The organism is Aeromonas sp. XH, assembly GCF_033348475.1.
Classification (GTDB): domain Bacteria; phylum Pseudomonadota; class Gammaproteobacteria; order Enterobacterales; family Aeromonadaceae; genus Aeromonas; species Aeromonas sanarellii.
This window is the reverse complement of the sequence record NZ_CP137630.1, coordinates 3,500,001-3,555,715: the sequence shown is the minus strand read 5'-3', so window position 1 is coordinate 3,555,715 and position 55,715 is coordinate 3,500,001. Positions and strand designations below refer to the sequence as shown.

Annotated in this window: 50 protein-coding genes (1 of these 50 only partly in view); 28 read left to right on the top strand and 22 right to left on the bottom strand. The window is 65.0% G+C overall.

The genetic code is table 11. The features are described from left to right. Nucleotides 1–141: 141 nt before the first annotated feature. The 3 genes from R2B70_RS16290 (at nt 142) to R2B70_RS16280 (ending at nt 1,291) form a co-directional block, all read left to right on the top strand. Entirely contained in the window at nt 142–567 is a 426-nt protein-coding gene (locus R2B70_RS16290; RefSeq protein ID WP_042074132.1) for a MarR family winged helix-turn-helix transcriptional regulator, read from the top strand. Nucleotides 568–594: 27 nt separating this feature from the next. Next, a complete protein-coding gene (locus R2B70_RS16285) occupies nt 595–825 on the top strand; it encodes a hypothetical protein (protein WP_209794712.1) in 231 nt (76 codons plus the stop codon). 148 nt (nt 826–973) lie between these two features. Further along, complete coding sequence (locus R2B70_RS16280) at nt 974–1,291, top strand: hypothetical protein (RefSeq protein ID WP_042074135.1); 318 nt, start codon at nt 974–976, stop codon at nt 1,289–1,291. A 94-nt stretch (nt 1,292–1,385) separates the two neighbouring features. On the opposite strand, the gene R2B70_RS16275 is transcribed toward R2B70_RS16280, so the two are convergent. Both R2B70_RS16275 and R2B70_RS16270 read right to left on the bottom strand, forming a co-directional pair. Continuing rightward, the gene (locus R2B70_RS16275; RefSeq protein ID WP_042074137.1) at nt 1,386–1,862 is read right to left on the bottom strand and encodes an Lrp/AsnC family transcriptional regulator; all 477 of its coding nucleotides are present in this window, start codon (nt 1,860–1,862) and stop codon (nt 1,386–1,388) included. Nucleotides 1,863–2,170: 308 nt separating this feature from the next. Next, on the bottom strand, nt 2,171–2,791 hold the full coding sequence (locus R2B70_RS16270; RefSeq protein ID WP_029304837.1) for a helix-turn-helix transcriptional regulator: 621 nt from the start codon (nt 2,789–2,791) through the stop codon (nt 2,171–2,173). A 166-nt stretch (nt 2,792–2,957) separates the two neighbouring features. Here R2B70_RS16270 and R2B70_RS16265 point away from each other — a divergent pair, with 166 nt between their 5' ends. Both R2B70_RS16265 and R2B70_RS16260 read left to right on the top strand, forming a co-directional pair. Beyond that, the gene (locus R2B70_RS16265) at nt 2,958–4,199 is read left to right on the top strand and encodes an MFS transporter (protein ID WP_318161998.1); all 1,242 of its coding nucleotides are present in this window, start codon (nt 2,958–2,960) and stop codon (nt 4,197–4,199) included. A 303-nt stretch (nt 4,200–4,502) separates the two neighbouring features. Next, complete coding sequence (locus R2B70_RS16260; RefSeq protein WP_318161997.1) at nt 4,503–5,324, top strand: Cof-type HAD-IIB family hydrolase; 822 nt, start codon at nt 4,503–4,505, stop codon at nt 5,322–5,324. A gap of 37 nt (nt 5,325–5,361) precedes the next feature. On the opposite strand, the gene R2B70_RS16255 is transcribed toward R2B70_RS16260, so the two are convergent. Further along, entirely contained in the window at nt 5,362–5,925 is a 564-nt protein-coding gene (locus R2B70_RS16255; RefSeq protein ID WP_318161996.1) for a DUF2799 domain-containing protein, read from the bottom strand. A 200-nt stretch (nt 5,926–6,125) separates the two neighbouring features. Between R2B70_RS16255 and R2B70_RS16250 the strand changes: the two genes are divergently transcribed. The 3 genes from R2B70_RS16250 (at nt 6,126) to R2B70_RS16240 (ending at nt 10,211) form a co-directional block, all read left to right on the top strand. Further along, the gene (locus R2B70_RS16250; RefSeq protein WP_042074143.1) at nt 6,126–6,965 is read left to right on the top strand and encodes an isopenicillin N synthase family dioxygenase; all 840 of its coding nucleotides are present in this window, start codon (nt 6,126–6,128) and stop codon (nt 6,963–6,965) included. A 207-nt stretch (nt 6,966–7,172) separates the two neighbouring features. Next, nucleotides 7,173–8,486, top strand: coding sequence for a sodium-dependent transporter (locus R2B70_RS16245; protein ID WP_318161995.1), 1,314 nt, complete (start codon nt 7,173–7,175; stop codon nt 8,484–8,486). Nucleotides 8,487–8,897: 411 nt separating this feature from the next. Continuing rightward, nucleotides 8,898–10,211, top strand: a complete 1,314-nt coding sequence (locus R2B70_RS16240) for a sodium-dependent transporter (protein ID WP_318161994.1) — start codon at nt 8,898–8,900, stop codon at nt 10,209–10,211. A 29-nt stretch (nt 10,212–10,240) separates the two neighbouring features. Here R2B70_RS16240 and R2B70_RS16235 read toward each other — a convergent pair whose 3' ends face one another. The 3 genes from R2B70_RS16235 to R2B70_RS16225 form a co-directional block, all read right to left on the bottom strand. After that, entirely contained in the window at nt 10,241–11,869 is a 1,629-nt protein-coding gene (locus R2B70_RS16235) for a hypothetical protein (protein WP_318161993.1), read from the bottom strand. A 121-nt stretch (nt 11,870–11,990) separates the two neighbouring features. Next, nucleotides 11,991–12,455, bottom strand: coding sequence for a hypothetical protein (locus tag R2B70_RS16230; RefSeq protein WP_318161992.1), 465 nt, complete (start codon nt 12,453–12,455; stop codon nt 11,991–11,993). Between the two features lie 29 nt (nt 12,456–12,484). Continuing rightward, complete coding sequence (locus R2B70_RS16225) at nt 12,485–13,858, bottom strand: PLP-dependent aminotransferase family protein (protein ID WP_318161991.1); 1,374 nt, start codon at nt 13,856–13,858, stop codon at nt 12,485–12,487. Between the two features lie 116 nt (nt 13,859–13,974). On the opposite strand from R2B70_RS16225, the gene R2B70_RS16220 reads away from it, so the two are divergent. The 4 genes from R2B70_RS16220 (at nt 13,975) to R2B70_RS16205 (ending at nt 17,490) form a co-directional block, all read left to right on the top strand. Continuing rightward, nucleotides 13,975–14,571 carry a LysE family translocator gene (locus tag R2B70_RS16220; protein ID WP_042074153.1) on the top strand — a complete coding sequence of 199 codons (597 nt, stop codon included), beginning with the start codon at nt 13,975–13,977 and terminating at the stop codon, nt 14,569–14,571. Nucleotides 14,572–14,673: 102 nt separating this feature from the next. Next, nucleotides 14,674–15,264, top strand: a complete 591-nt coding sequence (locus tag R2B70_RS16215) for a LysE family translocator (protein WP_209794705.1) — start codon at nt 14,674–14,676, stop codon at nt 15,262–15,264. Nucleotides 15,265–15,345: 81 nt separating this feature from the next. Continuing rightward, on the top strand, nt 15,346–16,038 hold the full coding sequence (locus R2B70_RS16210) for an aspartate/glutamate racemase family protein (protein WP_318161990.1): 693 nt from the start codon (nt 15,346–15,348) through the stop codon (nt 16,036–16,038). Between the two features lie 237 nt (nt 16,039–16,275). Then, nucleotides 16,276–17,490 carry an aldose 1-epimerase family protein gene (locus tag R2B70_RS16205; RefSeq protein WP_042074156.1) on the top strand — a complete coding sequence of 405 codons (1,215 nt, stop codon included), beginning with the start codon at nt 16,276–16,278 and terminating at the stop codon, nt 17,488–17,490. Nucleotides 17,491–17,550: 60 nt separating this feature from the next. Here the strand turns inward: R2B70_RS16205 and R2B70_RS16200 are convergent, their stop codons facing one another. Beyond that, on the bottom strand, nt 17,551–19,341 hold the full coding sequence (locus R2B70_RS16200; RefSeq protein WP_318161989.1) for a long-chain fatty acid--CoA ligase: 1,791 nt from the start codon (nt 19,339–19,341) through the stop codon (nt 17,551–17,553). A 180-nt stretch (nt 19,342–19,521) separates the two neighbouring features. Here R2B70_RS16200 and R2B70_RS16195 point away from each other — a divergent pair, with 180 nt between their 5' ends. After that, entirely contained in the window at nt 19,522–20,064 is a 543-nt protein-coding gene (locus R2B70_RS16195) for a hypothetical protein (protein ID WP_042074159.1), read from the top strand. 100 nt (nt 20,065–20,164) lie between these two features. On the opposite strand, the gene rimI is transcribed toward R2B70_RS16195, so the two are convergent. Together rimI and R2B70_RS16185 are read right to left on the bottom strand one after the other, a co-directional pair. Next, the gene (rimI, locus tag R2B70_RS16190) at nt 20,165–20,614 is read right to left on the bottom strand and encodes a ribosomal protein S18-alanine N-acetyltransferase (protein ID WP_042074172.1); all 450 of its coding nucleotides are present in this window, start codon (nt 20,612–20,614) and stop codon (nt 20,165–20,167) included. Nucleotides 20,615–20,701: 87 nt separating this feature from the next. Further along, entirely contained in the window at nt 20,702–21,136 is a 435-nt protein-coding gene (locus R2B70_RS16185; protein ID WP_318161988.1) for a hypothetical protein, read from the bottom strand. Nucleotides 21,137–21,349: 213 nt separating this feature from the next. On the opposite strand from R2B70_RS16185, the gene R2B70_RS16180 reads away from it, so the two are divergent. Further along, nucleotides 21,350–22,957 carry an ATPase RavA domain-containing protein gene (locus tag R2B70_RS16180; protein WP_318161987.1) on the top strand — a complete coding sequence of 536 codons (1,608 nt, stop codon included), beginning with the start codon at nt 21,350–21,352 and terminating at the stop codon, nt 22,955–22,957. Between the two features lie 85 nt (nt 22,958–23,042). Next, on the top strand, nt 23,043–24,497 hold the full coding sequence (viaA, locus tag R2B70_RS16175) for an ATPase RavA stimulator ViaA (RefSeq protein WP_318161986.1): 1,455 nt from the start codon (nt 23,043–23,045) through the stop codon (nt 24,495–24,497). Between the two features lie 24 nt (nt 24,498–24,521). Here the strand turns inward: viaA and R2B70_RS16170 are convergent, their stop codons facing one another. Continuing rightward, complete coding sequence (locus tag R2B70_RS16170; protein WP_318161985.1) at nt 24,522–25,526, bottom strand: sensor domain-containing diguanylate cyclase; 1,005 nt, start codon at nt 25,524–25,526, stop codon at nt 24,522–24,524. A gap of 196 nt (nt 25,527–25,722) precedes the next feature. On the opposite strand from R2B70_RS16170, the gene R2B70_RS16165 reads away from it, so the two are divergent. The 3 genes from R2B70_RS16165 (at nt 25,723) to R2B70_RS16155 (ending at nt 29,941) form a co-directional block, all read left to right on the top strand. Continuing rightward, nucleotides 25,723–27,597: a diguanylate cyclase gene (locus tag R2B70_RS16165; RefSeq protein WP_318161984.1), complete on the top strand. Its 1,875-nt coding sequence runs from the start codon at nt 25,723–25,725 to the stop codon at nt 27,595–27,597. A 245-nt stretch (nt 27,598–27,842) separates the two neighbouring features. Continuing rightward, on the top strand, nt 27,843–29,432 hold the full coding sequence (gene prfC / locus R2B70_RS16160) for a peptide chain release factor 3 (protein WP_157005270.1): 1,590 nt from the start codon (nt 27,843–27,845) through the stop codon (nt 29,430–29,432). Nucleotides 29,433–29,602: 170 nt separating this feature from the next. After that, the gene (locus R2B70_RS16155; protein ID WP_209794696.1) at nt 29,603–29,941 is read left to right on the top strand and encodes a nuclear transport factor 2 family protein; all 339 of its coding nucleotides are present in this window, start codon (nt 29,603–29,605) and stop codon (nt 29,939–29,941) included. Nucleotides 29,942–30,080: 139 nt separating this feature from the next. On the opposite strand, the gene R2B70_RS16150 is transcribed toward R2B70_RS16155, so the two are convergent. Together R2B70_RS16150 and R2B70_RS16145 are read right to left on the bottom strand one after the other, a co-directional pair. Beyond that, entirely contained in the window at nt 30,081–30,992 is a 912-nt protein-coding gene (locus R2B70_RS16150; protein WP_209794695.1) for a GNAT family N-acetyltransferase, read from the bottom strand. A 265-nt stretch (nt 30,993–31,257) separates the two neighbouring features. Continuing rightward, nucleotides 31,258–32,295 carry an alkene reductase gene (locus R2B70_RS16145; RefSeq protein ID WP_318161983.1) on the bottom strand — a complete coding sequence of 346 codons (1,038 nt, stop codon included), beginning with the start codon at nt 32,293–32,295 and terminating at the stop codon, nt 31,258–31,260. Between the two features lie 164 nt (nt 32,296–32,459). Here R2B70_RS16145 and R2B70_RS16140 point away from each other — a divergent pair, with 164 nt between their 5' ends. Beyond that, entirely contained in the window at nt 32,460–33,029 is a 570-nt protein-coding gene (locus R2B70_RS16140) for a TetR/AcrR family transcriptional regulator (RefSeq protein ID WP_209794694.1), read from the top strand. A gap of 102 nt (nt 33,030–33,131) precedes the next feature. Continuing rightward, entirely contained in the window at nt 33,132–34,544 is a 1,413-nt protein-coding gene (locus R2B70_RS16135) for a DUF2252 domain-containing protein (RefSeq protein ID WP_042077752.1), read from the top strand. A gap of 187 nt (nt 34,545–34,731) precedes the next feature. On the opposite strand, the gene R2B70_RS16130 is transcribed toward R2B70_RS16135, so the two are convergent. Then, a complete protein-coding gene (locus tag R2B70_RS16130) occupies nt 34,732–35,643 on the bottom strand; it encodes a LysR family transcriptional regulator (protein WP_318161982.1) in 912 nt (303 codons plus the stop codon). Between the two features lie 145 nt (nt 35,644–35,788). Here R2B70_RS16130 and aguA point away from each other — a divergent pair, with 145 nt between their 5' ends. The 3 genes from aguA to R2B70_RS16115 all read left to right on the top strand — a co-directional run bounded on the left by aguA (nt 35,789) and on the right by R2B70_RS16115 (nt 40,012). Beyond that, nucleotides 35,789–36,886, top strand: a complete 1,098-nt coding sequence (gene aguA / locus R2B70_RS16125) for an agmatine deiminase (RefSeq protein ID WP_318161981.1) — start codon at nt 35,789–35,791, stop codon at nt 36,884–36,886. 137 nt (nt 36,887–37,023) lie between these two features. Further along, entirely contained in the window at nt 37,024–38,727 is a 1,704-nt protein-coding gene (locus R2B70_RS16120; RefSeq protein WP_318161980.1) for an amidase, read from the top strand. Nucleotides 38,728–38,971: 244 nt separating this feature from the next. Continuing rightward, a complete protein-coding gene (locus R2B70_RS16115; RefSeq protein WP_318161979.1) occupies nt 38,972–40,012 on the top strand; it encodes an IS481-like element ISAs19 family transposase in 1,041 nt (346 codons plus the stop codon). 25 nt (nt 40,013–40,037) lie between these two features. Here the strand turns inward: R2B70_RS16115 and R2B70_RS16110 are convergent, their stop codons facing one another. The 4 genes from R2B70_RS16110 to R2B70_RS16095 form a co-directional block, all read right to left on the bottom strand. Then, nucleotides 40,038–41,105 carry a PIN domain-containing protein gene (locus R2B70_RS16110; protein ID WP_318161978.1) on the bottom strand — a complete coding sequence of 356 codons (1,068 nt, stop codon included), beginning with the start codon at nt 41,103–41,105 and terminating at the stop codon, nt 40,038–40,040. A 630-nt stretch (nt 41,106–41,735) separates the two neighbouring features. Beyond that, complete coding sequence (locus tag R2B70_RS16105; protein ID WP_412055148.1) at nt 41,736–43,013, bottom strand: ferric reductase-like transmembrane domain-containing protein; 1,278 nt, start codon at nt 43,011–43,013, stop codon at nt 41,736–41,738. Between the two features lie 233 nt (nt 43,014–43,246). Beyond that, nucleotides 43,247–44,500: a DEAD/DEAH box helicase gene (locus R2B70_RS16100; RefSeq protein WP_318161976.1), complete on the bottom strand. Its 1,254-nt coding sequence runs from the start codon at nt 44,498–44,500 to the stop codon at nt 43,247–43,249. 174 nt (nt 44,501–44,674) lie between these two features. Further along, nucleotides 44,675–45,181, bottom strand: a complete 507-nt coding sequence (locus R2B70_RS16095) for a hypothetical protein (RefSeq protein WP_318161975.1) — start codon at nt 45,179–45,181, stop codon at nt 44,675–44,677. A 147-nt stretch (nt 45,182–45,328) separates the two neighbouring features. Between R2B70_RS16095 and R2B70_RS16090 the strand changes: the two genes are divergently transcribed. Then, entirely contained in the window at nt 45,329–46,237 is a 909-nt protein-coding gene (locus R2B70_RS16090) for an S-adenosyl-l-methionine hydroxide adenosyltransferase family protein (protein ID WP_210538512.1), read from the top strand. Nucleotides 46,238–46,536: 299 nt separating this feature from the next. Continuing rightward, nucleotides 46,537–48,432 (top strand): PhoX family phosphatase, encoded by a 1,896-nt coding sequence (locus R2B70_RS16085; RefSeq protein WP_318161974.1) that lies wholly within the window; start codon nt 46,537–46,539, stop codon nt 48,430–48,432. Nucleotides 48,433–48,649: 217 nt separating this feature from the next. On the opposite strand, the gene R2B70_RS16080 is transcribed toward R2B70_RS16085, so the two are convergent. Then, complete coding sequence (locus tag R2B70_RS16080) at nt 48,650–50,599, bottom strand: MacB family efflux pump subunit (RefSeq protein ID WP_412055147.1); 1,950 nt, start codon at nt 50,597–50,599, stop codon at nt 48,650–48,652. 2 nt (nt 50,600–50,601) lie between these two features. After that, the gene (locus tag R2B70_RS16075) at nt 50,602–51,759 is read right to left on the bottom strand and encodes an efflux RND transporter periplasmic adaptor subunit (protein WP_318161972.1); all 1,158 of its coding nucleotides are present in this window, start codon (nt 51,757–51,759) and stop codon (nt 50,602–50,604) included. Between the two features lie 148 nt (nt 51,760–51,907). Between R2B70_RS16075 and R2B70_RS16070 the strand changes: the two genes are divergently transcribed. Both R2B70_RS16070 and R2B70_RS16065 read left to right on the top strand, forming a co-directional pair. Next, on the top strand, nt 51,908–52,588 hold the full coding sequence (locus R2B70_RS16070; RefSeq protein WP_318161971.1) for a response regulator transcription factor: 681 nt from the start codon (nt 51,908–51,910) through the stop codon (nt 52,586–52,588). A gap of 14 nt (nt 52,589–52,602) precedes the next feature. Continuing rightward, on the top strand, nt 52,603–53,922 hold the full coding sequence (locus tag R2B70_RS16065; RefSeq protein WP_318161970.1) for an ATP-binding protein: 1,320 nt from the start codon (nt 52,603–52,605) through the stop codon (nt 53,920–53,922). An 89-nt stretch (nt 53,923–54,011) separates the two neighbouring features. On the opposite strand, the gene R2B70_RS16060 is transcribed toward R2B70_RS16065, so the two are convergent. From R2B70_RS16060 to R2B70_RS16050, 3 genes are all read right to left on the bottom strand, one after another. After that, nucleotides 54,012–54,422 (bottom strand): DUF6515 family protein, encoded by a 411-nt coding sequence (locus R2B70_RS16060; protein ID WP_219142783.1) that lies wholly within the window; start codon nt 54,420–54,422, stop codon nt 54,012–54,014. Between the two features lies 1 nt (nt 54,423). Continuing rightward, entirely contained in the window at nt 54,424–54,717 is a 294-nt protein-coding gene (locus R2B70_RS16055) for a hypothetical protein (protein ID WP_223917065.1), read from the bottom strand. A gap of 146 nt (nt 54,718–54,863) precedes the next feature. Further along, nucleotides 54,864–55,424, bottom strand: a complete 561-nt coding sequence (locus tag R2B70_RS16050) for a carbonate dehydratase (protein ID WP_209794679.1) — start codon at nt 55,422–55,424, stop codon at nt 54,864–54,866. 221 nt (nt 55,425–55,645) lie between these two features. On the opposite strand from R2B70_RS16050, the gene R2B70_RS16045 reads away from it, so the two are divergent. Next, a protein-coding gene (locus tag R2B70_RS16045; protein ID WP_318161969.1) for a ribonuclease T2 family protein crosses the window boundary here: on the top strand, nt 55,646–55,715 show its start. 572 nt of this gene lie beyond the right edge of the window; 70 of the gene's 642 nt are visible here — the first part of the coding sequence; it begins with the start codon at nt 55,646–55,648; its stop codon lies beyond the right edge, outside the window.

The following is a 55,715-nucleotide window of genomic DNA, read 5'->3' as shown; positions in this document are numbered from 1 at the left end:
GGCGGCCTGGCAATTTTGTTTGCGTGCAAACTAAAATCAGGTTAATCCCGAACGGCCGGGCTGGCAACTGTTTTGTGTGCAAACTATTCAGCCCTCACTTTTCATGGGGTATACTGCCCCCAGTCGTCAGCGAGGTGCCCCATGAGTGAATTGAAAAAGCAGGTCTGTTTTGCCCTCTACAGCGCCTCCAATGCGGTGATGCGCGCCTATCGGCCGCTCCTGGACAAGCTGGATCTGACCTACACCCAGTACCTGGTGATGCTGTCGCTCTGGGCGCGGGACGAGGTGAGCCTCAAGGAAATCGGCCAGGAGACCGGGCTGGATGCGGGCACCCTGACCCCCATCGTCAAACGGCTGGAGAGCAAGGGCTGGCTGACGCGCACCGTCTCCCGCGAGGACGAGCGGCAAAAATGCATCAGCCTGACCGAGGCGGGTCGCCAATTGCAGCAGGAGGTCAGGGAGTGCTGCCTGGCGGACAACTTGCGCAATCAGGTGGATCTGGCCGATGCTGAGCTGGCCCAGCTCAAGGTGCTCTGCGATCGCGTGTCGGCACAGCTGGGACGCTGACCCCTTCTTCCCATCCGGAGTGACCCGATGAAAGCTCTCTTCCCCCTGTTTGCGCTCCTGCTTGGCGCCTGCGCCGGCAACACCCAGCCTCCCTCGGAACTGCAGATCGACGATGCCGATGCCTGGCAGGCAGTCTGCAAGGACGGCGTCCGCGTCAGGGCCGTCAGCGACGAGGGGATCTGCGCGGATCATCGCGGTGTGGCCATGTGGATGAATAAACCAAGGGCCGTGCGAATGGCAGAGCAAGCCGCCAAATAGTGTGATCAAGGCGCCATAAAATGACAAAACCGACCCCTTGGTCGGTTTTTTTCGCGATCTTGCCTGCACTTTGGCGCCTTGTTCATGGTGCACTCATTTTTCTGTTCCCATACTGGCCTTCAAGATGCCAGACAAAGAGGAGAGTGAGATGCAGTCATCCATCGTCGGTCTCTCCATTCTGTGGGGGCTGGCCAGTTTTGGCGTTCAGGGGGATTTCATCGAGAGCCGTGATGCCGTTGCGCCGTCCTGGCAAGCCGAGTCCAGAGTGGAGATGGAAGGGTACTTGATTGAGTCATTGGGCGCCGATCGCTGGGTGTTCGACAATGGCAGCGAGAGCCTGGAGGTCGTCCTGCCGGAGGGGCAGTGGGTCTCCACGGGGGAGCGGTTGCGATTGAGCGGTGAGCCCCAGCAGGAGCAGAGCGGCTGGTTGTTGCAGGTGCAGGACGTCAGCCAGGTCGAGGCCTGATCTGCACCCTCGCCAGGCGTGAGCGTGAAGCAGGGGCACGCAGAGACAAGAAGAGGAGGCCCCGGCCTCCTCTCGTTTTTTCCGGCCCTGGCCCTCAGCCCAGGTGATTGAGGGGCAGCGCCGTCTTGTGCTTGATGCGGCGCAGCACGAAGCTGGAGCGCACCCCGGTCACCCCCGGGATGTGGGTCAGCTTGTCCAGCAGGAAGTGCTGGTAGTGTTCCATGTCCCGCACCACTACCTTGAGCTGGTAGTCGGCGTCGTTGCCGGTGATGAGATCGCACTCCAGCACCTCGGGCAGATCCTTGACCGCATTGTCAAAGTTCTCGAACCGCTCCGGGGTGTGCCTGTCCATGGAGATGTGAATGTAGGCGGTGAGAGTCAGCCCCAGCTGGCGGGCATTGAGCAGGGTCACGTGAGTATCGATGAGACCGGCATCCTCCAGCGCCTTGACCCGGCGCGAGCAGGGGGAGGGAGAGAGCCCGACCAGCTCGGCCAGCTCCAGGTTGCTGATGCGGCCATTCTCCTGCATCAACTCCAGAATATGCCTGTCTATACGATCAAGTTTCAGCATTCTCCGTTCCTCGTTGCAATTACTAATCCACTTTTCCTAGATTAAGGGTGAACTATTGCAAAAACAACTGAAAATACCTGCTACTTCACAAACACTCACCGCACGGCCAGGGGTACTATGGTGTCATCTTCCGGTGGCAAGACAGACGCCCGACCAGGCGCCTGTGGTGAAGGACCTTACCGGGTCAAGATCCCCATCAGCCGTTCAACCCAACCGGGAAGCGACGGGCTGGAACGAGAGCACCCTCTCCCCGAAGGCAACAAAGCAGGCATCCCGGCGCCTGCTTTGTTGTTTCTGACGTTTGCGGATCAGGGCTGCGGCCTGATGCGATAGAGGCAGCGGTGATCCCCCTCCAGCAGATACTGCTCCCGCTCCACCCCGGCCGGCGCCAGCAAGCGGCGAAACATCTCCAGCTCGCTGCGACAAAAACCCCGGCAGGCCCGCGCCGCCGCGCAGATGGGGCAGTGGCTCTCCCACAGCAGCCAGCTGCCATCCTCCTCCTGGCGAAAATCCGCCATATAGCCCTCTCGCGTGCGCTGCGCCGTCAGTGCCGCCAGCCTGTCGGCCAGCGCCGGCTGGGTCAGCTCGGTCTGATAGCGGGCCAGTTGTTGCTGCTCCCGCTGGGCGATCAACCGCTCCATGCCCACCTCGCCAAACAGCTGCTGGATGTTGTCGATAAGCTGCAGCGTCAGTTCGCTGTGGCTGTCGGGGAAGCGTTGCCAGGCCTGCTCGGTCAGGTGCCACAACCGTACCGGTCGACCGCGCCCGCGGGCCTCGTCGTTGAAACTCACCCAGCCGTCGGCCTCCAGCGTCATCAGGTGCTGGCGGGCCCCCATGGAGGTCATCTGCAACTGCTCTCCCAGCTCGGCGGCGCTCTGGGGGCCGTGGCTCTTGAGCAGAAACAGTATCTTGTCGGTGCTGGCATTCATGGCAAGGCTCTCATGGTCGGCAGGTGCGGCCGCTTGCGCGGCAGCGGTTCTGGCATGGATAAGAGCATTATGGGGAGGGGAATCTTTTAAATCAATAATTTGCTTTACTTAATCTGGTTTGATTGCCAACATAAATAAACCAATAACTTTATTTAATGGGGCGGACATGGAAGGGATCAAGGGGCAGGCCAGCCTGTGGGTATTGGTGATGACGGTGACGCTGGCGGTGGCGGGCTTCAGCCTGCCATCCCCGGTGCTGGCGCCGCTGTTGCTGGATCCGGCCCAGGGCATGCTGACGTCGGAAGCGTCGGACTGGAGCCGCAAGGTGTGGCTGGGGGTCATCATGGGGCTCTATCCGCTGTTTCAACTGGTAGGGGCCCCCTGGCTCGGCAAGCTTTCCGATCGCCATGGCCGCAAGCCGGTGCTGACCCTCTGTCTGGTGGGCGTGCTGGTGGGCTACGCCCTGATGGCGCTGGGGATCGCCTGGCGTTCCTTGCCGCTGCTGTTGCTGAGCCGGGTGGTGGAGGGCTTCTTCAACGGTGACATCGCCATCGTGCAGGCCATGGCGGCCGACATGAGCACCGCCAAAACCAAGGCGCGCAGCTTCGCCTGGATCAACATCGGCATGAATCTGGGCTGGGTAGTGGGCCCCATGATCGGCGGCTATGCCGCCGTGGTGTCCGGCGATTACAGCCTGGCGGCCTGGCTGGCGGTGGCCATGACCCTGGTCAACCTGCTGCTGGTGCTCTGGCTGCTGCCCAATCGGCCGGCAGTGGCCCGCAGTGAGCAGCCGGCACCTGCCCTCTCTTCCCGCCAGCTGCTGCTGCAACCGGCGCTGCTGCCCTACTTCGTGCTGACCCTGCTCAGCTACGGCGCGGTGCAGCTCTACTTCACCTACTTCAACGTCTGGCTGGTGGAGCGGCTGGCCTGGGATCCGGTGCAGCTGGCGCAGGCCGCCGTAATGGTGAGCGCGCCCATGATCCTGGGATCCTGGCTGGGTTCCCGCCTGGCTCGCCATTGGCGCGGCAGCAGTCTGGGGGTGGTCGGTCATCTGGTGATGGCGGCGGGCATGCTGATGTTCGTGCTGCCCGGCCACTGGTGGGGGCTGGCACTCACCTTTATTCCCGCCGGCATCGGCATGAGTCTGGGGGAGCTGGCAACCTCGGTGGCGGTCTCCAACCGCAGCCATGCCGAGCAGCAGGGGCAGGCGATGGGGCTCTATCGCGGGCTGGCGGTGGGCAGCGAGATCCTGGCGGTGGTGGTCGGCAGTCTGGTGCTGCTGGCGGGCACCGAGTGGCCCTTCTATCTGGCGGCGCTGTGCAGCCTGCTCTGTGCTGTCGGCTTCTATGGCCTGCGCCGGGCGGCAGATCGGCGGCAGCGGCTCGGCGTCCAGGTGGAAGCCGGCTGACGGGATCACAGAACGACGCGGAGGGGGCAACCGGCGCTTGCATCGTGGCGCCGACTCTGGGACGGTATGACTCCTTGCCTCGTTCAACTCCGTCGCCCGGTGAACCTCTTGACCCTTGCGCCTCGCGATGCTCAGTCTTTGGAGGTGATATGCGTCGTTATCAGGCCATGGCGCTGGACGCGGGATTGCATGGCACCCCACTGACCTCAACATTCCTGGAGGTGATATGCGTCGTTTTCAGGCCATTGCACTGGACGCGGGATTGCATGGCACCCCACTGACCTCAACATTCCTGGAGGTGATATGAGTCATTATCAGGCCATTGCATTGGATATGGATGGCACCCTGCTGACCCGGGATCACAAGATCTCGTCCGCCACCCGGGCGGCCCTGGCCGAGGCCCGGGCCCAGGGCATCAAGGTGCTGCTGGTGACGGGTCGCCACTTCATGACGGCCCGTCCCTTCCACCACGCACTGGCCCTCGATACCCCCATCATCTGCAGCAACGGCGCCTACCTCTATGATCCGGGGCAGGATCGGATCCTCGCCGGGGATCCCCTGGCGGTAGCGCCGCTCACCGCCCTGCTGGCCGAGGTGCAGGCCCAGCAGATGGGGGCGCTCTTCCACCTGGGGGGCGGCATTGGCTACCTTGGCTGCGAGGAGCACGTGGGCCGGATGCGGCGCTGGTCGGCGAGCCAGCCGGACCACCTCAAGGTCTCCCTGCTGCCGGCCGAGGATCTCGGCGCCTGGCTGCAAGCCCCCATCTGGAAGCTGGAGCTGTTCAACCAGGATCCCGGCCGGTTGCACCGTTTCGTGGGGGAGGTGGTGGAGACGCTGCCCTTCACCCGCGATTGGGCGGCGCCCTATGCGGTGGAGCTGGTGCAGCCCGGTTGCAGCAAGGGCAACCGGCTGGCCCAGTGGGCGGAGAGCGAGGGGATCGCCATGGAGAAGGTGGTGGCGTTTGGCGACAACAACAACGACATCAGCATGTTCGAGCAGGTGGGGCTGGCGGTGGCCATGGGCAACGCGGCGCCCCAGATCCAGGCCCATGCGGACCGGGTCACCGCGGATCACAACGAGGATGGCATCGCCCTGGCGCTGCAGCGCTGGATCCTGCCCGCCTGAGCGGCAGCAGAACGGGGCCAGACCGGCCCCTTTGCTGTCAGCTCCCGAAGGAGAACTGGATCACCCGGTCCGGGAAGCGGATCCGGTTGTACTCCCGGCGCACCCCCTCGTAGTGGCGGATGGCGCGCTCGCGCTGGGCCCGGTAGTAGTCCCGCTGCTTGCTGTCGTTCTCGCTGCGGATCTGCTGGTCGAGCTGATAGATGTCCCGCTCGGTGCGCTCCAGCTCCTGCTGCAGTTCGCCGAGGCGCTGCTCCAGCAGGTACTCCTGGCGGCCGCGCTCGAACTGGGTGAGGAAGCTGGTGTCGTTGGGGCAGACCCCCAGGTATTCGTGTCCCTCCCGTCCCTTGCTGTAGGCAAGCTCGGGAATGCAGTAGAGTTCCAGCCCCTTGGCGTAGCCCCGCTGCCACTCGTCTTCGTCCACCCTGAGACCGTACTCACCGCAGGTCTGCTTGTAGTCACGGGTGGCGGTCCGGGTCTTGCCCTGCTCCCCGTCCTGATAACCCAGGTTGTACCAGCTCATGGTGCGGCACTCCTCCTCAGACAGGGAACTGCACCCGGCGAGCAGCAAGGGGAGGGTCAACAGCAGGATCTTGGGGAACATGAAGGGGCTCCGACAGGGAAGATGGAGGGGCATTCTAGAAGAGGAGGCCTGCCCTGGACAAGCACCGGGCGAGGTGCCTGCGTCATGATGTTTTTATCAGTATTTTCAAGCCGTTGCAGACGGGCTTCCGGCAGCCTTTTCATGCCGGGGGAGGCAGGGTAAACTGCGCCTACTTTTAACTGGCACGTAACAAAAAAACAATGAAAGTCCTGACCGTCGATTATCGCTCCCCCGATGCGGCCGAGCGCTTCACCGAGTCCCTGCGCACCACCGGCTTCGGGGTGCTGACCCATCACCCCATCCCGAAAGAGCTGGTGCAGTCGATCTATGAGAACTGGTACCGCTTCTTCCTGAGCGAGCAGAAGCACGACTTCCTGTTCAATCGCGAGACCCAGGACGGCTACTTCCCGCCGTCTGTCTCCGAAGTCGCCAAGGGCCACAGCCAGAAGGACATCAAGGAGTACTTCCACATCTACCCCTGGGGTCAGATGCCGGCCGAGCTGAAAGCGCAGGCGATGGAGTACTACCGCCTCGCCAACGATCTCGCCGCCGAGCTGCTGGGCTGGGTGGAGCAATACACCCCGAGCGACATCGCTGCCCGCTACAGCTGCCCGCTCTCCTCCATGATCGAAGAGAGCCAGAAGACCCTGCTGCGAGTGCTGCACTACCCGCCCTTCGATGGCACCGAGGAGCCGGGGGCCATCCGCGCCGCCGCCCACGAGGACATCAACCTGCTGACCATACTGCCCGCCGCCAACGAGCCGGGCCTGCAGGTGAAGGGCTCGGACGGGGAGTGGATGGACGTGCCCTGCGACTTCGGCACCCTCATCATCAATATCGGTGACATGCTGCAGGAGGCCTCCCGCGGCTACTACCCCTCCACCACCCACCGCGTCATCAACCCGACCGGCGGCAGCGCCGCCAAGTCCCGCATCTCCTTGCCGCTCTTCCTGCACCCGCGCCCGGACGTGGTGCTCTCCGAGCGCCACACCGCCCACAGCTATCTGATGGAGCGGCTGCGGGAGCTGGGGGTCATCTAGTCCCCGCCCTGTCCTGGCGATGCAAAACCGGAGCATACCCGCTCCGGTTTTTATTTTTGGCACGATTGGTGGGCTATCCGAATTTTATTGGTTAATGATGCTAAAAACTGAGTTTTATATCGGATATACGACGAGTGATTGCGGAGCCGAAGGGGTACTCTGAGCGCCTTTCGGGCCCCGTGGGCGGGCCCCTCGTTTGGAGTTCCCATGAAGCAGTCCCAATGGTCATCCCGGCTCGGTTACATCCTGGCCGCCGCGGGTTCCGCGGTCGGTCTCGGCGCCATCTGGAAGTTCCCCTATGTGACCGCCGCCAACGGCGGCGGCGCCTTCCTGCTGGTGTTTCTGCTGTTCAGCTTCACCCTGGGGGTGGCGGTGCTGATGGGGGAGACCCTGATCGGCAGCCTGACCCGGCGCGGGGTGGTGGGAGCCTTCGGCGAGTTGATGGGCAGACGCTGGCGCTGGGTCGGCGCCATGGGGCTCTTGTGCAGCCTGCTCATCTACAGCTTCTACAGCGTGGTGGGGGGCTGGACCCTGGGCTACACCGGCATGGCCCTGGCGGGCAGTCTGCAGCACGGCGACGGGGCGGCCCTCACCGCCCGTTTCAACGACTACGTCGGCGATCCGCTCTGGCCGGTGCTGACCCACCTGTTGTTCGCCGGCCTCACCTGGTGGTTCGTCCAGGGCGGCGTGCAGCAGGGGGTGGAGCGCACCCTGCGCTGGATGATGCCGGCCCTCTTCATCATGATCCTGCTGCTGGTGGCCTTCGGGCTGACCCTGCCGGGCGCCATGGCCGGGGTGCGCCACTTCCTGATGCCGGACTTCGGCAAGCTCGGCATGTCAGGTGTGCTGGACGCCCTGGGGTTGGCGTTCTTCTCCCTCTCCATTGGCCTGGGCATCCACACCACCTATGGCGCCTACCTGGTCTCCAGCGAGGGGGTGGGCCGCTCCAGCCTCTGGGTGGTGTTGCTGGCGAGCCTCATCGCCGTGCTGGCGGGGCTGATGATCTTCCCCGTGCTGGCGGCGACCGGCATCGATCCCGCCTCCGGCCCGGGTCTCACCTTCATGACCATGCCGGCGGTGTTCCAGCAGCTGCCGTTCGGCCAGGGGCTGGCGGTGGTGTTCTTCGCCCTGCTAGTGGTGGCGGCGCTGTCGTCTTCCATCTCCCTGCTGGAGCATCTGCAATGTTTCCTGTGCGAGAGCCTGGGCTGGTCGCGGCGTGCGGCGTGTAACCTCATCACCGCCCTGGTGATGGCGGGAGGCATCCCGGTCAGCCTGTCGTTCGGCCTCTGGGCGAGCATCACCCTGTTTGGCAAGAACATCTTCGAGCTGCTGGATTTTGTCACCTCCAACCTGATGATGCCCCTGTTCGGTCTGGCCCTCACCCTGCTGCTGGGCTGGCAGCTCGGTCGCCGGGCGCTGCCCGCCGGACTGGCGCCGCACTGGCGCACCCTGCTGATGGGCTGCTGGCGCTGGCTGGCACCCCTGCTCATCGGCGGCATCCTGGTGCGGGGCCTGGTGTAGGCCGGGGCGGGTGGCGGGTCCTCAGGTCCGCCACGGACCCCGATGTGGGGTCGGCAGGATTGACTCTGCATCAAAACCTGTAATATCCAAAAATTCGAAATATTTATCCGCAGATGCGTGTTTCTGTTTGGTTATATTCTGTTTTGGAGGATATTCATGACTAGTGTCTGTCAACTTCTCTTGCCATGGTTTAGGCTGTGGCCCCTTTTCCCCGTGCAGGCGACGCCGTTTCATGTCACCCCTCATCGCCCTCTTTGGCCGATTTTTCCGCTCGCAAGAGAGGTGACCTTGCACGTGCCGTTTGTCTGAAAGTTCATTGCAAAGGTCGCCACCAGGCGGCCTTTTTTATTGCGACGCCGCGCGCGTCCAGCCATGGAGTATCGATCTGATGTTGTCTTGCCCGGAGGTTGTATGAGCCAGGTTCAGTGGTCTTCCCGTCTCGGTCATGTGCTGGCAGCCGCCGGCTCGGCCATCGGCCTTGGTGCCATCTGGAAGTTTCCCTATGTGACCGCCACCAATGGCGGCGGTGCCTTCCTGCTGGTGTTTCTGCTGTTCAGCTTCACCCTGGGGGTGGCGGTGCTGGTGGGAGAGACCCTGCTCGGCAGCCGCAGCCAGCGCGGCGTGCTCGGTGCCTTCCACAGGCTGATGGGGCCGAACTGGCGCTGGATGGGCTATATGGGGATCCTGTGCGGCTTCTTCATCTACAGCTTCTACAGCGTGGTGGGGGGCTGGACCGTGGGCTATGCGGCCCTGGCCCTCGGCGGTGAGCTGAACCTCGGCGAGGGGAGCGCCCTCACCGCCCTGTTCAACGGCTATGTGAGCGACCCCCTCTGGCCTGTCCTCACCCATCTCGTCTTCGCCGGGCTCACCTGGTGGTTCGTGCAGGGCGGGTTGCAGCAGGGGGTGGAGCGGGCGCTGCGCTGGATGATGCCGGCCCTGTTAGTGATGATGCTGCTGCTGGTGGTGACCGGGCTCTCCATGCCGGGCTCCCTGGCCGGGGTGCGCCAGTTCCTGTTGCCGGACTTCTCCATGCTGACCGGACAGGGGGTGCTGGACGCCCTGGGGCTGGCGTTCTTCTCCCTCTCCATCGGCCTGGGGGTCCACACCACCTATGGCGCCTATCTGCCCAATAGCGACGGTGCGCTGCGCTCCGGGGTCTGGGTGGTGACCCTGGCGAGCCTGATCTCGGTGCTGGCGGGGCTGATGATCTTCCCGGTGCTGGCGTCCACGGGGATTGACCCGACCGCCGGGCCTGGGCTCACCTTCATGACAATGCCGGCGGTGTTCCATCACCTGCCGTTCGGCCAGGTGCTGGCCGTGGTCTTCTTCCTGCTGCTGCTGGTGGCGGCGCTCTCCTCCTCCATCTCCATGCTGGAGCACCTGGTGCGCTTTACCACCGAGGAGTGGGGCTGGTCGCGCCGCAGTGCCTGCCGGGTGCTGACCCTGCTCATCATGGCCTGCGGTATCCCGGTGAGCCTGTCGTTCGGCCCCTGGGCCGAGTACACCCTGTTTGGCAAGACCCTGTTCGATCTGCTGGACTACCTCACCTCCAACCTGATGATGCCCCTGTTCGGCCTGGTGCTGACCCTGCTGCTGGGATGGCGGCTCGGCGACAGCATGGTACCGGCGGATCTCTCGCCGCTGATGCGCCGCTGCCTGCTCTGGTGCTGGCGGCTGGTGGCGCCGCTGCTGATCGCGGGGATCCTGGTGCGGGGCCTGTTCTGACCCGCCTGCCGGGGCGGCTTGGGCCGCCCCTATTGGGCTGGGAGTGGCGGCAACCTGGGAGCCAGGTGGCTTCTGATCCGCCGCAGCGTCTCCCGGTAGGCCTCGGCATGCTGTCCCTGGAAGGCGGCACTGTGGTCGAGGCGCCGCTCCAGCCTGTCCACCAGCTGCGCCACCGCCGGGGCGGCCATGCCGGTCGGCCAGCAGTGGGTCAGCAGCGTCAGCAACTGCCAGGCATCCCCCGCCTGGGCCGGAAATGTCTCCTGCAGCGTCAGCGCGCACTGCACGGCGAGCTGGTGCTGGCCCGCGGTCAGCGCCCGCTGCCGCTCCTGGCGCAGCTGGCTCAGGCGCTGCTCGCGCAGTTCCAGCTGGCCCTGGAGATCGCCGACCACCCGCTGGATCAGCCGCTGCAGCTGCGGGCTCTGCGCCACCGGGCCCCGATACTGGCCGAGCCGGGCCAGGTAACGCTGGGCATGCTGGGGCAGACCGCAGAACTGGCTCACGGCAAAGCCGAGCAGCTGGTTGAGGTGGTTGTCCCGCGCCGCCTCCGGTGGATGCTTGGCCAGCAGCATCAGGGCGTCGTCGAAGCGGTAGTCCAGCGCCAGCATCAGGGCGCGCATCAGGGCCTCCTCGTGGGCCCTCAGGGTGACCGCCTGCCGGCCGAGATCCTCGAGGGCCTGCTGCAGCCCATGGACCCTGGCCTCGACCGGGGGATGCCAGAGCACCGCCAGGGTGGCATCCAGAACGCAGTGCTCGATGGACTGATGAAACTTCTGCCTGGGGAAGAAGCGCAGGCCGACGGCGGTGGCCTGGGCCAGTACCTGGGCTTCGTCTCTTCGCAGCAGGGCCAGCAGAATGGCCGTCTGGCGCCATTCAGGTTGCCAGGGGCAGCGTTGCAGCAAGCCTGACAACAGGGCCCAGGCCGGTTCCCACTGCCCCTGATGCAGCAGGCAGGCGAGGGTGAGCTCCTGATGAATGACGGGGGGCAACCGTGCCTGGTTGCGGTCCAGATCCTTGTGGGCACTCTCCACCCGGTCCAGCCCGAGCAGGGCGTGGATCAACCCGGTGCGTGGCCACCAGGCGTCGTGTTCCGTGGTGCACATGGCGTAGTGCTGGGTCGCCTGGACGAGCTCCCCGGCCTGCAGCAGCATGTAGCCCTTGACCCTGTCCATCTGGGGCCCCAGTGCCTTGTTCCTGGCGTGCCGGTAGAGCAGATCCTCGCACTGGGCGCAGGCGCTGCGCCACTCCCTGAGAGCCATGGGCGTGGCCAGGGGGCGCGTCACCGCGGTCAGTACCAGCAGCGCTTGCAGGCTGTGCGCCAGCTGCTCCGTGGTGAAGGGGACGGCCAGGCGCAGCGGGAAATAGAGGTCGGAGGGCGGGTACTGGCCCGTCTCCTCGTCGTGATCCAGCAGCAGGAGCACGCAACCCGACGCGAGCAGCCCCAGGTGGTGGGCCTCCTGCAGCAGGCGAGCCCCTTCGCGGGCCTGATGGTGATACTGGCGACAGAGAATGGCATCGAACGACTGCTGACGCAGCAGGGCGGGCAGGGCCGAGATCTCTTTGCAATGGTGCAGTCTGGAGGGGGCCATCCCCTGGTCGCTCAGCCCCTGGGTGAGGGCCGAGATCATCATGGCATCGTCTTCGATCAGGAGGATCTGCATCCTTGACGCTCCTTCGCCGGTTCGGGGGCGGGGTGCCCGAGCCAATGGTTCACCGGTCTGGCTCCACTGTCGTCCGGGCGGAGGCCGGGGTCAATCCCCCAGCTGGATCGGCGGGTCGATCTTACTGCAGGCCCGGGCCCTTGGCCGAGAAGGGGCAGTCGGCCTGCCGGATGAGGCGGCTGTCCCGGTGACCCTCCCCCTGCCAGACGAGCTCGAGCTGGCCCAGTCGCCCGAGCCGGCGCAGCTCGAATTCATAGCGCAGGCAGGGGTTGTCGGTGGGCAGGCTGGCCATGCCGGCCGGCAGGCGGTAGTCGTAGCGCAGCAGGGGGCCGTCCTGCAGCCGGCTCTGCACGGGCACCAGCCCTTCCGCCGTCGGGGCGGGGGACTTGAGGTGGCGGCGCAGTGTCACAGGCGCATCTATGGCCTTCTGGTAGTGAAGCCCGTTCATGGCCGCCAGCTCCTCTTCCAGCCGCGTCAGCTCCCCCTCCAGCCCGCTCAGGGCTGCACCCAGCTGTTGATGGGCGGGAGAGGCACAGCCTCCCAGCAGCAGGGTCGAGAGCAGCAGGGCGGGACGGACGGCAGACATGGGAGCTCCTTGGGGGCCTGGGCCGATGACTATAGCAGGGGATTGGTGGGCGGCGCGGCGCGCAGCAGGCCGGCGAGTCGCTCCAGCCCCTCGGCGACGCGGGCGTCGGTGGCGGGCTGGCTCAAGCTCAGACGCACCCCTTGCGGGGCGGCAAACTGGCCGGCGGCGAAGTGTTCCCCGCTCGCGACCCCGACGTCAAGGGCGTTGGCCGCCTCCGCGAACTCCTGACTGCGCCAGGGCTCGGGCAGCGGCAGCCAGGCGTGCATGGAGCCCGGCTGCCAGCGGGCGCCCGGCAGCAGGTGGCGCAAGAGTTCCCCCCGACGCGCCAGGATCCGTCTCTGCTGCTCGATGAGCGGCATGATCTGGCGCTGGCTCACCAGCTTGCAGGCCAGCTCGATGAGCAGCGGACTCACCATCCAGCTCGACAGTCGCATCGCCTGGGCGAAGCCGTTGCGAAGGGCTGGCGGCGCCAAGACGAAGCCGACCCGCAGGCCGCCGCAGGCGATCTTGGCCAGGCTGCCCAGGTAGATGACCCGCTCCGGCGCCAGGTTGACCAGGGGCGGGAGTGCGCTCTCGGGCAGCAGGCCGTTGACGTCATCCTCGACGATCAACAGATCGTGGCGGCGGGCGATGGCGATGATGGCCTCGCGCCGCGCCAGGCTCATGGTGGCCGTGGTGGGGTTCTGCAGGGTGGGGGTGAGGTAGAGCAGCTTGGCCCGGCGGGTGCGGCAGGCCGCCTCCAGCGCCTCGGGCAGCAGCCCCTCATCGTCCATCGCCAGCCCCACTACCTGGTTCTTGAGCTGGCGCGAGTTGCCCAGCATGCCGGGATAGCTCAGCCCCTCGCACAGCAGGGTCTCCCCCACGCAGCCGGTGGCCAGCAGGGCCAACAGGATGCCGTGCTGGGCGCCGTGGCTGAACAGCAGGCGATCCTCGCTGCCCTCTATGCCCTGCTCGGCGAGCCAGTCGACGAACAGCTGGCGCTGCGAGGCGCGCCCCGCCTCCTTGTCGTAGCCGAGCAGACCGTTGAGATCCCCCTGTGCCAGTTCGGTGAGCAGGGGCCTGATGATGGCCCCCCTGTCCAGCTGGACCGGCAGGTTCTGCCACAGCTCGATGCGGTGGTCGTCCTCGTTGCGGATCACCCACTCGTTGGCGGGATCCGTCGCCCCCCTGACCCAGGTGCCATGCCCCACCCTGGCCGCCAGCAGGCCGCGCCGCTCGGCCTCGGTGTAGGCGCGGGTGACTGTGCCCACCGTCACCCCCAGCCGGTCTGCCAGGGCCCTGTGGGTCGGCAGCCGGGTCTCGGGGGGCAGGGCACCACAGGCGATGGCCTGCTCGATGGCCTTGACCAGCTTGAGATAGAGGGGCCCCTCGAAGAGGCTGAGGTCGGGTGTCCAGATTGTCATGGTGACAATAAATCCATTGATCCAAGTTTGTCCGCAATATAGCGTGAATATCAACCTTTGAACAACCGGAAAACTCACATTGTATCGATACAATGTGGCAAGAAAGGAGTCTCCCCATGACCATCGAATGGTATGCCACCCTGTTTGGCTTTGCCCTGCTCACCTGCGGCACCCCGGGCCCCAACAATCTCATGTTGACGGCGTCCGGCGCCAACTTCGGGGTGCGCCGCACCCTGCCACACCTGCTCGGGGTGACGGTGGGCCAGCCCGTGCTGCAACTGGTGCTGGCGCTGGGCTTCTATCCGCTGTTCGAACGCTGGCCCCTGCTCAAGCTGAGCCTGCAGGTGCTGGGCAGCCTCTATCTGCTGTGGCTGGCCTGGCGCATCGCGGTGGCCGGTGCCCCCGGGGATCCCGCCAGCCGTGCCCGCCCCCTGACCCTGCTGGAGGGGCTGGGCTTCCAGTTCCTCAATCCCAAGGCGTGGATGATGGGGATCTCCGCCATCAGCCTGTTCAGCCTGCCGGGGAGCGACTACTGGCCGAGCCTGTGGGGCATCATGTCCGTCTTCCCCATGGCGGGGCTGCCGGTCTGCTTCGCCTGGGTGTTGTTCGGCCATCAGCTTAGCCGCTGGATCAACTCGGACAAGGGGTGGCGCCGCCTCAATGGCAGCCTGGGGGCGCTCACCGCCCTGTGCGTGGTGATGCTCTGGTATTAATGCCTGCCTGATTATTCATGCAAAGAAAATGCATTGCCGACCTTGTCGTCCTGGCGCCGGCTCTGCATATTAGGAGGCTTGCCGTATCCGAACGAGGTTGAGATGGATCTGAACTGGTTGCTCCCCCTGGCGGGCTTTGCCCTCATCACCTGTGGCACGCCGGGCCCCAACAACATGCTGCTGACCAGCGCCGGGGCCGCCCAGGGTTTTCGCCGCTCCGTTCCCCTGCTGGTGGGGGTGGTGGGGGGCATCAACTTGATGATCCTGGCCATGGCCCTGGGGCTCGGGGTGGTGTTCGAGAAGGTGCCGCTGCTGCACGACGGGCTCAAGCTCGTCGGCTCGGCCTACCTGCTCTGGCTGGCCTGGAAGGTGGCCAATGCCAGCGGTCCGGCGGAGGGAAACCGGCCGCTGATCCCGGCCCATCAGGGGGCCATGTTGCAACTGCTCAACCCCAAGGCCTGGATGATGGCGCTCTCCGCCATTAGCGGCTTCACCCTGGCGGGGGAGGCTTACTGGCCGTCCGCCGGCTGGGTACTCGGCATCTTCTTCGTGACCGGCCTCTATACCGGGGCCTTCTGGGTGCTGTTCGGTGCCCAGGTGCGCCGTCTCATCCGCACCGCCAGGGGCTGGCGTCGCTTCAATCTGGGCATGGGGCTCGCCACCGCGGCCTGCGTGCTGATGATCTGGGTTTAGGCATAGGCCTGAGCCTTTACCGGCTGTCTTGTTGGCCCTTCGGGGCCTTTTTTGTTTCACCTGAGCTGGCAAGGAGGTGCCATGAAATGTATCGGTCTGCTGGGTGGCATGAGCTGGGAGTCCACCGTCAGCTATTACCAGGCCCTCAACCGGGGTGTACGAGCTCGCCTCGGCGGCCTGCACTCGGCGCGGGTGCTGCTTGCCAGCGTCGACTTTGCCGAGATTGAGCGGTTGCAGCACGCCGGCGACTGGCCCGCCACCGCCCGCCTGCTGGCGGCCGAGGCCAGGGCCGTCCAGGCCGGTGGCGCCGATTTCCTGCTGATCGGCACCAACACCATGCACAAGGTGGCGCCGGAGATCGAGGCCGCCATCGATATCCCCCTGCTCCACATCGCCGATGCCACGGCGCGCCGCCTGCTGGCCGACGGGGTGACCCGGGTCGGCCTGCTCGGCACCCGCTTCACCATGGAGCAGGCGTTTTACAAGGGGCGGCTCCAGGAGCGGTTCGGGCTGGAGGTGCTGGTGCCTGGTGACGCTGCGCGGGAGCGGGTGCACCGCATCATCTATGACGAGCTCTGTCTCGGCGACATTCGCGAGTCGTCGCAGGCCGAGTATCTGGCCATCATCGCCGGGCTGGCCGAGGCCGGCGCCCAGGCGGTGATCCTGGGTTGCACCGAAATCGCCCTGCTGGTGGGGGCGTGCCAGGCCGCCGTGCCGCTCTACGACACCACCGCCATCCACGCCGAAGCCGCCGTGGCGCTGGCCCTTGCCTGATGTGATGCGGGCGGGGTGAGGGGGAGCGGCCCCTCTCGGCTCCCCGCCGGCGTGCCTGGTTTTTCCCTCCGCATAACTGTGAGTCAGCCTTCATTTCAGCAGGGTAGGGGGCGCTTTTATTGTCAATCGGCTCACATTTCCTCCTTTTGTCTCTTGAGTCCGGCACGTCGGCCGCCTAGTTTCTCGATCACTGAAACGATTCAGCTTCACAAAAACAAGAGACACGAGGATACATCCATGTTGAAGAAACTCTCCCTTGCCGTGCTGCTCGCCCTGGGTACCACCGCGGGTCACGCCGCCGAATTCCTGCTGACCGATTCCCAGCAGGGGCTGGACGTGGGCGACTGGAAGATCACCAGCGAGAAGCTCGGCATCAAGAGCCCGGTTCCCTTCACCATCGAGAAGAAGCGCCTGCACGGCGGCCGCCAGGAGGGGGTGGATCTGCTCATCGTCGACAACGGCGTCATGAAGATCACCCTGGTGCCGACCCGCGGCATGGGGATCCAGGAGGTCAAGGCGGCGGATCTGCGCCTCGGCTGGGATTCACCGGTCAAGGAGGTGGTCAACCCCGCCTTCATCGATCTCGAGAGCCGTGGCGGCCTCGGCTGGCTCGACGGCTTCAACGAGATGCTGGTGCGCTGCGGCTACGAGTGGACGGGTCACCCCGGGGTGGATGACGACGGCCGCCTCAAGAGCCTGCACGGCCGGGTGCAGAACATTCCCGCCTCCGTGGTCAGCGTGACCGTGGACGAGGCGCCGCCCTACGCCATCCACGTGCGGGGCCGGGTGGACGAGCGCACCTTCAAGATGAGCGAGCTGGTCACCTGGACCCAGCTCAGCGTCGTGCCCGGTCAGGGGGAGTTTGCCCTGCAGGACAAGCTGACCAACCACGCGGACTACGAGAACGAGTACCAGATCATCTACCACGGCAACTTCGGGGCCCCCATCCTGGAGGAGGGCGCGCGCGTCAGCACGCCGGTGAAGCAGATCTCCCCGTTCAATGACTACGCCAAGGCCGGGCTCAAGAGCTGGCAAACCTACCTGGGGCCCACCAAGGGCTTCGACGAGATGGTGTTCAACCTGGTGCCCTACGGCGATGCCGACGGCAACACCCTGGCGGTGCTGAACAACAAGGCCGGCAACGCCGGGGTGGCGGTGGGCTACAACACCCGGCAGTTGCCGGTGCTCACGCTCTGGAAGAACACAGACACCAGGGCCCAGGGCTATGTGACCGGCATCGAGCCCGGCACCAGCTATGCCTACAGCACCAAGTACCAGCGCCCGCTGGGGCTGGTCCCCAAGATCCAGCCGGGGGAGACCAAGACCTTCGATCTGACCTATCGCCTGCTGCAAAATGCCGACGAGGTGAAGCAGGCCCTGGCCCGGGTGGAGAAGATCCAGGCCGGTCGGGCCACCGAGCTGCGCGAGCAACCCCTGGTCAAGCTGCCATAAGGGAGAGACGCCCAGCAAAAAGCCGCTCCATGAGCGGCTTTTTCATGTCTGGCCCGTCGGTCAGACGTGGCTGTACATGGCTTCTATCTCGCGCTGGTACTTGGCCTCGATGATCTTGCGGCGCAGCTTCATGGTGGGGGTGATCTCCCCGAGCTCCATGGAGAAGGCGCTCGGCAGCAGGGTGAACTTCTTCACCTGCTCGAACTTGGCCAGCTCCTTTTGCAGATCCTGAATGCGGGCTTCGAAGAACTCCATCACCCGGGAGTGGCGCAGCAGCTCGGTCTTGCACTGGTACTGCAGGTTGATGGAGCGGGCGTACTCCTCCAGGGACTCGAAGCAGGGGACGATGAGCGCCGACACGAAGTGGCGGGCATCGGCGACGATGGCGATCTGCTCGATGAAGCGATCCTTGCCCAGGGTCCCTTCCACCAGCTGGGGGGCCACGTACTTGCCGTTGGAGGTCTTCATCAGCTCCTTCAAGCGCTCGGTGAAGTAGATGTTGCCCTCGCCATCCAGCTCGCCCGCATCGCCGGTGCGCAGGAAGCCATCCTCGGTCATCACCTCGGCCGTGGCCTCCGGCTTGTTGTAGTAGCCGCGCATCACGGTGGGGGCACGCACCAGCAGTTCGTTGTTCTCGCCGAGCTTCACCTCGATGCCGCAGAGCGCCGTGCCGATGGAGCCCAGCCTGAACCGGGTGTCCTCGTAGCAGCAGACGGTGGCGGTGGTCTCGGTCATGCCGTAGCCGTACTTGAGGTTGAGCCCCATGGCCTGGAAGAAGAGGTTCACCTCGTCTGCGAGACGGGCGCCCGCCACCGGCAGGAAGCGGGTACGGCCGCCGAAGCGGGCGCGCAGCTTGCGAAACACCAGGCGCTCGGCGAGCCAGAGCTGGCCGTAGAGCAGGGGAGAGGCGGACTTGCCCGCCTGGCGGGCGGCGACCATCTGCCTGCCGACCCGGGTGGCCCAGCCGAACAGGGCGCGGCGCAGGCGCGGGGCCTGGGCGACCTTGGCCTGGATCATGGCGTAGGCCTTCTCGTAGAGGCGGGGCACGGCGCACATCACGGTGGGCTTCACCTCGCCGATGACATCCATCACCTTCTGCGGGTCGCGAATGTAGACGTTCTCGGCGCCGCAGTAGAGCACGTAGTAGCTCCAGGCGCGCTCGAACACGTGGCTCAGCGGCAGCATGCAGAGGGACACGTCCTGTTCATTCAGGTCGAGGCGGCGGTCATGCATCTCGAAGCAGGCGGCCATGTTGGCGAAGTCGAGCATGACCCCCTTGGGTTCGCCCGTGGTGCCCGAGGTGTAGATCAGGGTCAGCAGGTCGTCCATGCGGTAGTGGCGCTCGCGCTCGCGCAGCTCCAGCTCGCTGGGTGGGTGGTTGCCGGAGACGAGGAAGGTCTGGAAGTGGCTGGCAGCCGCGCAGCCGCGCAGGTCGACGGTGCCGTCCAGGGCGACGATATGGCGGATCTCGCCGCTGTCGATGAGCTGCAGCGCCTGATCGAACTGGGGCTGTTCCCCCACGAACAGCATCCTGATGCCGGCATCCTTGACGATGTAGCGCAACTGATCGAGGGTGCTGGTGGGGTAGATGGGCACGCTGACGCCGCGGGCGGCCAGGATGCCGAGGTCGGCCTGGGTCCACTCCGGCATGTTGCGGGCGTAGATGCCGACCATCTCGCCGGACTGGTGGCCGGCGCGGATCAGCCCCTGGGCGCAATAATCCATGGCCTGACCCAGGGTGCGCCAGCCGATGGCGCGCCACTGGCCATCCTGCTGGACGCGCAGGGCGGCCTTGTTGCCAAGGCGGGCAATACGCTCACGCATCACTCTAACCAGATGAAACTGCGACATCTCACTCATCCTCAAGTAACAGTTGTGCGCCCGCAGGGGCACTGAAAACGGGGCTGGAGTTTAAACTCTAAGATTACGGCTTACAAGTGTTCGCCATTTGTCCTGGATCACAAAGTCGTCAACTTGGGGAGAGTCAGGCATGATAAGGGCAAGGGTCGGATTCATTCAGGGAGTAGAGCCATGAATATCGGGATCAAGAGTCTGTTGACCGGCGCCTTGTTGCTGCTGGCGGGGGCCGGTGCCCTCTGGTTTGCGTTGGGCGGAACTGCGGGGCAGGAGAATCCCTGGCTGAGCGGCGCCGAGGGGTACGAGCAGGCGCAGCGGCTGGCACTGAAGGAGGGATATCCCCTGCTCTATGTGATCGAGCGCGCCAAGTGCCGGCGCTGCAAGGCGCTCGACAACAGGATGTGGCGTGCCCCCGAGATGCAGTCCGCCCTGGCGGGGCTGGCCAAGGTGCGGCTCAACCCGGATGCGGGGGATGGCAGCGAGCATATTCTGCGCCGCTTCCCCAGGGTGGAGACGGCCCCAGGCATCTATGTCCAGCGACCGGGGGAACCCCTGCGCCCTATCAGGGTCGTGCCGGATACCGAGGAGATCTGGATGCCCGGGGTCACCTATGGCCGCGGCTTCTTCATGCCGATCTCGGGCGCCGCCTTCGAGGCCGTGCTGAGGGTGACCCTGAGCCTGGAGGATCCCGCCATCGACAATGCCCCCCTGCCCTGAGGGCGAGTGGGAGTCGGGATGAGGGTAGAAACGACAAGGGGGCGGCATGCCCCCTTGTCTGTTGCGGGCGGCCTCTTAGCCTGAGCCGAGCGGCATGGGATCAGCCGAAGTCGAACAGGCGGGACATCAGCACGGCGTCCTCCCGATCCTGGCCGGTGCCGTAGTAGTCGGCGCGGCGGCAATACTCGGCAAACCCCTCGCTCTCGTAGAGGTTGATGGCGGTGCGGTTGCCGGCCCTGACCTCGAGGAACCAGGCCTCGGCCCCGCCGGCCTTGCTGCGAGCCAGGTACTCCTTGAGCAGCGCCCGCCCCAGCCCCTTGCCCTGAAAATCGGGGTGCACGCAGAGGTTCATCAGGGAGCTGTCCCCGGCCACCAGATCCGAGATGTAGAAACCGGCCGGTTGCCCGTCCACCAGCATCAGGCCGTTGAGATAGCGCGGCCCGAAGCAGGAGAGCAGGTTGGCCCGGCTCCAGGGCTCCTGGTGGGCGGCCTGCTCGATGGGGTAGATGGCCTCGAAATCGGATTCGAGCAGGGGGCGGAAGAGGGGCAAAAGGTCAGACATGGTGACTCCGGGCGGGATTCGGGCTTGCGAGGGAGGCCATGGCCGTGCCATGGTCGTTGCGTCAGGGAGCCCGGTTCAACCGGGCTGGCGGTGCCGGCACTGCTGCCACAGGGCGCGCTTGTGTGTCCCGTCGGGCTTGAGCGGGCAGACCAGGGCGTCGGGCCAGCGGGCATCCGGGGCCGTCAGCCAGATCAGGGGCTGCGGTGTCCCCTCTGGCAGCTCGGGGATCCTGGCCAGCAGGGAGACCTCGTCCGTGCCGATGCCGAGCCACTGGCAGAGATCCCCGAGCAGGGCGGGGGAGGGCAGGGTGTCGGCCTGCAGCCACAGCCTGCCGGTCGGCAGCGAGGGGGCCGGATGCCCGTTGTTCGCATCATGCGCCGGGCGTTCAGCCGTCACCGGCGTCGCCCCTGCCGCCTGACCCGGCAGGGCCTGGCCTCTCTGTTGCCAGAGGGTGATGCCCATCCGGGCCAGAATGCGCTGGCGCAGCGGGTCCAGCAGGGGATCTTGCATGGCGAAGGCTCACTCTTGATCTGCGTTGGGGTAAATTCTGATGAGCAGAGTACACTCTCGCGGGTTTTGCTGCACCCCGGACGTTGCCTTTTCGCCGTGCGGCGATGGCGGATGAACGCCGGTTGGGGCAGAGATGACAGACAATGACGACGGGAGGGGGCCAGAGGCCGGACCCCGAATCCCTATGACCATACCAGCTTCGGAACTGTGCCTATGCCGCCTTTAGCCCAGAATACTGTTCGTGCCACCCCCATCCATGAGCGCCTGCCACGGCTCCTGGCCGCCCTCGGGGAGGGGCTGTATGAGCGCCAGGACGCCCTGCGGCTCGGCCTGCTGGCGGCCCTGTGCGGCGAGAGCGTCTTCCTGCTGGGCCCCCCGGGCATCGCCAAGAGCCTGATCGCCCGCCGGCTCAAGCTGGCGTTTCACGATGCCCGTCACTTCGAATACCTGATGACCCGCTTCAGCACGCCGGAGGAGGTGTTCGGCCCCCTCTCCATCCAGGCGCTCAAGGAGGACGGCAAGTACCTGCGGTTGACCAGCGGCTACCTGCCGGAGGCCGAGGTGGTCTTCCTCGACGAGATCTGGAAGGCGGGCCCCGCCATCCTCAACACCCTGCTCACCGCCATCAACGAGCGGCAGTTTCGCAACGGCGACAGCCAGCACCCCATCCCCATGCGGCTGCTGGTCACCGCCTCCAACGAGCTGCCGGCCCCGGACAGCGGGCTGGAGGCGCTCTACGACCGCATGCTGGTGCGGGTCTGGATGGACAGGGTGCAGGAGAAATCCAACTTCCAGGCCATGCTGGCGAGCGATGGCCAGTCCCACCAGAACCTGACCCCCTCGGTGCAGATCCGGGGGGAGGAGTACGCCGCCTGGCAGGAGCAGATAGAGCAGGTGCGCCTGCCCGATGCCTGTTTCGAGCTCATCTACCAGTTGCGCCAGCAGCTCGACAGCCAGCTCGGGCACGGCTGCTATGTCTCGGATCGGCGCTGGAAGAAGGCCGTCAGGCTCATCAAGGCGAGCGCCTTCTTCAACGGCCGCGACGAGGTGGCCCCGCTGGATCTGCTGCTGTTCAAGGACTGCCTCTGGCACGACGAGGCCTCCCGCACCGCGCTGCTGGAGATGATCGGCGAGTTTTCCCGCCTCTACGGCTACCAGCAGCTGGCGCTGACCCGGCAACTGCTGGCCCTGCGCGAGCGGTTCAAGCAGTTGAAGGGGGCCGTCGCCCAGCGCATCGGCAGCAAGGCGGTCAAGCGCAAGCAGTGGTTCGGTCGCCGCGCCCGCGGCACCGAGCTGCCGCTCGCCAACGCCAGGGCGTTCGGCAAGCAGGTGCACTTCCACCTGCTCACCCCGGCGCCCCTGGACGGCGGCGATCCCGACCGCCTGACCGAGACCCTCACCTTCGATCGCACCCTGCTCTCCCACTGGCACCCCACCGGGGAGGCCCTGGTGGGCTGGCAGCTCGGCAACCCCAAGGAGGGGCACTACGAGCTGGTGCTGGACGAGCAGCTGCGGCTGCACGTGCTGGATATCCAGCGCCAGCCCGTGCCCCTGGTGCTGGTGGAGCGGACCCCCATCCCCGAGGTGGTGATGAGCCCCTGGCTGGCGGAGCTGGAGGAGCTGGCGAGCCAGGTGGTCCGGGTGCAGCAGAGCCTCAAGGGGCAGCGCAGCCTGTTCGATCGCCACCAGCCCCATCTGTTCGTGGGGGACAACTGGCTGCGCCAGGTGGAAGACAGCTTCTTCGTGCTGAACCGGGATCTGGAGCGGCTCGGCACCGAGCTGCAACAGTGGCGGGATCGCCTGCCCAGGCTGGATGCCTGATGGTGTTCGACGTGGCGCTGGCCCCTAACACGAGCCGCCTGCCGTTGCGGGATGGCACCCTGCGTCCCCTGCACAGGGAGTGGCCATGCTAGAGATCGGCATGATGGATCTGGGGCTCCTCATCGGCGAGGGGGAGCTGGCGGGGGAGATGGCGCTGCTGCTGGCCTCCACCCCGAAGATCTCCGAGTTCATCAAGCGCTCTCCCCTGCAGGGCAAGCTGCTCAGGAAGCGGATCCAGCGCTGGGGCGAGCAGCTCGGCGAGGAGATGCGCCACAAGCCGGTACCGGTGGCGCTGGAGCAGGAGTACCTGCTCTATCAGGCGCACCGCCTGCTGCCCCTGCCGGAGCTGGTGGGGCGACTGCCGGCCCTGCTGGAGGCCCTGGAGCAGCACAGCCCCTTCGCGGGGGATGCCCGCAGCCTGGTGCGCCAGATGCTGGCCCAGCCCACCGAGGGGCTGCGCCAGCTCTTCATCGAGAAGTGGCGCTACAGCCTGGTAGGCAGCCTGCTGCAGTTGCAGCAGCAGATCGCCGAGGCGGAGCGGGAGAAGCAGCGCCAGGAGATAGAGGATCAGCTGCTGGCGAACCGGACCCTGGCCGATGCCCTGGATCCGCACCAGATCTCCGCGGGCGGCCTCTGGGATCTGGCCCAGGGCAGCTGGCACAAGCGCAGCCTGGTGCTGATCAAGCAATATGCCCGCATGTTGCAGCAGGAGCCCCTGCTGGCGGAGATCGCCGCCCTGCTGGGGCGCAGCGAGCGGGAGCGGCGCAGCGAGGCCAGGACGCTGCCGCCTGTGCCGGTGCACGAGCTGGAGGAGGTGCAGAGCGACGACGTGCCCGACGATCTGGTGGGGGTGCACCCGGCCAGCGATCTGATGCGCCTCTTGCCAAGCGAGGCGGTGATGCTGGCGCTGCCTGAGCTGGAGCTGGAGTTCTATCGCCGCTATCTGGAGCGGCGCCTGCTGAGCTACCAGTCCAGGGGCACCCTGCCACGGCAGCGCCTGATGCAGCGCTCCCCGGAGCAGGGGGGCCAGGAGGTGCAACCTCGGGGCCCCTTCATCGTCTGCGTCGATACTTCGGGCTCCATGGGGGGCTACCCGGAGGAGTGCGCCAAGGCGCTCTTCCTGGCTCTGCTCAAGGTGGCGATGAACGAGAAGCGGGGCTGCTATCTGATGCTCTTCTCCACCGAGGTGGCGACCCTCGAGATCACCGCCGAGACCGGGCTGGAGAAGGCGGAGCGCTTCCTCTCCATGAGTTTCCACGGCGGCACCGATCTGGTGCCCTGTCTGGAGCAGGCCCTGACCCAGCTGGAGGAGCCGGCGTTTGCCAAGGCCGATGTGCTGGTGGTCTCCGACTTCATCGCCCAGAGCCTGCCCCACGCCCTGCTCGATCGGATGAACGGGCGGCGGGCGCAGCAGACCCGGTTCCACGCCGTCGCCATGTCCCGTCACGCCAAGACGGCCATACTGCGGGTGTTCGACAACAGCTGGCTGCTGGATTGCGGCCTGCGCGGACGCCTGCTCAGGCGCTGGCAGCGCAGCTAGGGGCAGGCCGGCACTGTCTGGGGGTCAGACGCCGGGCCTGTGGCAGAGGCCCCGTTCGTTGACCTGTTCCTGATCCAGCAGGGGCTGGCCGCTCGGCTGGGCGATGTGGAAGCCGCGCTTGCCGGCGCGCTTGACCCGGTACATGGCCTGATCGGCCCTGGCCAGCGCCGTGCTGAAGTCGTCCTGGGGCCGGATGGCCGCAATCCCCATGCTCAGCCCCACCGCCGCCTCGCCGTTGGGCAGCTCGAACGGGGTGGCGATGGCGTCGATGCACTGGCGAGCCAGGTGGCTGGTGCGGGGATCCTCGCTCGGCCAGGGCAGCAGCAGCACGAATTCGTCGCCGCCGAGCCGGCCTATCTTCACCCCCTCCTCGCAGCAGTCGCGCAGCCGGCGGGTGAGGGCGATCAGCAGCTCGTCGCCGGCCCGGTGGCCCAGGTTGTCGTTCACCCGCTTGAAGTCATCGAGATCGATGAAACAGATGGCCTGGTACTCCCCGGGGAACTGACGGTGCAGGGCGGTGCGGTTGAGCAGGCCGGTGAGGGGATCCCGGTGGGCGAGCTGGGCGAGCTGCTGCTCGTACTCCTTCTCGTGGGTGATGTCGATGTGGGTGCCCATCACCCGGATGGGGTTGCCCTGGGCATCCCGCTCCACCACCCGACCGCGGTCCAGCACCCAGGTGGTCTTGCCGTCCTTGGCGATCATCCGGTGCATCACCTGGTAAAACGGGCTCTTGCCCTCCAGATGGTCGAAGAAGGCCTGCAGCACCTGCTCCCTGTCCTCCGGATGCAGGTGTTCGCGCCAGACGTCGAAGTGGGCCGACAGCTCCTTGGGCTGATAGCCGAGCATGGATCCCCAGCGCCGGTTGAAGATGATGAGCTTGCCGGTCGGCACATGGTTCTGCCAGATGCACAGGCCGGTGCCGTCCATGGCGGCATCCAGCTTCTCCCGCGCGTCCTCGGCGATGCGCTTCAGACGCTCGTTCTCCAGCAACAACCTGTCGTAAGCCTCCCGCAGCTCCTCGTAGGTCATTCCTCATCCCTTCCCTGTTTGAAAGCCTATATAGTCGATGCAGACTTTCCTTCTGTAAAGAAGGGGATAGCGGGGGCTCCCGTCTGACATGAGGAATTTTCTCGCCCTCCGGCGGCTGTGCGCCCGGAGACGGTGGGGATATGATGACAGCGGTGAGCGTGGCATCCGGGCCGGTAAACGGGGAGAGTGAATCTGCATGAAGATCCTGATGGGGTGTGGCCTGCTGCTGTGGCTGGGGATGACGCCGGCCCTGGCACAGCCACCGCGGCTCTCCGAGCCCGAGCTGCTGCGCGAGCTGCAGCAGCTGGAAGACGGCGGGCTGCCGGAGCGGATCTTTCGCGATCGCGTCGCCGCGCTGGCGGACAAGAAGCAGGTGTATCCGGAGGAAGTGCAGGGACGCATCGCCCGCCTGCAGTGCTGGGCCCAGCCGAGCGAGCGGGATGACGACTTCCTGCGCGCCGTGCAGTTTGCCGATCAGGGGCTGGACCGGGCCCGGGCACGCAAGGACAGGGTCACCGAGGCCGGCCTGCTCGCCTGTCGCGGTTACCACAGGCAGCTGCTCGGCAACATGGCCGAGGCCAGGCAGGATTACGACGCGGCCCTGACCCTGGCCCGCCGGCTGGGAGACGAACGCCAGCGGGCCGACATCCTCAGCCTGCGGGGGGAGATGTTCGCCTACCAGGGGGATCTGGCCGAGGGGCTGATGGAACTGATCGATGCCCATCGCCGCTACGAGGGGCTCGGACTGGAGGGCAAGGGGCGCGAGGTGCTGACCCGGATCGCCAACGCCTACCGCAGGATGGGGCTCTATGAGCGGGCCGAGAGCTACTTCAAGGAGCTGGAGCACGACTACCGGGTCCTGGGGGATCGGGAGCATCTGGTGGACATCCACAGCCAGCAGGGGCTGCTCTATATCGAGACCGAGGAGTACGACAAGGCGCTGCCCCTGATGGCGGAGGCCGAGATCTACTACCTGGGGCAGCAGCAGGAGGGGATGCTGGCCTGGAGCCGGGTCGAGATGGCCACCCTCTTGCTCAAGCAGGGCAAGACGGCGCAGGCCATGGCCAAGCTGGAACAGGTCAAGACCCAGCTGCTGCGAGGGAAGGGGGCCGACAGCGTGACCCTGGGCCACTGGCACCTCATCATGGCCACCGCCCTGGACGCCATGGACAGGCCGGCCGAGGCGCAGCGGCACCTGGACGAGGCCGAGCCCATCTTCGCCAGGGAGCAGAATCTGCGCTTCCTCGCCCGGGTCCACGAGGTGCGGGCCCGGGTGCTGGAGCGCCAGGGCCGCATCCAGGAGGCCCTGGCCAGCCTCAAGACTTTCGTGCAGACCCGGCAGGCCCTGGAGCTGCGACTGCGGGAGCAGCGCTCTCTGCAGATGCGCTTCGAGTTCGATCTCGCCCGCAAGGAGCTGGAGAACCAGACCCTGAGATCCCGGCAGCAGTTGCAGGAGGAGAAGCTCAAGCAACTGCAGGAGCGCCGCTACTGGCAATACCTGGTGGTGACCCTGCTGCTGCTGGTGATGGGCATACTGGTGGTGCACCAGCGCGGCCGCACCCGCAAGATGCAGCGCCTCGCCATGACGGACGAGCTGACCGGCATCCACAACCGGCGCCAGATCCAGGCCAAGGGGCGCAAGTGGTTCACTCAGGCGCGGGAGGAGGGCAAGCCACTGTGCGTGCTGCTGCTGGACGTGGATCACTTCAAGAGGGTCAACGACCAGCTTGGCCACCAGGTGGGGGACAGGGTGCTCACCGCCGTGGCCCAGTGCATCGAGGAGCAGTTGCGCAGCCTGGACAGGGTGGGGCGCAACGGCGGCGAGGAGTTTCTGGTGCTGCTGCCGGACACCCGTCTCGACGAGGCCGCCGAGGTGGCGGAGCGGATCCGGCTCGCCGTCTCCCGCCTCGCCATCGAGGGGGTGCCGGCGGATCATCCCATCCGCATCAGCATCGGCTGCGCCCAATACAAGCCCGAGGATGACAACCTGGGCGAGCTGGTGCGCCGGGCCGACGAGGCCATGTACGAGGCCAAGCTGGCGGGGCGCAACCGGGTGGTGAAGGCCGCCTGACGCCGCCCGGGGTGGCCCCTCGATGCCGGGCTGGGTATTTTTCACTCGCGCGGGTATAATGCCGCGCAATTTTGCTTTGACTCAAGGCCAGACCCATGTAACGCAACGCTCTTCCCCGTTTCCACCGGCCGGTCCCCGACCCGCCCGCGTGGCGTTGTTGCATGCATGGGCGCCCTGACCCCAAGGTGCTGTCCCGCATTTATTCCCACGGTGGCCCGCGCCGCCGCCCAATAGAAGAACGTCGAATTATGTCAGCTGAATTTCTGAGTGAAGTCTCCAAGAGACGCACTTTCGCGATCATCTCGCACCCGGATGCGGGTAAGACCACCATCACCGAAAAGGTCCTGCTGTTCGGACAGGCCATACAGCGCGCCGGTACCGTCAAGGGCCGTGGCTCGGGCCAGCACGCCAAATCCGACTGGATGGAGATGGAGAAGCAGCGCGGCATCTCCATCACCACCTCGGTGATGCAGTTCCCCTATGCCGACTGCCTGGTCAACCTGCTCGACACCCCGGGTCACGAGGACTTCTCCGAAGATACCTACCGTACTCTCACAGCCGTGGATTGTTGCCTGATGGTCATCGACGCCGCCAAGGGCGTCGAAGACCGGACCCGCAAGCTGATGGAAGTGACCCGGCTGCGGGATACCCCCATCCTCACCTTCATGAACAAGCTGGACCGCGAAGTGCGCGATCCCATGGAGGTGATGGACGAGGTGGAGCGCGAGCTCAACATCATGTGCGCCCCCATCACCTGGCCCATCGGCTGCGGCAAATCCTTCAAGGGGGTCTATCACCTCTATAAGGACGAGACCTATCTGTATCAGAGCGGTCAGGGCCACACCATCCAGGAGAAGCGGGTGGTCAAGGGCCTGCACAGCCCGGAACTGGATGCCGCCATCGGTGAAGATCTGGCGGCCCAGCTGCGCGGCGAACTGGAGCTGGTGCAGGGGGCCTCCCCCGAGTTCGATCACGACGCCTTCATCGCCGGCGAGATGACCCCGGTCTTCTTCGGGACCGCGCTCGGCAACTTCGGCGTCGACCACATGCTGGACGGCCTGACCGACTGGGCGCCGTCTCCCATGCCGCGCAAGGCCGAGAGCCGCGAGGTGGTGGCCACCGAGGAGAAGTTCTCCGGCTTCGTGTTCAAGATCCAGGCAAACATGGATCCGAAACACCGCGACCGCATCGCCTTTATGCGTATAGTGTCAGGGACTTACAGCAAGGGCATGAAGATGCGCCACGTGCGCATCGGCAAGGACGTGAACATCTCCGACGCCGTCACCTTCATGGCCGGTGACCGGGAGCAGGCGGAAGACGCCTTCGCCGGCGACATCATAGGCCTGCACAACCACGGCACCATCCAGATCGGCGACACCTTCACCCAGGGTGAGGATCTGAAGTTCACCGGCATCCCGAACTTCGCTCCCGAGCTGTTCCGCCGTATCCGCCTGCGCGACCCCCTCAAGCAGAAGCAGCTGCTCAAGGGGCTGGTGCAGCTCTCCGAAGAGGGGGCGGTGCAGGTGTTCCGCCCGCTCATCAGCAACGACCTCATCGTCGGTGCGGTCGGTGTGCTGCAGTTCGATGTTGTGGTGTCCCGCCTCAAGAGCGAGTACAACGTCGAGGCCATCTACGAGGCGGTCAACGTCGCCACCGCCCGCTGGGTGGAAGGGACCGACGTCAAGAAGTTCGAGGAGTTCAAGCGCAAGAACGAGGTCAACCTGGCGCTGGATGGCGGTGACAACCTCACCTACATCGCGCCGACCATGGTCAACCTGCGCCTGGCCCAGGAGCGTCACCCCGACGTCCAGTTCCGCCAGACCCGCGAGCACTGATCACCCCGGCCGCGCCCTGTGAGTGGCTGACGAAATAAGAGAGACCCCGCTTCGGCGGGGTCTTTTGTTATGGGGCGTTTGTTGGGAGGGGGAGACGATCCCCATCCGGGGCTTGATGATGGAATGAACATTGCGGATAAGTGATTCAAATTTCACTCGTGGAGAGAGACATGTCCGTCACCCAACCCGTGGAGGCGCAGTTTGCCGCCTACAATGCCCACGACCTCGACGCCTTCGTGGCCTGCTTTGCCCCGGATTTCAAAGGCTACCGCATGCCGACCGAGACGCCGAGCACAGTCGGCAAGGGGGCGCTGCGGGCCTTCTATGCGGAGCACAGATTCAACAACCCGCTGCTCAAGGCCGAGCTGCTGTCACGCACAGTCATGGGCAACAAGGTGTTCGATCACGAGAAGATCCATGGCCTCTCCCCCGAGCCCATCGAGAGCGTGGCGGTGTTCGAGGTGGAGGCTGGCCTGATCAAGACCGCCTGGTTCTATTTCCCTTCCTGAATGTCCTCTCCCGCAGGGAGAGGACACCATCCGACGTCTGCCGGAAAAATCGCGGAATCCTGTTTTGCTCCCTTCTCCCCTTGCGGGAGAAGGGGCGGGGATGAGGGGGCGAAGCCGAGGGGTTGGGGGGATAGGGGAGCTACTTCAGCTCAAGCACCATGCAGATCTCGCAGGCGTCGTGGCCGGTGCAGCCGAGCGGCCCCGGCAGGTGCTCGAAGCCCAGGGATTCGTAGAGCGCGGTGGCTTCCCGCAGCACGGCCGTGGTCTCCAGGTAGCAGCGCTGGTAACCCAGGGTGCGCGCCTCGGCCAGGGCCTGCAGCACCAGCCGCCGTCCCAGCCCCAACCCGCGCAGGGCGGGGAGGAAGTACATCTTCTGCAGCTCGCAGATCTCCGGATCTCCCGCCAGCGGCGCTATGCCGCCGCCGCCGAGGATGCTGCCGTCCGGCCCCTCGATCACCCAGTAGCGGCTGCGCTCCCCCTGGTAGGTCTCGTGGAGGAAGTCGAGATTGGGATCCGCCACCCCGTAGCCCTTGTCGGCGGTGAGGCCGTACTCGGCGGAGACGGCGCGCACCACGGCGGCGATATGGGGGTTGTCGGCCGGGGTGATGGGGCGGATGACGAACCCCTGCTGGCGGCGGGCCCGGGAGAGGGCGCTGCGATAGAGCCGCATCCCCTCCCAGATCCGCTCGCACTCGGCGGGGGATAGCTGGGCCAGGGCCCCGGCCATGGTCTCGTCCATCTGCCGGTGCAGCTCCTCAAGTTGCCCCTTGCCCTGTTCGGTGAGGCTCGCCTCCTTGCTGCGCCCGTCCGAGGGGTGGGGCTGCCAGGCGATGAGCTCCCGCTCGGCGAGGCGGGCCAGGGGGCGGCTGGCGTTGGACTTGTCGATGCGAAGGCGCTCGGCGAGCTGCTGGTTGGTGGCGGGGCCTTTCTCCAGCTCGATGAGCAGGTGGGCCTCCAGGGGGCTCAGGGCCAGGGAGCCGCACTGCTGGGAGAGCATGCCGAGTTCGCGTACCAGTTCCCGTGACAGGGCGCGCAGGGGGCGGGGATCCATGGATTCAGTTTCCTTCTGAGGGTTTTGGTTGTCGTACGCAACCAATAACATTTTTTGGTTGTTGATGACAACCATTTTGCGGGATTAAGGGAGTGAGTGGGCAGAAAAAAGGGCCCGGGAGAGGGGCCCAAACATTGGAAACCCGCGCCAGGGCGCGGACTCCATCCTTGGTCAGGAAAAGGCAGGCTGCGGCGGCCAGACCCCTGTATCGCCAGGGGCTGGCGGCTGATGCCCGCTCCGCCGGCGCGGTGGGCGCTGCGCGGTTTTACACCAGCTCGGCCAGCATGGTGTCGGCATAGGGGGTCAGTGCCTCCCCCTGCTTCACCTTGGCGAGGTAGTCCGGGTTGGCGATGAGGGGGCGACCGATGGCGACGAGGTCGAAGCGATCGGCCTCGATGGCCTCGGCCGCGGTCTCGGCGCTGTAGTTGCCGACCCCGACCAGATGGCCGTCGTAGTGGGCACGCAGGTAGTCGGAGGCGCGGCCATCCAGGTAGTCGAAGGTGAGGCTGTCATCGAAGATGCCGAGGTGCACATAGGCCAGGGTGCGCTGGTTCAGCTCGGCCAGCAGGTGGTCGAACACGGCGCGATCCCGGGCATCCCCTTCGAGGTGCACATAGGCGCCTGGGGAGAGGCGCAGACCCACCCTGTCCCCGCCGATGCGGGCATTGATGGCGTCCACCACTTCCAGGGCGAAGCGGCTCATGTTTTCGGGGCTGCCGCCGTAGTTGTCGGTGCGCAGGTTGCTGGCGTGGTGCAGGAACTGATCGATGAGGTAGCCGTTGGCGCCGTGGATCTCCACCCCGTCGAAGCCCGCTTCGATGGCGTTGGCGGCGGCCTGGGCGTAATCCTCGACCAGCTGGGCGATCTCGCTCTCGGTCAGGGCGCGGGGCACCTGATAGACCAGCTCGCGCATGCGTGGCACCGTGCCCTCATGGGCGACGGCGGAGGGGGCCAGCACTTCGGCGTGATGGAAGAAGGGGTGGGAGAGGCGGCCCACGTGCCACAGCTGGGCGAAGATCTTGCCGCCTCTGGCGTGCACGGCGGCGGTCACCTTCTTCCAGCCTTCCACCTGCTCGGCGCTGTAGAGCCCCGGGGTGTTCGGGTAGCCCTGGCCGTCCGGGCGGATGATGGTAGCCTCGGAGATGATGAGGCCGATGTCGGCGCGGCGGCCGTAGTAGGCGGCCATCTGCTCGGTCGGCACCAGGCCCGGGCCCGCCATGCAGCGGGTCAGGGGGGCCATCATGAAGCGATTGGCCAGGGTGAGGGTGTCGTTCAGGCGATAGGGTTGAAACAGGGTATCCATGGGGTTTGTCCTTGGGGATGATTCTTGAACGGGCATTCAAGACGTTTTTTGGTTTGTGTGCAAGTCTTTTTTGAGCAAGCATTCAACATGGATTGAAGGGAATGGCTGGGGTAAACTTGCCGCCCTGTTTTCCCGCCCCACGACACCTTGCCAACGGAGACCCCATGCGCACTGCCGAATTTGATCGGGATCTTGTCCTGCGAAGCGCCATGGAGGCGTTTCGCGCCAGAGGCTATGCCAAGACCACCATGCAGGAGCTGGTGGCGGCGACCGGCCTGCACCCGGGCAGCCTCTACGCGGCCTTTGGCAACAAGCGCGGCCTGCTGCTGGCGGCGGTGGATCACTATGTGGAGGAGAAGTGCGCCCTGCGCCGGCGCTGCTTCGAGCAGGCGAGCCCCCTGGCCGGGCTGCATGCCTACTTCACCCGGCTGGTGGACGATGCGCTGCAGGGCGCCTGCCTGGTGACCCGCACCCTGATGGAGCTGGCGGAGCAGGACGAGGAGCTGCACCTGCGTTGCAAGGCCATCTATGGCGAACTGGAGCGCGATCTCGCGCAGCAGCTGCAACGGGCAAAGGCGCTGGGGGAGCTGGCGCCCGGGCGGGACATCCCCACCCTGACCGCCTTCCTGCAGGTCAATATCCAGGGGCTCATCACCTTCGCCCAGTGCCACCCGGACCCTATGCTGCTGGAGGGGGTCGTCACCCAGTTGATGGCGGCCCTCGTCCTTCGCTGACCCCTCTCGCACGGCCTGCTTCGGCCGATTTTTCCCCGTCCTGCCTTGCTCTCGTCCGCCCCCTCTTCCATCTTCATGGGACAGTGTCAGGAGCAAGCGAATATGGCCAAACCATCGAAGTCCCAGGCGATGCTGATGCATTTCACCGCCCCCCGTCTCTCCATCGAAGAGCGCTTCGCCGCCGGCAAGCAACTGCGCGATCGGGTGCCCCGGGAATCCCATTGCCTGCTGCCGGATCCCTCGCACGGGCGGGATCCCATCGCCGTGCTCAAGGCCCAGGCCGCCACCCGGGTGCAGCGGCTGGTACCGGTGCGCCACGCCAGGATGCAGGAGTCCCCGTTCGCCTTTCTGCGCGGGGCGGCGGCCATCATGGCGGCGGATCTGGTCGACACGCCGCGCACCGGGCTCATGGTGCAGGCCTGCGGCGACATGCACGTGGCCAACATAGGCCTCTATGCGAGCGCAGAGCGCAACCTGGTGCTGGCCATCAACGACTTCGATGAGACCCACATCGGGCCCTGGGAGTGGGATCTCAAGCGGCTCGCCGCGAGCGCCCTGGTGGCGGCCGACTTTCTCGGGGCCAGCGCCGCCCGCCAGCGGGAGGCGGCCAGAATGACGGTGGCCGGCTACCGCACCCGGCTGCGGGAGTACGGCAAGATGGGCTTCATGCACGTCTGGTACGATCGCATCGATCAGGCCTCAGTGCTCCACGCCTTCTCCGAGGATGCCCACCGCAGTGTCGAAGCCGCCTTCGCCAAGGCGAGGGGGCGCAATCACCTGCAGGTGCTCGGCAAGATGACGGATCTGGTGGACGATCAGCACAGGATCCGCGAGATCCACCCCTTCGTCATCCGCGAGACCCACACCGAGGATGGGGAGCCTGTCTACGAGGTGCTCGGGGAGCTGCTGGAGGCCTATCTGGCCTCCTTGCCGGAAGACAGGCGGATCCTGCTGCGCCGCTACCGGGTCGTGGACGTGGTGCGCAAGGTGGTCGGGGTGGGCAGCGTGGGCACCCGCTGCTGGGTGATACTGCTGACCGGGGCCGACGACGACGATCCCCTCTTCCTGCAGGTCAAGGAGGCCCAGCCCTCGGTGCTGGCGCCCTACTTCACCTCGGAGGATGACAGCGGCAGCCAGGGGCGGCGGGTGGTGCGGGGCCAGCGCCTGATCCAGGGCTCGCCGGACATCTTCCTCGGCTGGTGCGAGCTCAGGGGACGCCACTTCTACGTGCGCCAGCTGCGGGACATGAAGGGGGGCATCGACATCACCCCAGGCATGGTCAGGCCCCGCCACTTCGTCGAATACTGCCAGCTCTGCGGCTGGGCCCTGGCGCTGGCCCACGCCAAGTCGGGGGACGCGGCCCGCATCGCCGGCTACCTGGGCAAGTCGGACGTGATGGACGAGGCCATCGCCGAGTTTGCGGTGGCCTATGGCCAGCGTACCCGGGAGGATCACCGCCGCCTGCAGGCCGCCATCGCCCTCGGCGAACTGCCGGTGGCCAGCGAGGCCCGGTGAGGGGCTATTCCTGGTTCATCCGCTCCTTCATCAGATTTTTGAGCCATGTCAGAGCGGGTGGCTGGACGTGCAGCCTGGTATGCCAGACGCAGCGGGTTATGCCGGATTCACCAACTCCCTCATCAACTCTTTCAGCCAGATGAGCGCGGGTTGCTGGGCGTGCAGCCTGGTGTGCCAGACGCAGCGCTTATCCCGGATTCACCAGCTCCTTCATCAACGCCTTCAACCAGATCAAGGCCGGTTGCTGCGCATGCACCGGGTGCCAGACGCAGTTGAGGTGGTAGTCCGGCACGTCTTCGGGCAGGGGCAGGCTCCTGAGCGGCCAGTGGTTGGCGAGCAGCTCGGCCACCATGCTCGGCAGCACCAGCAGGTGGTCGCTCTGGCTCACGATGGCGGCGGCGGACATATAGCTCTGGCTGTTGACCGAGATGGTGCGGCTATGACCCAGGCTCTGCAAATAGCGGTCGAGGCTCGCCTCCGAGGTGCCGAGCGGCGAGTGGAACACATGGGGCATCTCGATAAGCTTTGCCAGGGTGATGCGCTCCTCCTCCAGCGCCAGTGTGGCGCGCACCAGCCCGGCCAGGGGCTCGGTGAGCCAGGTCTCCTTGCCGAGATACCCCGGCACCTGCATGTATTCGTCAAACCCCAGCACCAGATCGATTTCGCCGCTCGCCAGCTCGGCTTCGGGCAGGGTGTCGCGCAGGATGCGGATCTCGATGGTGACCCCGGGGGCCAGCGTCCTGAGGCGCTGGATAAGCGGCGGGATCAGCACGCACTCCACGTAGTCCGTGGTGCAGAGCACGAAGCGGCGCTTCGACTGGCTCGGCGCGAACTCGTCCTCCTCGGACAGCTGCTGCTCCAGCAGCCGCAGTGCCTGCTGCACCCCCAGGTGCAGGCGCTGGGCCCGGGGAGTCGGCAACATCCCCTGGGGAGTGCGCACCAGCAGCGGGTCGCCGAGAAAGGTGCGCAGCCGGTTGAGGGAGTGGCTCATGGCGGGCTGGCTGATAAAGAGCGATTCGGCGGCGCGGGTCACGCTCCCTTGCGTCATCAGGGCGTCAAAGGCGAGCAGCAGATTGAGGTCGAGCTGGTGCAGTTTCATGGAGGATTATTCGCCGTGCTTATGGGACAATCCATCCTATTCATTTGATGGATGGGCGCGCAACTTCTTACACTGCGACCCACTCTTATTTTTCCAGGGTTCCTGCATCAATCCGGGGGCCTCAATCCATGCAAGGAGCCTTGCGATGAGCATCAAGACCATCAACTCCATTCCGGCCGCCGACGGCTTCACCATGCCCGCCGAGTGGGCGCACCAGCAGGCCGTCTGGATGATCTGGCCGTTCCGCCCGGACAACTGGCGCGTCGCCGGTCGCTTCGCGCAAGCCACCTTCGCCAAGGTGGCCGATGCCATCGGGCAAGCCACCCCGGTCTTTATGGGGGTGCCGGCCCAGTTTATGGAGCAGGCTCGCGCCATCATGCCCGCCCACGTCACCCTGGTGGAGATGGCCAGCGATGACTGCTGGGCACGCGACACCGGTCCCACCGTGGTCACCAACGCCGCCGGCGAGTGCCGCGGGGTGGACTGGGGCTTCAACGCCTGGGGCGGCCACAAGGGCGGTCTCTACTATCCCTGGGATCAGGACGAGAAAGTGGCGGCCCGGATGCTGGAGCAGCACGGCATGGATCGTTACGCCGCGCCGCTCATTCTGGAAGGGGGCTCCATCCACGTGGATGGCGAAGGCACCTGCCTGACCACCGCCGAGTGCCTGCTCAACGAGAACCGCAACCCGCACCTGAGCAAGGATCAGATCGAAGCTCACCTGCGCGACTATCTGGGCGTGAAGAGCTTCATCTGGCTGGACGAAGGCGTCTACATGGACGAGACCGACGGCCACATCGACAACATGTGCTGCTTCGTGCGTCCGGGTGAAGTGGCCCTGCACTGGACAGACGACCAGAGCGATCCCCAGTACGCCCGCTCCCTGGCCGCCCTCAAGGTGCTGGAAGCGGCGGTCGATGCCAAGGGTCGCAAGCTCAAAATCTGGAAGCTGCCCCAGCCGGGCCCGCTCTACTGCACCGAAGAGGAGTCCGCTGGCGTCGAGAGCGGCAGCGGTGTGCCGCGCGAGGCAGAAGGCCGTCTGGCCGGTTCCTATGTGAACTTCCTCATCACCAACGATCGCATCGTCTACCCGCTGCTGGATGCCGCCACCGATGGCGAAGCCCAGCGCATTCTGGAAGAGATCTTCCCGGAGCACACAGTGGTTGGCGTACCGGCCCGGGAGATCCTGCTGGGCGGTGGCAATATCCACTGCATTACTCAGCAAATTCCTTCTGGCAAGTAAGAACCTGTTCCAAGCCAGCCGAGGTTGGTATTCAAAACCCCACTCAGTGGGGTTTTATCTCTTGATAATGTGATGGTCGCAGGCGCCGATGCGGCGATCATCATGACAAACAGTCACCCTTCTGCAGGAGATCCCCAATGATCGAAGTGACCGAGGTTTCCATTGCCGAGCTGCGTGCCGCGCTCGAATCCGGCCGCACCACTGCGGTCGAACTGGTCGAGGCCTATCAGGCGCGGATCAAAGCCTATGACGGCCCCGAGACACAAACCCGCCTCAACGCCGTCGTGGTGCCCAACCCCGATGCCCTGAAAGAGGCGCAAGATTCTGACGCCCGCCGCGCCCGTGGTGAAACTCTGGGCCCGCTCGACGGCATCCCCTACACGGCCAAGGACAGCTATCTGGTCAAGGGGCTGACTGCCGCATCCGGCAGCCCGGCCTTCAAGGATCTGGTGGCCCAGCGCGACGCCTTTACCGTGGAGCGCCTGCGCGCCGCCGGTGCCATCTGCCTGGGCAAGACCAATATGCCGCCCATGGCCAATGGCGGCATGCAGCGCGGCGTCTATGGCCGTGCCGAGAGCCCCTACAACGCCGACTACCTGACCGCGCCCTTTGCCTCCGGCTCTTCCAACGGCGCCGGTACAGCCACCGCCGCCAGCTTCGCCGCCTTTGGTCTGGCCGAAGAGACCTGGTCGAGCGGCCGTGGCCCGGCCTCCAACAACGGCCTGTGTGCCTACACCCCGTCCCGTGGCGTGATTTCTGTGCGTGGCAACTGGCCCCTGACCCCGACCATGGACGTCGTCGTGCCCTACGCCCGCACCATGGCCGATCTGCTGGAAGTGCTGGATGTGGTAGTGGCCGACGATGCCGAGACTCGTGGTGACCTGTGGCGGATGCAGCCCTGGGTCAAGATCCCCAAGGCCTCCGAGGTGCGTCCGGCGTCCTATCTGGATCTGGCCGCCAAGCCCGACGCCCTCAAGGGCAAGCGCCTCGGCGTGCCGCGCATGTTTATCAACAAGGATGAACTGGCCGGCACCAGCGACAATCCCGGTATCGGCGGCCCGACCGGTCAGCGCATCCATACTCGTCCGACTGTGATCGCGCTGTGGGAGCAGGCCCGTCAGGCACTGGAAGCCTCGGGCGCCGAAGTCATAGAGGTGGACTTCCCCCTGGTCTCCAACTGCGAAGGGGACAGACCCGGCGCGCCCACCGTGTTCAACCGCGGCATCGTGAGCCCGGAGTTTCTCAACGACGAGCTGTGGGAGCTCTCCGGCTGGGCGTTCGACGACTTCCTGCGCGCCAATGGCGATCCCAAGCTCAATAAACTCGCCGATGTCGACGGGCCCAAGATCTTCCCCCACGATCCCGGCACCCTGCCGAACCGCGAGGGGGATCTCGCCGCTGGCATGGACGAGTACGTCAATATGGCCAAGCGCGGCCTGAAATCCTGGGACGAGATTGCATCTGTGCCGGACGGTCTGCGTGGCCTGGAGCAGACCCGCAAGCTGGATCTGGAGGACTGGATGGACGGGCTCAAGCTCGACGCCGTGCTGTTCCCGACCGTGGCCGATGTGGGCCCGGCTGATGCAGACGTGAATCCGGCCTCCGCCGATATCGCCTGGAGCAACGGCATCTGGGTCGCCAACGGCAACCTCGCCATTCGCCACCTCGGCGTGCCGACCGTCACCGTCCCCATGGGCATCATGGCCGATATCGGTATGCCGGTGGGCCTGACCTTCGCCGGTCGCGCCTATGACGACAACAAGCTGCTGCGCTTTGCCTCGGCCTTCGAGTCCACCGGCAGCAAGCGGATGGTGCCGCCACGCACGCCGCCGTTGGGGTAAATATCCCGAATTGGTCTGGTGATAATGATAAAATCCACCCGTTATACGGGTGGTTTTTTATTCTTCATAGTCATCAGGATCATAAGACGACTCTTGAAGAGTGATCTCGGCGTCGTCCATATCTAAAGATATTAGGTGTATGGAGACGGTATTCACCTGACAGTTGCCCACAAAAGGGAGTGGTCATACGGCTTCAAACCGGATAACAAAACGGTACCCCTACCGTGTTATCTGGAGTCACCGTATGACCACCAACGAGAAAGTAGCACGTCGCAAACTCAGCCTGCTAGAGCTCGCCAAAGAGCTCAATAATGTCAGCAAAGCCTGCAAGCTCATCGGCTACAGCCGTCAGCAGTTCTACGAAATTCGCCGTAATTACCAGACCTATGGCGCCGAGGGCTTGCTCGACAAATTGCCCGGCTGTAAAGGGGCTCATCCCAATCGGGTCGCTCCCGAGATTGAACACGCCATCCTCGATTACTCCCTCACCAGACCAACTCATGGCCCGCTGCGGGTCGCGCAAGAACTGGCTCTGCAAGGCATCAATGTCAGTGCGGGCGGTGTGCGTGGCGTGTGGCAACGGCACGACTTGCTCTCCAAACACGACCGCTTGCTGCGCCTTGAGAAAACTCACCGGGAGCAGACCATTGAGCTCAATGACGAGCAGATTCGCCTGCTCGAACGCTTCAGCCCCGAGTTTCGCGAACGCCAGATTGAGGTTCACTACACCGGAGAACTGGTGGCGGTCGACACCTTCTTCGTCGGCGCGCTCAAGGGGGTTGGCAAGGTGTATCTGCAAACCGTGCTGGACTGCTATAGCCGCCACGCCTGGGGACGGCTCTACACCAGCAAGCTGCCGGTGACCTCGGTTCATGTGCTCAATGAAACGGTACTGCCGTTTTTCGAGGCCCACGAGGCACGGGTCTATACCATCCTGTCGGATAACGGGCGCGAGTTCTGTGGACGAGCTGACCACCATCCCTACGAGCTGTTCCTGCAACTGGAGGGGATTGAGCACCGGACAACCAAGGTACGCAGGCCGCAGAGCAACGGCTTTATCGAACGGCTGCATCGCACACTGCTGGATGAACACTTCCGTATCAAGGGGAGGACGACCTGGTATGAGTCGGTAGAGCAGATGCAGACAGACCTGGATAGCTACCTGGAACACTACAACACCCAGCGGCCACATCAGGGCAGGATGATGGAGGGACAGACGCCTTACAGCATGTTCAAGAAGGGTCTGAAATTGATACCGAAGGAAGTGCGCACTAAAGTAGCGTAAACAAGACACCGGTTTGAGGCCGGTGTCAGGTGATAACTAGATCTGTACATATTAGGGAATCAATAAATTCAATGTCATCTACTGTGGCGCGAGCAATAAGCTCATCATCATAATTTAGGCTCACATCGACGAATGTTTTCTCTTTGTGATTAATATGTAATCTGTCGGTGACTATGAAAACATATTCTCTGTCTTCAGGATCCCACGGAGAGTTTTCATAATTTGCAGCTGAATATTCTGCACTCACCGAAATTTCAATTTCCAATTCGTAGGTCGCCCTATGTGGGCTAACTTCTATAAGGTTTTTGTCGACTACGCTTACTTGGGTAACAATAATACGTTCGATATCGACATCTAAGTAATAGCTGCTGTCCGGATAAAACTCCATATCTGAAAGTTTAGCGTGAATGGTTTTTATAATTTCGGATTCAAGTCTAGTGAACACCTTATCCGCAAAAGATACCGGTTCGCTTAATTCAGCTTCATTTCTTATAACTAAGTCAATTAGCTCATCTACGGTTTTTAGATGAAAAATATTTTCATATTGCTCTGCATATGCCTTCATATCTCCATCGCAACTAATTACATAAAGTAGATGCTCTCTTTCCTCACTTACTTTGCGCACAGCTTCTAAAGCAAATGCATCAGGAAACTCATTCTTTTTGTTTTCTCCACAGAAAGGTGGAAGACTATTGAAGTAGTTTTCAAAAACAATTGATGCATCAACAATGTTTATTGGGACAATCTCAGCATTACTAATCGTTAAAAATTTATCAAATGCATCCATCAGAATCTTGTTAATGTCATTTTCTTTTAGGGCTGAAAAAATCCCATGACAATCAAGAGTTGGAGTGTTTCTGAGAATCATTGCCTCCTTCTGAGCCTTTTTTATGGTGCTGGCTGCTTTTTTCGCTTTCTCTTTCAGGTGTTTTTTAACCTCCTGAATTGTTACTTCGGTTGTCAGTAAGTGTAATTTTCTTTTTTCCAAGAAACCGCAGAGCTGATCCAATTTATGAGAGTCAAATTGAAAGTTTTTGTTTTCGAATGCTGACGTGTCAATGAAAATAAGCCTGCTTTGGAGTTCCATGGCCATAAGTGCTCAAATTGTCTGCCTAAGAGTAGATTTAGATTGATTTTTTCTGCCTTAATAGTCAATTTAAAAAAGCTAAACCTTGTCCTCTTTAGAGGGCTGCATGTTCGAATAGCGAAGCGTATTCGGACGCTCGCGAATCGGAGGCCGTTGGTTCCAGGGTTTCCTGCCGGTCTTGCCATGACTCGGTGCGCGGTGGTATGCGGACGATTACGCTGCGCTAATCGTCCCTACATCAGGTGTTGATTGCGTATGTCGAGTCCTTACCTCTCTCCATTCCCCGCATTGCCAACCGCCATCTTTGTCGTGACTCGCTGCTGATTTCTCCTGACGTCCCTCGACTTCACCCTGGCTTCACACAGCCTCATTTTCCCCTCACATATCCCTTCTATCTTCTGCCCATTGATAAATGGGCCTGCTTGCCGCAGGGGTGGCGAGGGCCAAAGAGAGGGGAGCAAGACGATGAAATCCTGGATCAAATACGGGTTGGCCGGGGCCTTGATACTGGTGGCGAGCTTCTGGGGCGGCAGCGTGCGGGCGGCGGGGGCGTGGCCCGCTCAAGGGGGCCCGTGCCCACCTGTCTCCCAGTCCCCCTTGTATCAGGCCAATGACTGAACGCGCCGGTCTGGCCCGTCAACGGAAGCGGAACAGCTCCCGGTGCAGCGGGGCTGCCAGATGGGCATCCAGAGTCTGGGCCATGGGCTCGGGGCCGCAGAACCACACCGGGGTGTGCTGGCGTTCACCCAGGGCGGCGAGATCCAGTCGGCCGCGCTCTGACTCCAGATGCAGCCGGTAGTCGACCCCGGCCCGGCGGCACAGCTCGGCCAGCCGACTGTGATAGGGGGCGGCCTCGGCGGTGGGGGCGCATTGCAGCAAGGTGGTGCCCGGGCGTGTCTCGCCACGGCGCACCAGGGCTTCCAGCCAGGCGACGAAGGGGGTGATGCCGATGCCGGCTCCCACCCAGAGCGCGGGGGCGGGATCCGGCAGGGCGAAGGCGCCATAGGGGCCGGTCACGATGACCGCATCCCCCACCCTGAGGTGGCGGTGCAGCCAGCGGGTGTGATCCCCGAGGGCGCGTACCGCCAGGGTGAGGGTGCAGCCATCCGCCGAGACATTGACCAGGGTGTAGGGGTGAGGCTCGCCGCGCCCGGCGAAGTCGAAGAAGGCGAATTGCCCCGGACGATAGCCGTGCAGGGGCGCGGTGAGGCCAACCCGGATCTCCAGGGTGCGCTCATCCAGAGGGGTGAGGGCGCAGACCGTCCCCTGGCGACGCGCGTTTTGGCCCACCCGGCCAAACAGGGAGTAGAGCGCCCCCAGGGCCCCCAGCCCGCCGCCGACAAGCAGGGTCAGGCCGACCGGGGTCAGGACGCCGATGCGCGGCAGCAGGCAGAGCCCGTGCAGCCAGCCCATCAGATAGATGACGGGGGCCAGCCGGTGAACCACCCTGAAGCGCTCGTAGCGCACCACCGCCAGCAGGCTCACCGCTACCAGGGCCAGCAGCAGATAGAAACCCCACTCCCCCAGGGTATTGCCGAGTTCGTGCCACAGGTCATCGCTGCCTGCGCCTGCGCCTGCGCCGCGGCGTGCCGGCCGGGTCAGCCAGTCGGCGGCGACGGCCCACTTGGGGGCCTCCACCAGCAGCCAGTGGGCCACCAAGGTGCCGGTGGCCCAGAGGGCGCTGCTGCGGTGTAGGCGCAACATGCGATCCAACCCGCCGCACCAGGCTTCGAGCCTGGGCAGGCGCAGGGCGAGCAGCAAAGAGAGGGTCATGGCGCCGAGGCCAATCAGACCGGTCAGGATCAGCAGTTCATGGCGCCAGGGCCAGAGACCGGCGGGCCACTGGGTCAGGCCAGCGAGCCAGAGCAGGGTGAGGGTCAGGGGCAGGGCCCAGACGAGGGATGCGGGTTTCATGATGTCCTCCTTGTCCATGCCTCCATTGCACGCCTGCTTTGTGGCGAAAGTGTGCCCCCTTACTACCTCTTTTGTAGCAGAGTGTGGCAAGGATCTGCCCGGTGGCGGTCTGGTCAGGGGAGCAAAAGGGAGAGAGCAAGAGAGGGGGTCGGCGGCGCCAGGGTTTCTCCCCGGGCCGGCGCGAGGAAAAGGGGAGCACCCGTGCTTTGGGGCTCCCCCGCAAGATCCTCCAGTCAGGGCTTGCGGCCCTTGCCGCCCTTGTTGCCCGCGAGGGCCAGCTTTCTGGCCTTCTGCTTCTGGGCGCCCTTGCTGGCGCGGCGCCGCTCGGGGTCGAAGCGGGTCAGATCCGGCTCGAAGCCCGGGAACCACTGCTGGGGCAATCGGGTGTCGAGCACCGCCTCCACCTTCTCCAGCAGGGGCGCGTCTTCGGGGCTGAACAATGTGATGGCGAGCCCCTTGTTGCCGGCGCGGCCGGTGCGCCCGATGCGGTGCACGTAATCCTCCGGCTGATGGGGAAACTCCAGGTTGATCACATGGTTGAGGTCGCTGATATCGAGGCCGCGGGCCGCCACGTCGGTGGCCACCAGCGCCTGCAGGGTACCGGCGCGAAACTCCAGCAGCACCTTCTCCCGCGCGCTCTGGGACAAATCCCCGTGGAAGGCCAGCACATTGATGCCCGCCTTGCCAAGCTGCTGGGCCAGCTTGTCGGCCCCCTGGCGGGTGCGGCTGAAGATCAGCGCCGGTGCCCAGCCCTTCACGGTCAGCATGTGTTCGACCAGCGCCACCTTGCGATCCCCATCCACCGCATAGACCCGCTGCTCCACCTCGGCCGCCGTGGTGTTGCGCGGTGCCACCTCGATCAGTTCGGGGTCGCGCAGCAAGACCTTGCTGAGCGCAAAGAGGTTGTCGTCGCAGGTGGCCGAAAACAGCAGGGTCTGGCGATCCGCCGGTATCTGTTTGAGCAGGGCGGTGATCTCGTCCATGAAGCCCATGTCGAGCATGCGATCGGCTTCATCGAAGACCAGATACTCTAGCTGGCTCAGGCGCAGCGCCCCCTGGCGCAGATGGTCGAGCAACCGGCCCGGGGTGGCGATCAGCAGATCCACCCCGGCTTTCAGCGCCTCCACCTGGGCCGCTATGCTGACCCCGCCGTAGACCAGGGCGCTGGCAAGGCCTGTGCCCTGACCGTAGTGCTCGACGCTCTCGGCAACCTGCACCGCCAGCTCGCGGGTCGGCACCAGCACCAGGGCGCGGATGGGGCGAGGGGACGCCTGTTGCGGCTGCTGCATCAACAACTCCAGCAGTGGCAGCACGAAGGCGGCGGTCTTGCCGGTACCGGTCTGGGCCCCCGCCAGCAGATCGCGGCCTGCCAGGATGGCCGGGATGGCGGCGGCCTGGATCGGGGTCGGCGTGGCGTAGCCGAGCTCGCTCAGGGTCTGCTGCAAACGGGGGGAGAGCGCCAGGTCGGCAAAGGAGGCGTTGGACATAGGGGCACCAGTATGGGGTTATCGCGGCCAGGGGCCGAGACGGAAACGATCAGAGTGGCCGGCATGGTAACAGATACAGCGGCACGGGCAGAAGGCGGACCGGCGGGGTCGCAGGGTCAGATGCAGTGAAATACCTCTGCCTGCGCCTCGGCTGACTCTTCAGACCGGGCTGGCTCAGTCAACCAGGGCGACGCTCCCGGCATCCAGGTGGTGCATCCACTCCCGCAGGATCAGCAGGGCGGCGGCGACGAGCCTCTCCCTCGGCAACTGGGCGGAGGCGAGAGGATCCCCCTCCACCATGGCGGCCAGCTGGCCGAACAACCGCTCTATGTTCTCCCGGCTCTGCACCCGGTTGCCGAGCACCTCGGCCAGGGGCACCGGGCTTTGCAGGTGCAGCACGGGGTGAGGTGGGATCCGGTCCGCGAGGGGCATCAGCACATCCTCCACCACCATGATGGCCTGCTCAAGCTCGAGGGGGGTCAGCAGATCCTCCGTTACCGGGATGGCCTGCTCCAGCTCCAGGGCGCTCGGCGGGTCCCGGCGAAACGGACCCGGGGTCAGGGCATCCAGGCCCAGGGCCAGCGAAAAGGTCTGGCTGACGCCATCCGCCCCGGTGAGCTGCACCCGGCTCTGGGTCTCCCCCAGGCTCAGCAAAATGGCGTCGCGTTTCTCTACAGTCATGTGGTGCTCTCCTGTCGTCGAATGCCCATGGATACACCCGAGCGGTCCGGATTGGCGAGTCTTTTCCCCCCATTCGGGCATCAGGGGTTGCAAAGATCTCCTTGAATGGCAATCTGGACGTCCAAACGTCTTGAAAGGAGCCCTGACATGGATATTCGTATTGTCCCCCGCGCCCTCGTGCTCGCCCTCTCTCTGGTGGGGGCGAGTGCTCTTGCCAACGAGGCCCTGGTGTTCCAGACCGACTTCGGTCTCAAGGATGGCGCCGTCTCCGCCATGAAGGGGGTCGCCTTCGGGGTGGACCGCACCCTGCCGCTCCATGACCTGACCCACGAGATCCCGGCCTACAACATCTGGGAGGCCTCCTACCGCCTCTATCAGACCCTGCAATACTGGCCCGAGGGCACCGTCTTCGTCAGCGTGGTGGACCCCGGTGTCGGCACCGAACGCAAGTCGGTGGTGCTCAAGACCAGGAGCGGCCACTACATCGTCAGCCCGGACAACGGCACCCTGACCCTGGCGGCGGAGCACTTCGGCATCGACACCGTGCGCCAGATAGACGAGAAGACCAACCGCCTCAAGGGCTCCGAGAAGTCCTACACCTTCCATGGGCGCGACGTCTACGCCTACACTGGTGCCCGCCTCGCCTCCGGTGCCATCAGCTTCGAGCAGGTGGGGCCCAAACTGCCTGCCGAGGTGGTGACCATTCCCTATCAGCCTGCTGTGGTCGAGCAGGATGGCACCCTGAAGGGCACCATCCCGATCCTGGATGTGCAGTACGGCAACGTCTGGACCAACATCGACGAGGCCCTGCTCGGCAAGGCAGGCATCCACAAGGGGGACAACGCCTGCATCAGGATCAGCGAAGGAGATGCGCTGAAATACGAGGGCAAGGCCCCCTACGTCAGCAGCTTTGGCGATGTACCGGAAGGCCAGCCCCTGGTCTACCTCAACAGCCTGTTGCAGGTGTCGGTGGCCCTGAACATGGACAGCTTCGCCGCCAAGCACCAGGTGCAATCCGGCGCCAACTGGCAGATCAGCCTGAAGAAGTGCGGCTAGAGCTAGAAGGAGGCTGCCAGCGGGTGCAATCCGGTACAAACGGCATACCAGCCTGAAGAAGTGCGGCTTGAGGGAGGCTGCCAGCGGGTGTTATCCGGTACAAACGGGCAGATCAGTCTGAAGAAGTGCGGCTAGGGTTCAACCCTTCTGTCGGCGATACGTCTTTCTGGGCGGTGGCGCCTTGTCGGGCCAGGCGGTTATCTCATCGCTTGTCATCCTTGTTTAATAAAGTGCCCCCATGCTGTGGCCGGACGCAGTGATTACGCAATGACGCCAGCACAGAGAACAAGGAAAAGCCGATGAGCCGTTTTGACGAGAGAGACAGCGCCAACCACCCCCGGGAGCAGGAGCCGGAATTCAACCGCCTCATCGAGGCCGGCCTGAGCCGCCGTGGTTTCCTGAAGGGGATGGGCGCCGCCAGCATGGTGGCCTTCTTCGCCGCGAGCCCCGTGGCCCGCGCCGTGGCCGCCGCGACCCAGCCGCTGCTCGGCTTCCAGGCCGTGCCCGCCTCGGTGGCCGACACCATAGTGGTGCCGCCCGGCTACCGGGCCGAGGTGCTGATCGCCTGGGGGGATGCCCTGTTCCCCGATGCCCCCGCCTTTGCCCAGCGCAATGATGCCAAGGCCCAGGCCCGCCAGTTTGGCGACAACAACGACGGCATGAGCTTCTTCCCCCTGGGCCCGGATCGCGCCCTGCTCGCCGTCAACAACGAATACACCAACTACGAATATCTGTTCGCGGATGGCGGCAAGACCCTCAGTGCAGAGGCGGTCGCCAAGGCCCAGGCGGCCCACGGGGTCTCCCTGGTGGAGCTGGCGCGCATCGATGGCAAGTGGCAGGCCAACCCCAAGGGGGCCCTCAACCGCCGCATCACCGCCACGACCCCCATGACATTGAGCGGCCCGGCGGCGGGCCATGCCCTGCTCAAGACCCAGGCCGATCCCGAGGGGCGCACCGCCCTTGGCACCTTCAACAACTGCGCCAACGGCCAAACCCCCTGGGGCACCTACCTCACCTGCGAGGAGAACTTCAACGGCTACTTCGGCAGTGCGGGCAAGCCGGTGCTGGACCAGCGCGCCGCCCGCTACGGCCTGGCCGCCGAGGATGCAGGCTTTGGCTGGCACAAATTTGACGAGCGGTTCGATCTCGCTAAGCATCCCCGGGAGCCGCACCGCTTCGGCTGGGTGGTGGAAATCGATCCGCAGGATCCCGCCTCCACCCCGAAGAAGCGCACCGCCCTTGGCCGCTTCAAGCATGAGAATGCCGCCTTCACCGTCAACAAGGATGGCCGCGCCGTGGTCTACCTGGGCGACGACGAGCGGGGCGAGCACATCTATCGCTTCGTCTCCAAGAACCAGGTGGCGCCGGGCGATGACCCCGCCAACCGGGATCTGCTGGACGAGGGCACCCTCTATGTGGCCCGCTTCGAGGCCAGGGAGGGGGAGCTCAAAGGTACCGGCCAGTGGCTGCCCCTGGTACACGGCCAGCATGGCCTGACCCGAGAGAACGGCTTCGCCGATCAGGGGGAGGTGCTCATCTTCGCCCGGGAGGCGGCGACCCGGCTCGGCGCCACCACCATGGACAGGCCCGAGTGGGTGGCCGTGCATCCCCACAGGGCAGAGGTCTACTGCACCCTGACCAACAACAAGAACCGCGGCCTCAAGGAGAACCAGCCCCTGGACGGCGCCAACCCCAGGGCCGAGAACCCCTATGGCCAGATCATCCGCTGGCGCCCGATGGGGGACGATCACGGGAGCGACCGCTTCGAGTGGGATCTCTTCCTGCTGGCGGGCAACCCAGGTGTGCACAAGGAGGGGCTGATGGCGGGCAGTGCCAGCATCCACCCGGACAACATGTTCAACAGCCCGGACGGCATCGGCTTCGACGAGGCGGGACGGCTCTGGATCCAGACCGACGGCGACTACTCCAACGAGAAGCAGTTTGCCGGCATGGGCAACAACCAGATGCTGTGCGCCGATCCCGCGAGCGGCGAGGTGCGCCGCTTCCTGACCGGCCCCGTGGCCTGCGAGATCACGGGCCTCACCTTCACGCCTGACTGGCGCACCATGTTCGTCGGGGTGCAGCACCCGGGGGAGGAGGGGGCTCCCTCTCACTTCCCGGACGGCGGCTCCGCCATCCCCCGCTCCGCCGTGCTGCGGATCACCCGGGACGATGGTGGCATCATAGGCGCCTGATGGCCCGGGATAACCGCCGGCCCGTGATGAAAAGAGCCGCCTTCGGGCGGTTCTGTCGTATGCGTGGCGGGCGGGAGACAAAAAAAGACCGGGTACGGGACCCGGTCAAAGAACCCGCGCAGTCTGGGAAGAAGTGCGGGCGTTCAGGCTTGGTGGCGGGGCCGGTGTCGGCCCCCGATCCGGTGTCGGGGTGGCATCACCCCGGCGTCAATGCGGGCTATTCGCGCTCCAGTGCGTGGATGGGATCCAGCCTGGCGGCCCGGCGGGCCGGGGCGAAACCGAATATCACCCCGATCAGGCTGGCGCAGAGGCAGGCCACCCCCATGGTGGCAAGGGAGTAGCTCATCCGGACGCCGCTGCCGAGGTGGTCGAACAGCTGGCCCAGCAGCAGGGAGAGGGCGATGCCGAGCACGCCTCCCAGCAGGCAGATCAGCACGGCTTCAATCAGGAACTGCTGCTGGATGTCCCGGGTCCGGGCGCCGACCGCCATCCGTACCCCTATCTCCCGGGTGCGCTCGGTGACCGAGACCAGCATGATGTTCATCACCCCTATGCCCCCGACGATCAGGGAGATGAGGGCGATGAGGGCGATCAGCGTGGTCAGGGTGGCGCTGGTCTGGCTGATGGTCTGGCGGATGCTGTCGGTGTTGAGCAGGAAGAAGTCCTGGCTGCCGTGGCGCAGGGTGAGCAGGCGGCTGATGCCGTCCTGGGCGACGTCCAGGCTCACCTCGTCCCGCACGCGCACGCTGATGCTGCGCAGATGGCTCTGCCCCAGCAGGCGGCTCATGGCGGTGGTATGAGGGATCCAGACGTTGAGGGTCTCGTCGCTGCCAAAGCCGCTCTGGTTCTTGATGGCGACCCCGATCACCCGGCAGGGCAGATCCCCCAGCAGGATCACCTGGCCCAGGGGGGACTGGGTCGGGGCGAACAGCTTGTCCCGGGTGTGCTCGTCGATCACCACCTCCTGGGCCAGGCTCTCCTCGCTCTGGCGATCAAAGCCCATGCCCTGGGCCAGGCGATAGCCCCTGACCTGGAAGAACTGGGCGCCGACGCCGTTGATGGTGCCGGAGACGGCGGTACTGCCAAGGCGCAGGGTGGCGCTGGTGCTGAGGCTGGGGGTGACGCTGTGCACGTAGTCCAGCCGGGCGATGGCCTCGGCGTCCCCGATCCGCAACGTCTGTATGGTGGCGGAGCGCATGTCCCCGAAGCCACGGCCGGGGAACACCTCCAGGGTGCTGGTGCCCATGGCGTTGATGTTCTCCAGCACCCGCTCCCGGGAGCCCTGGCCGAGGGCCACCACGGTCACCACCGAGGCGATACCTATGATGATGCCGAGCATGGTGAGAAAGGTGCGCAGACGCTGGGCGACCATGGCCTTGAGGGCCATCTGCAGGGCATTGCCGAGCCCCGCCATCAGTGGGGTCTTCCCCCTGGCGGACGTCTTGGTGGCGGTCTGGGTCGCCTGGGAAAGGGCCTGTGGTTCGCGCGTGCGGCGATCGGCGATCACCCGGCCATCTTTCAGTTCGATGATCCGCTCGGCGTGGCGGGCGATCTCCATGTCGTGGGTGACGATCACCAGGGTGTGGCCCTGGCGATGCAGGGCCTGAAGGCTCGCCATCACCTCGGCGCCGCTCTGGCTGTCGAGGGCCCCGGTCGGCTCGTCGGCCAGGATCACCTCGCCGCCGTTGATGAGGGCCCGGGCGATGCTGACCCGCTGCTGCTGGCCGCCGGAGAGCTGGCTTGGCTTGTGTTCGAGCCGGCTGGCGAGGCCGAAGCGGGTCAGCAGGGCCTCGGCCCGCTGGCGTCGCTCGGCCGGATCCAGACCGGCGTAGAGGGCGGGCACCTCCACATTGGTGCGGGCATCGAGATCCGCCAGCAGGTGATAACGCTGGAAAATGAAGCCGAAGTGCTCCCGGCGCAGGGCGGCGAGCTCGTCACGGCTGAGGGTGGCAGTGTCGCGCCCGGCCACCAGATAGGCCCCCTCGCTCGGCTGATCCAGGCAGCCCAGCAGGTTCATCAGGGTGGATTTGCCGGAGCCCGAGGCGCCGACGATGGCCACCATCTCCCCACGGGCGATCGCCAGATCGATGCCATCGAGCACGGTGACGGTGCGCTCATCCTCTCCGAAGTGGCGGCGGATGCCCCGCAGCTGCAACAAGGCGCTCATGGTCACATCCCCATGGGGGGTGGCATGCCCCCGGCGGCGTCGCTCTGGCCCGCGCTCACTTCGCTGACGATCACCCGCTCACCGGCGCTCAGGCCCGACAGGATCTGGGCATCCACCTTGTTGTTCAGGCCGACCTTGACCCGGCGCAGGCTGATCCTGCCTCCGTCGTCGACCACCCTGACCTGATCCCCCTGCAGGGCGATGGCCGGGATCACCAGCGCCTCTTTGAGCCGGGCGACCACCAGATAGACCTGTGCCGTCATGCTGATCCTGAGCTGACCGTCCTGGTTGGGCACCTCGAACAGCCCGTGATAATAGATGGCGCTGCTGTCGCTGCTGCTAGTGGTCGTGTCGTCGTTGATGGTGTCGGGGGCGGGCTCGATAGCGCGCAGGGATCCCTCGAAGCGGCGCTGGCTGTTGCCAAGAATGGTGAAATAGACCGGCATGCCGACCCGGGTGTTGATGACGTCGGCCTCGGAGATCTTGGCCTCCACCGTCATGGTATCGAGCCGGGCTATCTTGAGCAGGGTGGGGGTGCTCTGACTGGCGTTGAGGGTCTGCCCCTCCTCCACCGGCACGGCCACCACGGTGCCGGAGAGGGGGGCCAGGATCCGGGTATACCCCAGGTTGACCCGGGCTGTGTCCACCGCGATCCCGGCTTGCACCCGCTGGGCCTGGAGGGCCCGGATATCGGCCAGGGTCTCGTCCAGGGTCGCCCTGGCGCTGTCATGGTCGGCCGTGCTGCCAAGGCCCCTTGCGACGATCTTTTGCTGGCGCTGGTACGCCAGGCGGGCATTGCGAAGGGTGGCCTCTTTGGAATCCAGCTGGGCCTGGAGGTTGTCGCGCTGGGCAAGGGCATCCTTGAGGGCGTTCTGCTGGGGCAGATCGTCGATCTCGGCCAGCAACTCCCCCTGTTTGACTGCCTGACCCAGGGTCACGTGCAGCTTCTTGATCTGGCCCGACACCTGGGCGCCCACGCTCACCTGCTTGCGCGCCTTCAGGGTACCGTCCGCCATGATGAGCTGCTCCAGATCCCGGATCTCGGCGCTGGCGGTGATGTAGTCGCTGGCGGGGGCCTTGGCCTGAGGGCGCCAGGCCAGCAACAGGGCGAGGGCGCACAGGGGCAGCAGCCAGAACAGACGAGGGGAGAGCTTGGGCATGACAACCTGTATCCTGAATGACGATCACGGTGGCACTCTACCCCAGAGCCGGGTTAAGGCTCTTTGCGCCAAGCGTAAGGGTTTCGTAAAAATGGCTGCCAAGTGCGTGGCAAGGGGCGAAAATGGCCGCCGACAAGGGAGAGCCTGTATGAAGATCCTGCTGGTGGATGACGACGCCGAACTGGGCGCCATGTTGAGTGAATACCTGGGGGGAGAGGGGTTTGACACCACCCAGGTGCTGACCGGAGGGGAAGGTGTGCACCATGCCCTCTCCGGCCGTTACAGCGCCCTGCTGCTGGATGTGATGCTGCCCGACTTGAGCGGCACCGAGGTGCTGCGCCAGGTGCGCCAGCGCAGCCGCCTGCCGATCATCATGCTGACCGCCAAGGGGGACAACGTGGATCGAGTGGTGGGACTGGAGATGGGGGCCGATGACTATGTGCCCAAACCCTGCTACCCCAGGGAGCTGGTGGCCCGGCTGCGGGCCGTCCTGCGGCGGGTCAACGAGGGGGGGAGTTCAACCCCCTCGCCGGATGCCCTCATCCTGGGGGAGCTGACGATCACCCCGGCCAACCGGGTCTGTCTCTGGCAGGGGGAGCCGCTGGAGCTGACCGCCACCGAGTTCAACATGCTGGTGTTGCTGGTGCGAGCACCGGAGCAGGTGGTCACCAAGGACACCCTCTCCCTGCAAGGGGTGGGGCGCCCGCGGGAGGCCTATGACCGCAGTGTCGATGTGCACATCTGCAACCTGCGGCAGAAACTGCAGCAGAAGGCGGGGGAGGCCGTCACCATAGAGACGGTGCGCAGCATAGGGTACAAGATACGGTGATCCTCAAGGGACGTTTGTTCTGGAAGATACTGCTGGGGTTCTGGCTGGCCATAGTGCTGGTCAGCCAACTGCTCTGGCTCGGTTTTCGTGCCGAGCGTGAACCCCCGGAAGAGCACCTGGCCCAGCAGTTGGCGAGCCAGCATCTGGAGATGGCGGCAGCCGTGCTGGCAAAGGGAGGAATTGAGGCTGCGACGGCATTGAGCGAGACCATGTCGCCGCCGTTGCTGCAGATAACACCCCTCGATGTCTCCGATGCGCCCCCCCGGCCAGTGCCCCAGGCATCCAGGCCGCCTGTCCCCGGGGAGCCGGGCCCTGGCACCGTGCTGACACGCACCGTGATCGCCAGCGACGGGCAGGCCTATCTGCTGCAGACCAGAGTGGACTCGCGCGTCCTCCCCGGCGGGCCTGCGCCCGGTCCCCTCTCCTGGCTCAACATTCCCCCGCCCATGCTCTGGATTGGTGGCCTGGGGGGACTCTTGTTCAGCATTCTGTTCGCCTGGCACCTGACCCGGCCGATGAACGCCCTGCGGCGCAGCTTCGATCGGGTAGCCAGAGGGGATCTGGGGGTCAGACTCTGGCCCGCCCTGCGCTGGCGCCGGGACGAGCTGACGGAGGTGGCTAAGGAGTTCGATCTCATGGTGGAGCGGCTGCAGCAGCTGGTCGAGGGGCGCGAGCAGCTGCTTCACGACGTCTCCCACGAGCTGCGCTCCCCCCTGGCCCGCATCCAGATGGCCATCGGCCTGGCGGAGCAGCGCCCGGAGAAGGCAAGCGACGCCCTGGCGCGGATCCGGCTCGAGACGGAGCGGATGGACAGGATGATAGGGGAGCTGCTGACCCTCTCCCGTGCCGAGCAGGGTCACGGGCTGGCGCAGAGCCACTACGACCTGCTGGCGCTGGTGGAGACCGTCGTCCAGGATGCCAGGTTCGAGGCCCAGCAATCCGGGGTCGAGATAGCGCTCGAGCAGGCGCTGGGGGAGGGTTGCCTCCTGCTGGGTCATGCCGAGCTGGTGCGCCGCGCCGTGGAGAACGTGGTGCGCAACGCCCTGCGCTTCTCGCAGTCGGGGCAGAAGGTGAATGTCAGCCTGATTCGTCTGGGCCAGGAGGTGCAGCTCTCCATCGCCGATCGGGGGCCCGGTGTGGAGGAGGGCAAGCTGGCGGGGATCTTCGATCCCTTCGTGCGCATCGGCTCACCCCGCATGGGCAAGGGCTACGGGCTCGGGCTCGCCATCGCCCGCAAGGCGGTGACCCTGCAGGGCGGCACCATCCAGGCGCGCAACCGTGCTCAGGGGGGGCTGAGGGTGACCATGACGCTGCCCCTGCATGAGCCGTCCTGAGGTACGCGGCTCTGGCTGGAGTGGGGTGAACCCCAGGTAATGAAAGAGGGGGCCAAGGCCCCCTGCTCGTATCTGTTCCATCGTGCGATTCAGCGCAGCGCCGCCGGTGGCGGTACCTCGGTGTAGCGCCCGTCTATTTCTCGCAGGTAGTAGTGACCCTCCCTGACGTAATAGCGGCGGCCATCCAGATCCAGGGGGACCAGGCCCGACTCCGCTGTGACCAAGACCTGAGGGGGTGGAGCAACCACCACGTAGTGGTTCTCCTGCCGACGGTAGAAGATGCCGTCGAGCACATAGTAGGTGAGCCCCGCCAGCAACAGGGTTTCCACCCCTCCCGGCAGCCTGTCGACGCGGTGGCCGAAGCCGGGGCCAGCCCCATGGCCGTACTGCGGGGCAGGGCTCTCCCATCCGCCCGGCCTGCCCATGTCACCCGGACCCGCCATGGCGGGCAGGGCGATGGCCATGGCAAGCAGCCAGAGTGAAGGGCGGCGCAGACTCATCTCACTGCCCCTTGAGCGGCGCACCGGCGGGCTGGGGTTTGAGTGGCTGGGGCGGCAGTTCGCGCACGCTGACCATGACCTCGTAGCGGGTATCCGGCTTGGCGGCATCAATGTTCCTGGACAGTGCCTGTGCCAGGGCCTGGGGATCCGCACCCTGCTTGCTGGCGTGATAGAGCACGGAGGGGGGCGGTGTCATGGGGCCTCCCTGGCGGGCGCCCATCGGGGGCGGCATCTCGCCGGCATGAAGGAGCGTGGTGCCCAGCAGGAGGGCAAGAGCGATGGGGTAGCGTGACATGATGATGACTCCATTGATGGGAACGCCCCCATCAAACGCGACGCGTGCGCCCGGCTCAACCACCTTTACACCCTCTTTTCGCCCTCTTTACCGTTGTGACAACGGGCGCCGTGGCGCCCGTCGTGTCTCGTGAACCGCTCGCCGGATCAAAACTCGTTGGAGAGCGCCTTGTAACCCCTGACCAGGTCGATATTGGTGTGGGCCACATCCTCGGAGAACTCGGTGGCGTCCACGGTGACGCGCGGGATTTGCGCCAGATCGCTCTGCTGGTTGATGCGGGTGGTGGAGGGCACGTAGAAGCCGGGGGGAATATCGCAGCCATCGACCACGGAGTTGTGGCGCACCACGGATCCTTCGCCGATGTGGCAGTTGAACAGCACGCTGTTGAAGCCGATGAAGACGCGGTTGCCCACCTCGCACGGTCCGTGGACGATGCTGCGGTGGGCGATGGAGCTGTACTCGCCGATGGTGACGGCGGCGCCGGATTTGGAGTGGATGACGACGCCATCCTGAATATTGGAGTTGGCGCCGATGACGATGGGCTCCATGTCGCCGCTCTCGTCCACTTCGTCTGCGCGGATCACGGCATAGGGGCCGACAAACACGTTCTCCTTGATGATCACCTTGCCACAGATGATGGCGGTCTTGTCGATATAGGCGGATTCGTCGATAACGGGCAGGTGACCTGAGGGATTCTTGCGGATCATGTTACGTCCTGTTGCTGATGAAATCGGGGAAAAGTGGCGCGTCATGAAGGCCCGCCGGAGAGCCAGCTTACGCCTCTGATCCGGCAGGGGAAACCTTTTACTGGTCTGACCCATCTTTCATAGGGGCATTGCTCATGGTTGTTCTTTGACTCCCTGTTATGGGAGCATGAGGGCGCGAAATGGGGCGCCGCCGGGTGCAAAGAAATGAGGAGGATCGAGAGATGAAGCAGGTCATGGTATGGCTGGTGGGGTCGCTGTTGTGGATCTCCGCCGCACAGGGCAAGGGCCGTG

Excerpts from the sequence above, each read along its gene's own strand:
- R2B70_RS16245 (WP_318161995.1), top strand. The coding sequence starts at position 7,173 with ATGAAGCAGTCCCAATGGTCATCCCGGCTCGGTTACATCCTGGCCGCC.
- R2B70_RS16130 (WP_318161982.1), bottom strand. The coding sequence starts at position 35,643 with ATGAAACTGCACCAGCTCGACCTCAATCTGCTGCTCGCCTTTGACGCC.
- R2B70_RS16225 (WP_318161991.1), bottom strand. The coding sequence starts at position 13,858 with ATGACAATCTGGACACCCGACCTCAGCCTCTTCGAGGGGCCCCTCTAT.
- R2B70_RS16050 (WP_209794679.1), bottom strand. The coding sequence starts at position 55,424 with ATGATCCGCAAGAATCCCTCAGGTCACCTGCCCGTTATCGACGAATCC.
- R2B70_RS16250 (WP_042074143.1), top strand. The coding sequence starts at position 6,126 with ATGAAAGTCCTGACCGTCGATTATCGCTCCCCCGATGCGGCCGAGCGC.
- R2B70_RS16150 (WP_209794695.1), bottom strand. The coding sequence starts at position 30,992 with ATGGATCCCCGCCCCCTGCGCGCCCTGTCACGGGAACTGGTACGCGAA.
- R2B70_RS16135 (WP_042077752.1), top strand. The coding sequence starts at position 33,132 with ATGGCCAAACCATCGAAGTCCCAGGCGATGCTGATGCATTTCACCGCC.
- aguA (WP_318161981.1), top strand. The coding sequence starts at position 35,789 with ATGAGCATCAAGACCATCAACTCCATTCCGGCCGCCGACGGCTTCACC.
- R2B70_RS16255 (WP_318161996.1), bottom strand. The coding sequence starts at position 5,925 with ATGTTCCCCAAGATCCTGCTGTTGACCCTCCCCTTGCTGCTCGCCGGG.
- R2B70_RS16180 (WP_318161987.1), top strand. The coding sequence starts at position 21,350 with ATGCCGCCTTTAGCCCAGAATACTGTTCGTGCCACCCCCATCCATGAG.
- R2B70_RS16275 (WP_042074137.1), bottom strand. The coding sequence starts at position 1,862 with ATGCTGAAACTTGATCGTATAGACAGGCATATTCTGGAGTTGATGCAG.
- R2B70_RS16100 (WP_318161976.1), bottom strand. The coding sequence starts at position 44,500 with ATGTCCAACGCCTCCTTTGCCGACCTGGCGCTCTCCCCCCGTTTGCAG.
- R2B70_RS16260 (WP_318161997.1), top strand. The coding sequence starts at position 4,503 with ATGAGTCATTATCAGGCCATTGCATTGGATATGGATGGCACCCTGCTG.
- R2B70_RS16240 (WP_318161994.1), top strand. The coding sequence starts at position 8,898 with ATGAGCCAGGTTCAGTGGTCTTCCCGTCTCGGTCATGTGCTGGCAGCC.
- R2B70_RS16285 (WP_209794712.1), top strand. The coding sequence starts at position 595 with ATGAAAGCTCTCTTCCCCCTGTTTGCGCTCCTGCTTGGCGCCTGCGCC.
- R2B70_RS16280 (WP_042074135.1), top strand. The coding sequence starts at position 974 with ATGCAGTCATCCATCGTCGGTCTCTCCATTCTGTGGGGGCTGGCCAGT.
- R2B70_RS16165 (WP_318161984.1), top strand. The coding sequence starts at position 25,723 with ATGAAGATCCTGATGGGGTGTGGCCTGCTGCTGTGGCTGGGGATGACG.
- R2B70_RS16155 (WP_209794696.1), top strand. The coding sequence starts at position 29,603 with ATGTCCGTCACCCAACCCGTGGAGGCGCAGTTTGCCGCCTACAATGCC.
- R2B70_RS16095 (WP_318161975.1), bottom strand. The coding sequence starts at position 45,181 with ATGACTGTAGAGAAACGCGACGCCATTTTGCTGAGCCTGGGGGAGACC.
- R2B70_RS16220 (WP_042074153.1), top strand. The coding sequence starts at position 13,975 with ATGACCATCGAATGGTATGCCACCCTGTTTGGCTTTGCCCTGCTCACC.
- R2B70_RS16060 (WP_219142783.1), bottom strand. The coding sequence starts at position 54,422 with ATGAGTCTGCGCCGCCCTTCACTCTGGCTGCTTGCCATGGCCATCGCC.
- R2B70_RS16270 (WP_029304837.1), bottom strand. The coding sequence starts at position 2,791 with ATGAATGCCAGCACCGACAAGATACTGTTTCTGCTCAAGAGCCACGGC.
- viaA (WP_318161986.1), top strand. The coding sequence starts at position 23,043 with ATGCTAGAGATCGGCATGATGGATCTGGGGCTCCTCATCGGCGAGGGG.
- R2B70_RS16080 (WP_412055147.1), bottom strand. The coding sequence starts at position 50,599 with ATGAGCGCCTTGTTGCAGCTGCGGGGCATCCGCCGCCACTTCGGAGAG.
- R2B70_RS16140 (WP_209794694.1), top strand. The coding sequence starts at position 32,460 with ATGCGCACTGCCGAATTTGATCGGGATCTTGTCCTGCGAAGCGCCATG.
- R2B70_RS16145 (WP_318161983.1), bottom strand. The coding sequence starts at position 32,295 with ATGGATACCCTGTTTCAACCCTATCGCCTGAACGACACCCTCACCCTG.
- R2B70_RS16290 (WP_042074132.1), top strand. The coding sequence starts at position 142 with ATGAGTGAATTGAAAAAGCAGGTCTGTTTTGCCCTCTACAGCGCCTCC.
- R2B70_RS16205 (WP_042074156.1), top strand. The coding sequence starts at position 16,276 with ATGTTGAAGAAACTCTCCCTTGCCGTGCTGCTCGCCCTGGGTACCACC.
- R2B70_RS16085 (WP_318161974.1), top strand. The coding sequence starts at position 46,537 with ATGAGCCGTTTTGACGAGAGAGACAGCGCCAACCACCCCCGGGAGCAG.
- R2B70_RS16265 (WP_318161998.1), top strand. The coding sequence starts at position 2,958 with ATGGAAGGGATCAAGGGGCAGGCCAGCCTGTGGGTATTGGTGATGACG.
- R2B70_RS16170 (WP_318161985.1), bottom strand. The coding sequence starts at position 25,526 with ATGACCTACGAGGAGCTGCGGGAGGCTTACGACAGGTTGTTGCTGGAG.
- R2B70_RS16235 (WP_318161993.1), bottom strand. The coding sequence starts at position 11,869 with ATGCAGATCCTCCTGATCGAAGACGATGCCATGATGATCTCGGCCCTC.
- R2B70_RS16120 (WP_318161980.1), top strand. The coding sequence starts at position 37,024 with ATGATCGAAGTGACCGAGGTTTCCATTGCCGAGCTGCGTGCCGCGCTC.
- R2B70_RS16195 (WP_042074159.1), top strand. The coding sequence starts at position 19,522 with ATGAATATCGGGATCAAGAGTCTGTTGACCGGCGCCTTGTTGCTGCTG.
- R2B70_RS16200 (WP_318161989.1), bottom strand. The coding sequence starts at position 19,341 with ATGTCGCAGTTTCATCTGGTTAGAGTGATGCGTGAGCGTATTGCCCGC.
- R2B70_RS16230 (WP_318161992.1), bottom strand. The coding sequence starts at position 12,455 with ATGTCTGCCGTCCGTCCCGCCCTGCTGCTCTCGACCCTGCTGCTGGGA.
- R2B70_RS16110 (WP_318161978.1), bottom strand. The coding sequence starts at position 41,105 with ATGGCCATGGAACTCCAAAGCAGGCTTATTTTCATTGACACGTCAGCA.
- R2B70_RS16055 (WP_223917065.1), bottom strand. The coding sequence starts at position 54,717 with ATGTCACGCTACCCCATCGCTCTTGCCCTCCTGCTGGGCACCACGCTC.
- R2B70_RS16215 (WP_209794705.1), top strand. The coding sequence starts at position 14,674 with ATGGATCTGAACTGGTTGCTCCCCCTGGCGGGCTTTGCCCTCATCACC.
- R2B70_RS16210 (WP_318161990.1), top strand. The coding sequence starts at position 15,346 with ATGAAATGTATCGGTCTGCTGGGTGGCATGAGCTGGGAGTCCACCGTC.
- R2B70_RS16105 (WP_412055148.1), bottom strand. The coding sequence starts at position 43,013 with ATGAAACCCGCATCCCTCGTCTGGGCCCTGCCCCTGACCCTCACCCTG.
- R2B70_RS16090 (WP_210538512.1), top strand. The coding sequence starts at position 45,329 with ATGGATATTCGTATTGTCCCCCGCGCCCTCGTGCTCGCCCTCTCTCTG.
- R2B70_RS16185 (WP_318161988.1), bottom strand. The coding sequence starts at position 21,136 with ATGCAAGATCCCCTGCTGGACCCGCTGCGCCAGCGCATTCTGGCCCGG.
- R2B70_RS16115 (WP_318161979.1), top strand. The coding sequence starts at position 38,972 with ATGACCACCAACGAGAAAGTAGCACGTCGCAAACTCAGCCTGCTAGAG.
- R2B70_RS16075 (WP_318161972.1), bottom strand. The coding sequence starts at position 51,759 with ATGCCCAAGCTCTCCCCTCGTCTGTTCTGGCTGCTGCCCCTGTGCGCC.
- R2B70_RS16070 (WP_318161971.1), top strand. The coding sequence starts at position 51,908 with ATGAAGATCCTGCTGGTGGATGACGACGCCGAACTGGGCGCCATGTTG.